The organism is Candidatus Planktophila versatilis (assembly GCF_002288105.1).
GTDB lineage: Bacteria > Actinomycetota > Actinomycetes > Nanopelagicales > Nanopelagicaceae > Planktophila > Planktophila versatilis.
In genome coordinates this window covers 457680-514528 of sequence record NZ_CP016774.1, presented here as the reverse complement: position 1 = coordinate 514528, position 56849 = coordinate 457680, and the positions used below count along the sequence as shown (strand labels likewise).

Genomic DNA, 56849 nt, shown 5'->3' with positions numbered 1-56849 from the left:
AGAATTGCAGTATTGCTCTTTTCTAGAAGAGAGAATTTATCTGCAGCATAGGCATCAAGGCTTCCATGCCAATCAACGTGATCTTCGGCAATATTAAGAATTGCTACCGAGACAAAATGCGCATCTTCTAACCAATGCAGCTGGAAAGATGAAAGTTCGAGAACCAGGAACTCATACTTTTCTGGGGATTCAACAGCTTCAATCACGGTTGTTCCTACATTTCCGCAGGCAAGAGCAGAAACTCCGCCAGTACGAATCATGTGTGCGGTGAGTTCTACCGTTGATGTCTTGCCATTTGTTCCGGTCAGGCCAATCCATTTTTGAGTAGGGCTTTTAAGGCTCCAGGCGAGGTCGATCTCATTGATGATGGGAACATCTTTTTTTCGGGCAGAGATTACGAGCGGATGATCTTCGCGCCAGCCTGGAGAAAGAAGTAGTAAATCAAACTCTGAAATTTCTACATCAGATAGTGCAAGCAGATCAAAACCTTCCAACTCCCGAACCTTTTCATCCGTGACTTTTACCTGCGCGCCACGCTTGAGCAGTGCACGCGCTGCAGCAACTCCTGTGACACCTGCCCCTGCTACCAGGATGCGCTTGTCAGATAATTCGACATATAAATTCTGTGGCATAGCTACCTGGTATTTATCCAGCAACCCACTGGGTATAAAAGAGTCCAAGTCCGAGCGCCACACTCAGGCCAGCAATAATCCAGAATCGCAGCACGATGGTGACTTCTCCCCAACCCAGCAATTCGAAATGGTGTTGCAACGGAGCCATCTTAAATAAGCGTTTTCCACCAGTTGCTTTGAAGTAGATAACTTGAAGTGCAACTGAGAGTGTGATGATGACAAAGATTCCGCCAAGTGGAATCAAGAGAAGCTCTACCCGAAGTGAAGCAGCCATCCCGGCCAGAGCGCCACCGAGTGCTAGTGAGCCGGTGTCACCCATAAAGATCTTGGCCGGTGATGCATTCCACCAAAGGAATCCGGTACAGGCGCCTGCAAATGCGGCAGCAAGAACTGCGAGGTCAAGTGGATCTCGAACGTTATAACAATTAGCTGTCACTGCTACCGCGCAACTTTGCCCAAACTCCCACACCCCAATGAGTATGAACGCAAGGAAGGTCATCACAGATGCACCGCTGGCAAGACCGTCAAGGCCATCGGTGAGATTGACTCCATTACTTGTAGCGGTCACCATAAATGCAATCCACACAACAACCAGAATTGGACCGAGTGAAATGCTGGTATCGCGCAGGGTCGAGAGATTAAGTGAGATAGGAGTCAGGCCATCTTTATCAGGGAAATGAGTTCCGAGATATCCAAAAATGGAAGCAAAAAATACTTGGCCAAAAATCTTTGCCTTGCCTGATATTCCAGCTGAATTTTGTCTCGCGACTTTCATGTAGTCATCGAGAAAACCAACGAGCCCAAGTGCCACAACCAGACCGAGGATAAGAACTGCTGAAACTGAGATCGTGCTTCCCAGCACTAAGTGGGCAAGTAAGTATGAAATGAGTGCCGAAATAATAATGATGATGCCGCCCATAGTGGGTGTGCCACGTTTAGTGTGGTGGGTAGTTGGACCGTCATCTCTAATGATTTGCCCATAGCCGCGTCGGGCAAGTGCTTTGATCAATACGGGAGTACCAAAGAGAGAGAAGAAGAGTGCGAGGGCGCCAGCGACCAAAATAAGCTTCACTCTGTCACCATCCCTTCACTCCATTGCACCGAAATCATTTGCGCTAACTCTTCAAGTTTCTCGGAACGAGACGCCTTGACTAACACCACATCACCTTGGTTGAGGTTGCGCGCAATAGCACTCGCCTCATCTTTGCTCGCACATAAATGGATTGTGGTGTGAGATCCATTTTTTGCTGAGCTTGCATACTCCGGTGCATTGACACAGACCAGATGGTCAATTCCAAGCTCAGAGGCAAGGGTGCCAATATCGGCATGGTCAGATTGGGATGACTCGCCGAGCTCGTGCATCTTTCCCAAGAATGCCCATGACTCTCCCCCGCGTTCTTGGGCAAAGAGAGCTAACGTGCCCAGTGCTGCAACCATGGACTCTGGACTGGCGTTATAGGCATCGTTAATCAAAAGCAATTGCGGAAGTTCAATAATCTCCATCCGCCATTTAGCACCAGATTCCGCCGTTGATAACCCACCAGCAATCTGATCAAGTGAGAGTCCGAGTTCGGTGGCAACAGCTGCAACGGCAAGCGCGTTGGCAACTTGGTGCAAGCCAACGATACGTAGTCCTACCGCGGTTCTGCCCTCCGGTGTCACTAAATCAAAATGAGCTCTGCCTTCGCGGAATTCAATATCTGTGGCACGAATATCACAGCTACTTTTTTCGCCAAAGTAAGAAGTCTTTCCGCTATGAAGCGCCGCCATCTTGGGCGTGAACTCATCATAAGTTCCTAAAATTGCAACGGCGCTCGGTGCCAAAGCCGAAATTAATTCGGACTTGGTTCGCGCAATCATTTCAACTGAACCAAATTCACCTTTATGGGCAGAGCCAACTTTTAAGACAACGCCAATATTTGGCGCCGCTATAGCAGCCAACCTAGCAATATCACCAGCGTGGCGCGCACCCATCTCCACAACGCAATAACGAGTCTCTTCGGTGCACTCTAATAATGAAATTGGCATTCCCAGGTCATTATTGAAATTTCCAGACGGGGCAACTGTCTTGGCAACATTGGAAAGTACTGAGGCCAGTAACTCCTTCGTCGTTGTTTTTCCTTGTGATCCAGTAATTCCAATAACTGTCAGGTTTGGCAGTTGCATGCGAACATGCTGCGCCAATTTCCCTATTGCGAGAACGACATCATCGACAATAATGTGAGGACCAGGTACTGCCTTGCTTCCTAACGTGAGCACTGCACCGTGGGCACGTGCATCTTCGACAAAATCATGGCCGTCCGCATTCTCACCCTTAATTGCAAGAAAGATGGAACCCGTAATCGCTTTCCCGGAGTTAATGACAGGTGCCTGCGTAACGGTGACATCATCACCATGGAATGTGCCACCGACAATTTCTGCGATTTTCAGCCCTTGCATAGGAATCATTTTTTTGCCTCAATCGCTTGCGCCAGCGTGAGTCGATCATCAAATGGAGTAATAACGCCAGCGACTTCCTGGCCCACTTCGTGACCTTTACCCAGAATCAAGACAGTATCCCCAACAGAGGCCAGGTTCACCGCATAGGAAATAGCAGCTAAGCGATCTTCAATAATCTTTGATGCTTCATTAATGTCCACCTTCGCAGTCATCTGGCGCAAGATCTCTGCTGCACTCTCACTACGTGGATTATCGCTAGTAAAGATTGCCACATCACTACCGCTGGCAAGTGCCTGTCCCATCAGAGGGCGCTTGGTGGCATCTCGATCTCCACCACAACCTAATACTGCAATCACTTTCCCAGTTGTGAATTCGCGCGCTGCTGCAAGTACTTTCTCAACGGCATCAGGTGAGTGCGCATAATCCACCAGTGCGGTGAAATTCTGACCTAGCGAAATAGGTTCCACTCTGCCGGGGGCTCCGGTAAGAGCAGGAATCAGTGCAGCGATTTCAACAGGATCAATTCCAGATTCGTGTGCGATGGCAACTGCCATCAGAAGATTATCTAAGTTATACCCACCGAGTAAGGAAGTTTTACTCTCAATCAGAATTCCGCCGTTACCTCTGATACTGATCTCAGCCCCTGATGCAATGGTGTGAATCGCAGTGAAGTGCCATTGGGCAGCGCTATTGCTTCGCGAAAGTGTGACAACTGGGATTTCGCACTGCGCCGCCAGTCTTGCACCATACTCATTATCAATATTGATAAAACCAAGATCGGCATACTCGTAAGTAAATAGCTTTGCCTTAGCTGCGAAATAAGATTCCATATCCTTATGAAAATCAAGATGATCTTGCGAGAGATTAGTAAAACCAACGATTGCAAAGTGAGAAGCTTTCACACGATTCATGGATAGTGCGTGGCTAGAAACCTCCATCACTATCGATCGCATATGTCGCTCCCGCATCACCGCAGATAGCGCCTGTAATTCAGGTGCCTCCGGCGTAGTTCTCACACTTTTGAGAACCTCAGATCCAATCCTGGTTTCGATAGTGCCGATAAGTCCGCTCTCGCGCCCGGCACCTGCAAAGAGTTGATAGAGCAAGGTAGATACGGTGGTCTTGCCGTTGGTGCCGGTGATGCCGATAGTGGCTAAGTCCCGAGTGGGATCTTTATATAAAGATGAGGCAATCATGGCGCCAGCGCTGCGAACATCTTTTACTACCAAGGTAGGTAGGGCGCTTGTGAGGGCTGCGCCAGCTAGATCAGTAACAACTGCAACTGCTCCCCGAGCAACAGCTGCTGCGATGAAGCTTGCCCCATGCACCTTTGTTCCTGGAATTGCTAAGAAGATATCTCCAGCTTCAACTTCGGAATCAGAGTGCACTACACCTGTGATTTCAATACCTGCAGCTAATTTCTTGATTGCCTCGGTATTTTCAGCGCTTACAAGTTGCGCCACCTCAGATAGGTTGAGGGAGAAATTTGTAAGCGGGCGAATCATTGGGTTTTCGTCGCAATCTGTGTGACGCGAGCTCGTGTCAGCTCTGATTTAGTCAGCGCCACCGGCAGAACCTTGGTTCCAGTGGGTGCAACATTTTCTGATTGCAATGCGAAAGTCATTACCTTTTTAAATACTGGTCCACCAAGTGATCCACCCCAATGGCCATTCTTGGGATCTTGCAACGTAACACTGATGACATAACGAGGAGCATCTGCTGGTGCGAATCCAATAAAGGATGCGGTGTAACCGCTGTAGCGACCGGTGTTTGGGTCGTATCGGTTTGCTGTTCCTGTCTTTCCAGCCACTCGATAACCAGGAATTGCCGCACTCGGCGCCGTACCTTTGGCCGAGACAACGCTCTCCATCATGATTCGTAGCTTTACCGCTGTGTCTTCACTGATCACTCGCGTGGAACTTCTATTGGCAGCTGGCGTGAAGTGTCCTGATGCATCACTTGTTCCGGCGATCACTGTGGGAGAAACACGAACTCCATTATTTGCAATGGTGGCAAAGACACTTGTCGCTTGCATCGCTGTCAATGAATACCCTTGACCGAAAGCAACTGTGGGAGCTGTTGTTCTAGACCAATCCGAGACGGGACGTAAGAGACCAGCTGACTCTCCTGGAAGTCCGGAGCCAGTCTTTGATCCAATTCCAAACTTTCGCAAATAGCTATATAAAGTATCGTGGCTGAGAGTTTCGCCCACCTGAATAGTTCCAGTATTGCTAGAGACGGCAAGAATTCCGGAAGTAGTCAGATGCTGAATGGGATGTTTTTCATGGTCATGAAATGCCTCACCACCACGTTTAAGCATATATGGGACAGTAAAGACTGTTGTGGGCGAAACTGTTTTCTCTTCAAGTGCTGCTGCCATCGTCATTACTTTGCCAGTCGAGCCCGGCTCATACACATCTTGCACTGATGGATTTCGCATCAGTGAGAGTTCAACGCTTTTTGTATTATTTGGATTAAAAGTAGGTGCAGTTGCATGGGCAATAATTTCACCCGTTTTTGGATCCATCACGATGACCGTTCCATTCGACGCTGCTGAATCCTTTACCGCTGTCGCAATAGCTTCGGCTGCTACCCACTGAACATCACGATCAATTGTGAGACGAATGTTGGTTCCTGATTTGGCCGCGACTAGTTCGCGCTGCGAACCTGGTATTTCAGCACCATACCCACGGGCATAGGAGTAACGACCATCGGTGCCGGTAATCAATGAGTTCTGCCCTGATTCCAGACCTGATGCGCCAATGCCATCGGCGCGCACAAAACCGATCAGTGATGAGACCAGGGAACCGGATGGATATTCGCGAATGAAGACACGCTCTGGAAAGAAACCGATGATTCGATTCTCAAGTTCCTTGCCCGCGAGTGTTTTGTTGTAGTTATAGAGCTCTTCTGTAAGTCGATCCCAGAGCGCTGGACGCGCATTCTTAAGCACAATTGAATACTTTCGAGTACCCGTAATGCTGCTTTGAATATCTTCTGCCGGTAGATTTAAAATCGGAGCAACAAATGCTGCGACCCGGGCCGGATCGGTAATCTGAGTTTGGTCAACCACAATATTGATAGCAGAGACGCTACGAGCAAAGCCAATTCCGTTAACATCGGTGATTTCACCACGAGGTGCGGGTATGACTCTCGTGGATTGCATCTCATTCGCTGCTTTAGCTTGATAGGCATTGGCTTGAATCACTTGCACACGAACAAGCTGGCAGGCAAAGAGGATAAGCACGCCAAAGATGACAGTAACAAGGATGGCAATCCTTGAATGAGCCAGGCGCAAATTACCCATTGGTTGCACCCACCGCAGGAGTGAGATCTAGGAATACCGGTGTCTCAGATGGGCGCATCCCAAGCAGAGTGGCAGCAGCGGCAAGATTTTCTGGCGCCGCATGTGAATCGATAGCGCGATTAATCGCATCTCGTTGATCTGCCAACTGCTTAGCTTCATATTTAAGATTCGAGAGCGTGAAGGCATCTTGCGCGAGCAAGGTATTGATTCCAAGTAGTGCAAGAAATCCAACTAAGCTGACAATTGTCAGGAACTTGGCAAAGTATTTCTGAGTAGCTCGCGCTCCGCTATTCACATCAGGAAATAGCCCAAGAATGACATCGGCAGTTCGCTCCCCCACTGGTTTGCGATTCTTAGCCGGTGTGCGCGAAGGCAATAGCGCGCGGGCAGTTGCTAGTGACATTAGGCAGCCACCCGTTCGATTGCGCGAAGGCGAACTGAGGCAGAGCGTGGATTGCTTGCTAGCTCTTCCTCCGACGGGGTCTGACTTGAACGAAAGACAAGTGAGAATTTGGCCGCATATTCCGGAAGTTCGATTGGAAGATTGCGCGGGCTCTTAGATGTTGATGCTTCGGCAAAAATCTCTTTAACGATGCGATCTTCTAGTGATTGGAAAGACATCACAACTAGCCGTCCGCCCACCATTAACAAATCAAGAGCATCGGGAAGAGCGCGCGAAATTGCTCCAAGTTCATCATTTGCTTCAATACGTAACGCTTGAAAGGTGCGCTTTGCTGGATTTCCACCTGTGCGCCTAGTGGCAGCAGGAATGCTCTCTTTTACTAGCGTTGCAAGTTCAGTCGTTGAATTTAAGGGCGCCTTCGCGCGGGCTTTGACAATGTTTTCAACGATGCGGGTTGCAAACTTCTCTTCCCCGTAGGCGCGAAGAATGTGAACTAATTTGCCTGGCTCGTAGGTATTAACGATTTCAGATGCGGTGATTCCTTGGCTGCGATCCATGCGCATATCAAGGGGAGCATCTTGGGAGTATGAAAAACCACGTTCTGATTCATCAAGTTGAATGGAGGAGACCCCTAAATCAAAGAGGGCGCCATTGATCTGGCTAAAACCAAAGCTTTTTGCTACCGCAGAAATTTCATCAAAGACGCAATGGGCAGTCTTTAATCGATCTGCATATGGGGTAAGTCTTTCTGTCGCTCGACCCAGCGCAATTTCATCTCGGTCAATGCCAATAACTGTGAGGTTTTCAAATCTCTCTAAAAGCGCTTCGGTGTGTCCACCTAAACCAAGAGTTGCATCAATAACAACTGGGTTCTCTGATTTTTCAATTGCAGGGGCAAGGAGTTCTACGCAACGATCGCGCATCACAGATATATGTTGCATCTTCTCCCCCATTCCCATTTTCTGTCTTACTTACTAAGCGCTCAGCTCTGGTCACCGCCGGCCGACGGATCTATTGCGATAGCGACGCCGGGGAAGGGACGTCGCTGCCGGCCCAACTGGTAAGGAGAGGTCGGCGGTGGCCACAAATGAGCGCTCTATTTAGTTTTTTACTTCTTATTTAGTTATAAATATTTTTTGCTGATGTTTTAAAAAAGTCCCGGAAAAACTTCTTCAGAAACATCAGCAAAACTCTTTTCGCGATCAGCGAGATATTCATTCCAGGCAGCGCTATCCCAAATTTCAACGCGGGTATTGGCGCCAATTACTACGCACTCTTTTTCCAGACCGGCATAGGTGCGAAGTCCTTGTGGAATCGTCACGCGACCTTGGCGATCAGGAATTTCATCGTGGGCACCGGCAAACATCACGCGCTGGTAATCGCGAGCGCTCTTTGCAGTCACAGGTGCTTGACGCAAGGTCTCGGTAATCGTTGCGAATTCAGTTGCGGGAAATACATAGAGGCATCGCTCTTGACCTTTAGTAATGACTAGACCTGGTGAGAGCTCTTCCCGGAATTTGGCGGGAAGGATCAGCCGTCCTTTTTCATCAAGGCGTGGTTCGTGAGTACCGAGAAACATCGCTATCGAACCCCTTCCCCAAGTGGCGTAAGCGTGAATTTCCCGCTCAATTCCCCACTTTACACCACTTTCCCCCTTTTATCACCACTTTCTGCCATTATTTTCCCTCCCCCTCCCCATCTGCGGTGGGCTGAAAATGGGCGTAAAAAAGCCCCGACCGTAGGGTCAGGGCTGGTGAGGTATGGCGCTTACTTAGAGATCTCGTTGTTCCCAACGCTCATCAAGACGCTTGGAGAGTGATTTACGCGAGGATTTAGTACGTGGGGCGCCCTTTGTCACAGCGCCAAGGGAGCGAACCAGGGTAAGGACTCCGGTGAGGGAGATCAGAAAGCCCACTACTCCCACTGGGGTGGTCTTTGAGATCAGGCCGGCAAATATGACGCCAATGCCTAGAACTACCAGGGCGAGTGCGAGTAGAAGGCGAGGCTTGGTTGCTGTCATTGTTGAGCCAGCCAACTTTGACTCTAGCCCTGGATCATCGGTAGCCAGGGCAGCTTCCATCTCGGCCAATAAGCGGCGCTCACGATCAGATAAAGACATATACACACTGTAGAACACTTCTTTTTCTTGCGCTACTTACGCCTCACTATCGCCAGAATCCCCCGTAATCAGCCGTCCTGGGCGCACGCTGCCCCCGCCAAAACGGGCTTTCGCCTTATCGATAGCGGTATCGGCATCGCGCCACCCGCGCTCGCGCGCTCCAAGTTCTAGCTGCACCGGCGCCTCATCAAGCAAATTACTCAGTGAGACCCCAACCAGGCGAATCCGTGCACCTTCATTGTTAAGGGCTAGATATAACTTCTTCACAATTTCATAGGTCTCATGTGTGCCATCGATTCCAATAGGTAAAGTCTTGGCCCGGCTGAGTGTTGTGAAATCTGCAAACTTAATCTTCATCGTCACGGTCTTGGCAAATAAGCCGCGCTCTCGCAAGCGCGCTGTTGCCTTCTCTGCCATGCGCAAGAACTCCGCCAATATCTCTTCCGGGCTATCAATATCGCGGGCAAATGTTTCTTCATTACCAATACTTTTCTCTGGCTCATCTGGAATCACATTTCGATAATCACGACCCCAGGCAAGCTCATAGAGTGATTCACCGGTGGCATCTCCGAGTGCGCGCACGAGAGTTGACCGCGGAGTATTGGCGATATCGGCAACAGTATGTAGCCCAAGTCGATCCAGTGATTCAGCTGTCTTAGGGCCCACTCCCCATAGTGCGCGCACGGGAAGTGGATGTAAGAACTCCAAGATTCGATCTGATTTGATTTCTAGCATGCCATTGGGTTTACAGTGCTGCGATGCTAACTTTGCAATAAATTTAGATTGTGCAATTCCCACCGAACAGGTAATTCCTTCTTCCTGCTCTACCTGCGCCCGAATCTTGGCGGCAATCTCGCGTCCATCACCAAATAGTTTTTGTGAACCTGTCACATCAAGAAATGCCTCATCGAGTGAGATGGGCTCGACAAGGGGTGTGAAGGAGTTAAATATCGCCATCACTCGCTCTGAAATTTCGGCATAGCGATGATGCTCTGGTGCGATAAAGATGGCGTGAGGAGCCATGCGTTTTGCTCGTCCCACCGGCATAGCAGCGCGAATACCGAATTTACGCGCTTCATAATTTGCCGAAAGAACTACGCCGCGCACACCGGCGCCAACGACAAGAGCTTTACCTTTATATTGCGGGTTATCGAGCTCGGCCACAGATGCATAGAACGCATCCATATCTACATGCAAGATTGTTGCTTGCACCAGCTCTTCACTCATATCGCCACACTATCTCTATGCGCGCGCCATTTTTCGTAGGCCAGACTTAAGTCCCACACCGCTGTTGCCCGTATTGATATGCCACGTACACCTGTGCGCCGAGTTTGCCCACGCACTAAGAGCAGCGATGTCGAATACAAGGTAGATGCATGATCGACTTGCGCATCAGGAAAGAAGGTGGAATCACTGCAGCCATAGCCATCATCTAAGGTAAGAAAGATAACGCGGCGACCAGAGCGCACCGGCGGAGTTTGCAAAGCAACTTTCACACCAGCCACAAGTACCGAGGACTTTGAACGCAAGGAAAGTAGATCTGATGATTTCACCGCCCCAATTGCGTTAAGAAATGGCGCATAAAAGCTAAGCATATGTTCGGTGACATCCATTCCCAGATGCTTGATCTCACTACGAACTTTCTCAGCTGCATTCATAGGTGCAAGGCCACTGCTTTCCAGTGCAGGTGCTGCAAAACCAAAGGTGAGTTGGGAACCAGGAAGGTGGGCCACAGGTGATTTCTGAAGATCGCTAAAGTGCAGCAGCAGATCGCGTTGATTGCTGTGCACTGAATCAAAAGCCCCAGTGAGAATAAGATTTTCAATCACTGGAGTTGAAGCGCCAGATCTGCGGTAGAAATCGGCGAGATCGATATAGGGCTGCCCGCTAATAATGGATGCAATTTCTTTCGCAGAAATTCCAGCAACGGTAGCGAAAGCGATTCTGATTGCATCACCATCGAGGGTGCGCTCCACGTGGTAATCAGCAGCTGATTTATTGATATCAAGCGGCGCGATACCCACACCCAGTTGGCGCACTTCATCGAGCATGAGTCGCTTGGGATACATACCGGGGTCGTGCGTTAAGACCCCGGCCATAAATGCAGCTGGGTGATGGGTTTTAAGCCAGGCTGATTGATATGTGGGCAGGGCGAAGGCGGCGGCATGTGCTTTACAGAAACCAAAGGATGCAAAGGCGCGCAATACTTCCCAGATTTCAGTGATGACCTGTAACTCATATCCGCGCTGGGTTGCAGCAGGAAAGAACCAGTCGCAGACTTCTTGTTGGCCGCCCCTATCCCCCAGCGCCCTACGTTTCTCATCAGCGGCGGCAAGTGAGATACCAGTCATGACCGAGATGATTGAAATTACCTGTTCGTGAAAGACCACAACACCTTCAGTTTCCGACAAGATAGGAAGCAAGTCAGGATGAATGATGCGTGCCGGAGTAAAGCCATGTCTGGCCTCAAGAAATGGGCGGATCATGTCACTTTTGACCGGCCCTGGTCGAAAGAGTGAGATATCGATAATCAGATCGCTAAATGTGCGGGGCTCTAACTTGCCGACAAGTTCGCGTTGGCCGGGGCTCTCTACTTGAAAGATACCGAGTGTGCGCGTTGATTGAATCAGGTTATAGGTATCAGCATCATCGAGTGCCACGGCATCGATATCTATTTCGGTATCTTCAATTCGTTTAATTTCATGCACCGCATGTGCGATAGCTGATTGCATCCGCACACCCAAGATATCGAGCTTGAGTAAACCAATATCTTCCACATCATCTTTATCAAATTCCACCATCGGAAAGCCACCAGCGTTGAGTTGTATCGGTGCCCGGTCAAGAAAAGCTGCATCAGATAAGACCATCGCACATGGATGCATGGCAAGGTGGCGCGGCAGACCATCAAGGCGAGCAGCGAGAGCAATCGTTGCCCGAGTTAAAGGCGCCGATGTATTCATATTCTTTAACTCAGGTAACGAGTTCAGCGCGGCATCAATATTGCCGGCTCGAATATGCGGCATCGACTTTGCCAATAAATCAATCTCCATAGCGGGCATGCCCAGCGCCGCTCCGGCATCGCGAATTGCATGGCGGGCGCGATAGGTATCAACCATGGCAACTGTGGCACACCGCGAAAGAGCACCTGGCTTACTCCAATCTTGTGCTCCATAACGCTTAAAGACCATCTCATAGATTTCAAGGCGTCTTGCAGATTCAACATCGATATCAATATCAGGTAGCGCCCGGCGCAGCGGTGAACAAAAGCGCTCCATGAGCAGTCCGTGTTGCATCGGATCAACGCCAGAGATTCCAAGTAGGTGACAGATCAATGAACCGGCGCCGCTACCACGTGCTGCAACACGAATATCGGCAGCGCGCGCCATATCGGTGATATCGGCAACGGTAAGAAAGTAAGACTCATATCCCAGCGTTGCAACTGTTGCCAGTTCATCATCAAGACGTGCACGTGCTTTGGCAATCGTTGCGCCGTCGTTATAACGCCAATTAATTCCTGCTTCAGCACGAGTGCGCAAAAGTGCGCGCATCGCAGCAGGTGAATCAGCGCCCACAACATGGGCTTCCGGTAGATGAATGGCACCTAACCCAATATCGCGATGCGGTGATAAAACTGCGCGTTCGGCCCACTGACGCGTTGTTTTAAGTAGTAAACGTGGCGTGCGCTCCCCTGCTGCTCGTGCGATTTCAGCAGCGAGTGCAATCATTTCATCGCTGCTCTTTAAATACGCTTCCGCATTTCGACGTTCAACATTGCGTGGATGCAGCGGCACTAATTGGCGAGCGCAATCTAAGACATCAGCAACCGGACCATCAGCGCGATCACGCATCCGCACAGCGTTGGTAATCACCGCATCAATATCGTTATCGCGGGCAAAGATAAGACTGCGTGCCGCGTGCACGGTAGAGCGCGGTCCATTACCGGCCACCAAGTGCGAGACACATTCGATGGCATGGTCGGCAAAGAGATCGCGGGTCTGATTAAAGATATCAAGGGCGCTATCAAAGCGATGGGTGGCAATCGCCTGCGATACCGGTGATTCCGGGCCATGAAGCAGATGCAGCTGAGATGTGTACTGGCTAAATTTTTCCAGGAGTTCGGGTGTGAGTACCGGCTTTCGACTATCGGTATTCATATGTATGCCGGTCATCAAGCGCACCAAACTGCGCCATCCCCCGTCGCCATGCGCCAAGATTGTGACGCGCGGTAAGACACCCGATGTATCGCCCAGATAGATCGGCAGGTTGATTCCGATAATCGGTGCGATGCCATGCGCTACACACGCTTTGGTAAAACGGATCGCGCCAGCTAGGCCATCGCGATCTGTTAGTGCCAAAGCCGGCATCTCGAATTCAGATGCGCGAGCAACAAGATCGCGTGGCTGAGTAGTGCCATATTTAAATGAATAGGCACTTGCTGTGCGCAGATGGATAAAACTCATACTTGATAGCTCATGACTAGATAGCTCTAATAATCCATTGACCCGTTGTCTCATCACGTTCGAGTTGGAAGGTTGTCAGTGCGCCAATGGGCGCCGCCTCTACCGTCCAGAGCGCGCGCGCTTGATCATCAGGGCGAAACTTTCCATCGCTAATGCGATTCCACCATCCGCCTGCTTCACACCATCTAGATAAAACTGCATGGATACGAAAACGCTTACCTTTAAAGGTGAATTCGATAGGTGTGAGCCCACCATCGGATAGGACCTCGTGCGGCCTTACTACTTCTGCTGCCATCTTTTACTACTTCCCCTGGTGCCTGTGGATATTCGAACAGATGTTCGAAAAGTAGTCCAGAGCTCTGACAAGGGCAACTCCCCCTCGATTCACGCTCAACTAGGCAGCCCGATCATGCGTGGCGTGGCGAAATATAGTTGAAATTTCAACTACTCTTAGAAGTAAGACCCACCCCAACCTTTAGGAGAAGCAATTGGACGCAGTTCTAGTAATCGGGCGAATCCTCTTCGCACTTATTTTTGTGACATCAGGTATCGCTCACTTTGCAAAGCTTGAAGCAATGACAGGCTATGCACAGTACAAGAAGCTACCGGCTGCAAAGCTCGGAGTCCTTATCTCAGGTCTCTTCTTCCTGCTTGGCGGTATCTATATCGCAGCCGGATTCTGGGTAGACCTTGGCGCGCTCTTGCTCGCAATCACGCTCATCCTGGCCGCAGTGATCTTCCACAACTTCTGGAAAGAGACTGACCCAACAACTAAGCAGAACGAAATGATCGCCTTTAACAAGGACATCGCACTTGCCGGAGCTTCACTTATCCTCTTCGCTCTCATCGCATGGGGAACACTGACAGAATTCGGACCAAGCATCGGAAATCTTGCATTCTTCAACTTCTAATTAGCCAGTAATTCACGAAAGCCCCTACGAGAAATCGTGGGGGCTTTCGCATTCTCATGGAAAGATGCGGCTATGGAAATTCTCGGAGCCCTGATTGCCGGATCATTTATAGGCGCAGTACTTGGCTTCGTTGGCGCAGGTGGAGCGATGCTCTCTGTGCCGATCCTCATCTATGGCTTTGGCTTTGACCCGAACGAAGCAACCACGGCTGCTATCGCAGTGGTCTTTCTGGCAGCTGCCTCTGGTGTCATTCCGAAAGCACGCAAGAAGCAGGTGCTCTACCGCGATGCCTTAGTAATCTGGGCATTCGGGCTCATTACCAACCTTGGCTTCTCATCGATTGCAGATAAATTACCTGATGCATTTATTACTTCTGGATTAGCTGTTGTGCTGGTAGTTGCCGGTGCTTCTATGTTGCGCCCACCAAAGCTGGAAGAACAAAAGCGCATGCCCATACCTGTGCTTATAGTGATGTCGCTGGTTATTGGCTCCATTACCGGTCTCTTCGGAATTGGTGGCGGATTTATAGCGCTACCAGTGCTGGTGCTCTTCTTTGGAACACCACAAGTAGTCGCAGCCGGAACCGCACTTTTTATCATCTGCATCAACTCACTCACTGCCTTCTTGGGTCGCCCAGATTTGTGGGACGATGTTCAGTGGCATATCCCCATCTTTATTGGAGCTGCCGCAATTGTGGTGGCTCAAATTGCATCATCGCAGGCCCATCGCACCAACCCTAAAGTCCTGCGCGCATCCTTTGCCTACCTGCTCTTTGCCCTGGCAACCTTTACCGTGATTCAAACTTGGATTTAATTAAGTTTGCGCACCTTGATGTACTTCGATTGATGCCCTGCCACGAAGAAGAGCAGGACCGGAAATGCAAATGCGACAGGAAGTGAAGTTGCTTCTGCAATTCCACCCATCAAGGTAGGGCCGGCAAAGTATGCAGCGATAGCAATCAATCCAATTCTTGCTAGACCCACAGAAGGTGCAACTCCAGGTATAGATGCAGCTGCCAAGTTAAATGCTGGAAAGAATGGCCCGATACCGATTCCTGCCGCTGCAAAACCGATGCAGACAATGACCAAGCCCCAAGTTTGATGTGACGCCGAAAGTGGAATGCCTACAGCAAGACATGCGCCCCACACCGTGCCACCGATATATCCGCCGTACTTCACTGTATTGACATAGCCCCATCGTTCAAATGATTTATCTCCCAGCAAGCGGCTTGCAATCATCGCAAGTGAGAAAGTTGTTGCCGCTGCCGCATTAAGCCCTTTGCCGATTCCCATATGGTCTTGCAAAAGGATTCCGCTCCACTCATAAGATCCACCTTCAGGGATAAGAGATGCCATCAAACCGATACCCAGCGCCCATAAGACAAGTGACTCTTTACCAAAGAGTGGGATCTTCGATTCAGTTACTTCATCTGGCTCACCAAGATGCCCATCGATATCTGCTGACAATAAGAATGTGTTGGAAACGAGAAAGGCGAAGAAGGTTAATCCAGCAAAGAGCCATAAGTTTGTTTGAGGAGAGACAAGGTTTGCAATTAATCCTCCGATAAGCGTTGCACCAAATGCTCCTACCGACCAGAGACCATGAAAGGTAGACATCCAGCGTCCATTAGTATGTTTTTCAACTGCAACAGCTTGCGCATTAATCGCAATATCCATAAAGGCCACGCTAAAGCCAGTAATAAACATTCCGACCAGAAGTACTGCCACGCTATCTGCAGCGCCCATGATGGCAACACCAATAGGAAGTAAGACTCCGGAAATTTGAATGACCAACTTCGATGAGTGCATATGAACTAATCGCCCAGAAATTTGCGCACCTGGAATTGCCCCTAAGGTGCTTCCAAGTAGAACTAGTCCAAATTGACCATCACTTAAGCCCAAAGAATCTTTGATCTCCGGAATGCGTGGGACCCATGCGATACCGGCAAAGCCAAGGAGGAAAAATGATGCCCAGAGCGCATTACGAGCCCGAATCCCCCGCTGATAAATAGTCAGAGCACCCGAAGACATATGGCGACGCTATCTCATAAAGTTCACCTATGGATGGAATTCTGGAGAAGGCTGCAGTTAAAAGGTTTCAGGAAGCAGCCACAAAGCTCGGTGTTAAAGGTGAGGTGAATATCCTTGCCGAAACTGCGCGCACCGCTATCGATGCTGCCAATGGTCTTGGCATAGAAGTTGGCCAAATTGCATCATCGCTTATCTTCAAACTTCCATCCGGTAATCCACTTCTAATCATCACAAGTGGCCGTCATCGCGTTGATACCGAGTTAGTTGCTAAGAATTTAAGAATTACAGAACTAGGCCGCGCAGATGCTAATTATGTGAAGGAAGTTTCCGGTTATTCAGTCGGCGGCGTGAGCCCAGTGGGGTGGATTTCTAAGCCAGAAATTATCCTCATTGATGAAGCGTTAAACGATTACGACATTGTTTGGGCTGCTGCTGGACATCCCCATGCGGTGTATCCAACAACTTATGGCGAATTGATTCAATGCACAGGTGCGCAACCAATGATTGTAGGAGACTAGTTAAATGAGGAACAAAACTTTTGTAACCGTAGTATTTGCTTCTTTTGCTTGGAACCTATATTTAGTTGGCGGTGTCATATTGGGTGCTCCATACGCACTTGATCGCGCAGCTGGTGGGCAATTTGAGGTATTTCCCACTTACCTAAGAATTCTTTACATTTTAAATTTTGCCCTGGTTGCCTATCAGGTAGTAATTTTCACTCGCTTCTCCTACGGCCTAGCGGTTAAGCCAAAATGGATAGTTAAAGCTTTTGTAATTCTGGGCGCATTGGGAATTCTTGCTAATGCAGCATCTCGAAGCGCTAATGAGCGTTGGAACGTTATCCCAGCATTGATCATTACATTTGCTTTTTATCGAATTTTGAAGTCCGACACAAAAAGAACAGAAATAACGGCGTAGGCATTTCTAATGAGAGACCAAGTTCGAACTTCATACAACATTTCTCCAGTCGAGATGGTTTCAAAAGCCACGGGTGGCGTGAGCCCATTAGGGTGGATTTCCAAGCCAGAAATAATCATTATTGATGAAGCGTTAAACGATTACGACATCGTCTGGGCTGCATCAGGACATCCGCATGCGGTGTATCCAACAACATATGCCGAACTCATTACTTGTACGGGCGCACAGCCAATGGTTGTTGGCAATTAAGCGAGTAACTCCGCGAGCAACTTTTCTACTCGTTCCCTAATCTCATCACGAATTACGCGCACAGATTCAATTCCTTGGCCAGCTGGGTCATCAAGCACCCAATCTTCATAACGCTTACCTGGGTAGTAAGGGCAGGCATCACCGCAGCCCATAGTGATAACGGCATCTGATGCCTGTACTGCTTCTGGTGTAAGAATCTTGGGAGTGTTATTTGCTATATCAATTCCGACTTCAGCCATCGCTGCAACTGCAACTGGGTTGATGGAATCTTTTGGCGCAGAGCCAGCAGAGAGTACTTCCACGCGACCTTGGCCGAGCTCGCGCATAAAACCTGCTGCCATCTGGGAGCGACCTGCATTGTGAACGCAGACAAAGAGAACACTTGGCTTACTCATTTATTTTCCTGACCTAGCTTTAGAGGTGAGTGCTTTAAATCCAAGGTATCCGAGCAGGCCGCCGATAATTTCGGCCAGTACAAATAGCGGCGCTGACTTAGGTGCTATTCCAGAGAAGGTATCTGAGAACATGCGGCCAAAGACCGCCGCTGGGTTGGCAAAAGATGTGGAGGAGGTGAAGAAGTAGGCAGCTCCGATCCAGGCGGCAACCAGGCGAGCAATTTTCTTATCTTCCTTCTGCTTGAGCGCTAAGTGAATAATTAATATCAGACCTGCTGTGGCAATGACTTCACCGAGCAGTAGATGGGCACCGGTGCGCTCTTTTTCTGAAATATAAATTGCAGAGTATTCAAACATCAGATTGGCAACTATTGCTCCAACGGCAGCACCTGCCAGTTGCGCAATGATGTACAGCGAAAACTCCTTGCCCTTGATTTTCTTGGTGAAAAAATCAACTCCAGTAACAACAGGATTGAAGTGGGCACCACTGATGGGGCCAAGTAAGGTGATCAGGATGTAGAGGACAAATACGGTTGCAATGGTGTTAATCAGCAACTGGATTCCAACATCGTTACTGAGCGCTGTGGCCATTGCTCCAGAACCCACAACTGTGGCAATCAGGGTGGCCGTGCCTAGAAATTCACTGGTTAACTTTCTGCTCAACATGGATGCTGGGTATCCTTTGCGTATGAGTAGCGATGAGAGAGTCACGGTCGCTTACTTCTTTACCGTCAAAAGTAAGAGTATCCCTTTCGCCTTTATGAGCATGGCAACCCACGCTCTGCGCACGCGATTGTTCACCGGAATTTCATTTGCCAAGATGCTGGGCACCGGCAGCGGTGAAACATTTACACCCAATGATGCAAATCTCTATCGCTGGGGCATGGTGGTTGTCATTGGAAAAGACCAGCTCGCCGCCTTTGATCAATCTTCGATAATTAATGCCTGGCGCAGCCGTTCGACTTCTGAATTTCGCGCAGTGCTCACTCCTCTGTCATCACACGGGCTATGGGCGAAGAAGAATCCATTTGATTTCACAGCACCCCAACTAAACGCGGATGCAAAGATTGCCGCGATTACACGTGCGCGCATTAAGTGGAGTAAGAACTTCATCTTTTGGAAATCAGTACCTCCTGTTGTCACTGATTTGCATCAATCCCCCGGCTTTATTGCTGCCATAGGAATTGGCGAAGCACCTATCGGATTACAAGGGACTTTCTCACTATGGGAATCCGCATCTGCCCTACGAGATTTTGCATATAAGGGTGCCGCACATCAAAAGGCGATAGCGCAGACTAAAGAAATTGATTGGTATAGCGAAGAACTCTTCGCCCGCTTTGAAGTCCTAGAACTTCGAGGTGAGATTTCTTCGATTACCCATAAGTAAGGCAGACTTGTCCTATGTCGATCCGCCATTACAACCCACGTCGCAGACGCCGTGGCGGAGTCTCCCCGAAAACACGCAACTTCCTTTACGCACTCGTTGGGCTCACTATTGCGCTGCAGATTTCATATCCGCTGATCGGCGGTGAAGCACTTCGTATTGTCACAATCGCAACTGTCTATGCCGGGGCCCTGGCCATGATTTTGCACGGTCATCTCTCTTATGGATTCAAATACTCCTCACGATATGTGCCAGCGGTATTTCTCTTCGGCCTAGGAATCGAATCTCTTGGCTTGCATACCGGGTGGCCCTTTGGTACTTACGAATATGACTCATCGCTCGGTGTTGCACTCTTTGGTGTTCCACTCGTTGTTCCCTTTGCCTGGTTGATGATGGTGCATCCAGCACTCATAGCAGCGCGTCGAGTCACCACCCACTGGGTCTTTATCTATGGCGGAGCACTTCTGATGGCCTGGGATTTATTTCTTGATCCACAGATGGTTGCCGCCGGTCGTTGGACGTGGGAAGTACCTGGTGCGCACGTGCCCTTCACACCCGATGTTCCACTTTCCAATGCCTTTGGTTGGTTACTTTCAGGGTTAGTCATAACCGGAATTTTGCATCTGATTCTGCCGCGCGAGCGACGCAAAGAAAGTGCTTCACTCGCTGCTGTCGATGCGCTATTGATTTGGACTTGGTTCTCAGGTTTTATCGGCAATCTCTTCTTCTTTGATCGCCCAGGCTTGGCCGTCTTCGCTGGATTTGTGATGGGAGTGATTCTTACTCCGTACTTCTTCTCCAGCTGGCTCGGCAATAAAGATTAGCCTCTGATGCGCTTTGCACTCTTTGTCCTGTGTTATCTCATCTTGCTCATCGCACTCTTTAACTTCTTCACCATTCGAATTCCTCGCAATAAGGCGGCGGTTTCCACGCCAGTAACCGTGCTGCTGCCCGTACGCAATGAGCAGGCCAATGTCGGCCCTTGTGTTGCGGGACTGATGGCGCAAAAAGATGTGAAGCAGCTGCAAGTAATCATCATTAATGATCAATCAACTGATAACACAGCTGATGTTCTCAAAACAGCAATCGGTGCGGATTCCAGGTTTTCTGTGATCGAAGCCGATGGTCCACGCGAAGGGTGGCTCGGTAAAGTCTCCGCCCTCCACACGGGCTTTGCAAGAAGCACAGGTGAAGTCATCATCTGCCTCGATGCCGATGTGCGATTAGAACCCGATGCCATTGCGCGTGCGGTCAATCAACTCCAAGATCTATCACTGGATTTTGTTTCACCATACCCGCGCCAAATCGCAGGCACTTTCAGTGAAAAATTGATTCAGCCTCTACTGCACTGGTCTTGGATGAGCACTGTCATTCTGCGCCTGGCCGAAAAAGTCCCACATCGAAGTACCGCGGTTTCTAATGGACAGTTCTTTCTTATCCGCGCCAAAGCTTTGACTGCAATCGATGGTTTCACATCTGTCTCAGCCAAGATTCTCGATGATGTAGAACTAGCTAGGTCTCTGATTACTGCAGGATCTAAAGGCGTTGTGACTGAAGGTTCGGGCATTGCACACACGCGCATGTATACAAATTTTGATGAGATTCGCCAGGGCTACGGTAAATCTCTTCACAAAGCATTCGGTGGCGCACTCGGCGCCATTGTTGCTTCGCTATTTATTGCAGCGACCGGTCTAGCACCACTGCTTCTCATACTCGATGGCTATTTCATTGGCTGGATCGCCTACCTCTGCATTGCGTTGACGAGAGTGCTCAGCGCCATTCGCGCTCGTTCTAATCCGCTCTTCGCTTTCTTGCATCCACTATCTGCAGCTCTTCTTCTCTATCTCATCGCTTACTCTTGGGCCAAGCGCGGAAGTATTCAGTGGAAAGGTCGCACCGTATGACCGGACACGTAGGAAAGGTAAAGCAACCTGAACGCATTGCAGTTGTGGGCGCAGGTATTGGTGGACTCTGCACCGCAGCTCGCTTAGCAAAAGCAGGACATCTCGTCACAATCTTTGAAAGCTCCGATCGCACCGGCGGAAAGTGCCGAACTGAATGGATCGGCCGCTATGCATTTGATACCGGGCCCTCACTTCTGACTCTGCCAGCTGTCTATCGTGATTTCTTTCAGCGCACCGGAGATGTCATGGGGCGCGTTCTTGAGATTGAAGAGGTAAATCCTTCTTTTGATTACCGCTTCCATGATGGCAAGAGTGTGAAATTTTCTAATCTTTCTCGCAAGAAGACACTCGCCGCAATCTCTGAATCACTTGGAGAAGAAGCCGCCCTTGAATGGGATGAGCTCATGCGCCAGGCAGAGGCGATGTGGGATGTCTCGCGCGGACCATTTGTGGAATCAGAGTTGAAATCTCCACTCTCATTACTTAAAAGGCCCAGGTTGATGCGCGATCTCAAAACGATTGCTCCCTGGAAATCTCTGCGCGGACTCGGAATTCGCAATCCTTACTTGGCCAAGATTATGGATCGCTATGCAACATATAGCGGTTCAGATCCACGAGTAGCACCAGCGGTGCTTTCCACTATCGCCTTCGTGGAAGAGGCCTTCGGTGCTTGGCATGTGAAAGGTGGCGTTGGCACGCTCTCTGAAAAAATCACAGACCGCTGTGAAAAACTTGGGGTCACTATTCGCCTAAATACCTACGTTGATGAAATCACAACTAAGTCAGGTGCTGTCACAGGCGTTGTGGTCCAGGGCCATCATGAAGAATTTGATCGCGTTGTGGCAAATGCTGATGCCCAATTTGTTTATAGCAACCTGATGGCACCGACAAATAAAGTGGTAAAGATTCGTAAGCAACTTGCAAAATCAGAGCCATCACTTGCTGGCTTTTCACTGCTCTTGGGTCTTAAGCCGAGTACAGCAGAACCACTTGCCCACCACACAATCCTCTTTCCTGAAAATTACGATCTCGAATTTGAATCGATTTTCACCAGCAAGACTCCCGTTGAAAAACCTACTATTTATATCTGCGCCCCGCGAGATCCACTGATGGTTAAAGACGCTGGACACGAAGCCTGGTTTGTCTTAGTTAATGCACCACGACATGACCCCTACGAAGGTGGTTTCGATTGGAGTGATGCTGAATTTAACCAACGCTATGCCCACTCAATCATCAATCAGATAGAGGCTGCTGGAATTGCGGTGCGTGAGCGTTTAGAAGTTCTTGAGATTCGCACCCCACTTGATTTACAAGAGAGCGTGCATGCACCAGGTGGTTCTATCTATGGAAGTTCAAGTAACGGAGCGCGCTCGGCATTCTCGCGTGCTAAGAATCGTTCTCCTATTAAAGGGCTATATCTTGTTGGTGGCTCTGCCCACCCTGGTGGCGGCTTGCCACTAGTTGGGTTAAGTGCCGAAATAGTTGCTAACGCAATTCTCGATTAAGACAAGGTCTTCTTGGCAACTCTCATTACTTGCACGAAGCTGACCAGAAGAAGAAGTATGAAGGCGTAGGAGATGTAAGTAACTCCTGGAAAATCTAGCATGAAAATAATTAGAACAAGTGCCAGGAAGATTGCTCGCACCGGACGCTCTGTTGCCGTAACAACTCCAACTTCAGAGTGACCAAGGGAGGCAAGGCGTGCTCGGGCATATTCCTGGGTAGCTGCAATCGTCCACATCAGAATTGCTGCCCAGGCCGGAATACCCACGGTCCACCCAAAGTAGAGCCAGCACGCTTCGGAGATGCGATCGGCAATTGAATCAAGAACTGCGCCCCACTTACTTTCACGCCCCTGCACAATGGCAACACTTCCATCGATGCCATCGAAGAAGAGGGAAACTACAAGAAGTACCAGTGCGATGCCAGCACTTGATGAAAATGCCATCGCAACTGCAGTTGCGAGTCCAAGGAGAGTTAAAAAATTTGGGGTGAACTTCAGCGCCGTGCACACACGCGCAGCTTGATAGGAAAAGCTGAGCCAGCCAGCAACTGCGCCTTTAATCGCGGCTCCCCCATGAAGAGTGCTCCAGCGCTCTTTGAATTCTTGCTCAGTCAGTGCACTCATCGTTCATCTTTAATCTGTGCATAAATCTCACGGGTGGCAGTTGATGAATTCATTGTGTAGAAGTGAAGTCCGGGAGCTCCACTTTCTAGTAATTGATGGCAGAGATTTGTGGCTATCTCCACACCTAACTTACTGACATCTTCTGGGCTATTTTCTACCGCTGCAAAGCGCTCTGCAATAGATGCTGGAATCGGTGTTCCACCCAATTCTGCCATCCGGTTAAGTTGTTTCACATTTGTCACCGGCAAGATGCCAGCGATGATGGGAAGGCTGGAACCCTTGGCCGCTAACTTATCAACCAGCGCTTTCCACTTATCTACTTCAAAGAAGAATTGCGTGGTTGCAAATGTTGCACCACGTCGCTGCTTTTCAAGCAGTACATCAATATCTTTATCAATATCTCCAAGAGAACTCGGATGACCATCAGGAAATGCTGCGACTCCGATTTTGAATCCACCGAACTCTGCCGCCATTGTGACCAATTCATCTGCGTGATTGAGTCCACCTTGCGTGGGAACCCATGGTGCTCGAGGTCCACCGGTGGGATCTCCACGCAGCGCCAAAATGCTTGTGATTCCAGCATCGCGATATTTTCCGAGAATCTCACCTAGCTCATCGCGCGTTGAACCCACACATGTTAAGTGTGCAACGGTGGGAATATGTGTTCGCGCAGTGATTTCAGAAGTGATGCGAATGGTGCGATCTCGCGTACTTCCACCTGCGCCATAGGTCACAGAGATAAAGTCAGGGGAAATTGATTCCAGTTGTGACATCGCCGACCAGAGGCGCGCTTCACCTTCGACATCCTTAGGCGGGAAGAATTCAAAGGAGTACGTAACTCCACTTCGCGCGCTGCTTTTATCCACTGCCTCAGAGTATCGTTGCGCCGTGGATAAAGAGCTCACTTCAAGCATCGAAAAGGTGCGTAGCGCCGTCAAGGAAGAGCTCACCCACTACCTGGCAGAACAACGCGACTATCTGACCAGCATCGCATCTGAGTTAATTCCGGTCTGCGATGCACTCGAAGATTATCTGCTCGAAGGTGGCAAGCGACTTCGCCCGCTCTTTGCTTACGCCGGCTTTATGGCCGCCGGCGCTACGCCCACTCGCACAGATATTCGTGCGATGGCCAGCCTAGAACTCTTGCAAGCATGCGCACTTATTCATGATGATCTCATGGACGGATCAGATACGCGGCGCGGAAAACCTGCCATCCATCGCCACTTTGAATCATTACACAGACAAGGATCCATGTCGGGTGTTCCAGAACAATTTGGCGCAGCAGCTGCGGTGTTACTCGGTGACCTAGCTTTGGTTTGGTCAGATCACATGTTGCACAACGCAGGGTTATCGCACGAGAGCTTGATGGCAGCTCTTCGTATTCATGATGAGATGCGCATTGAGTTAATGGCCGGTCAGTATTTGGATGTGCGAGAAGCGGGTGAGAAAGAATTTAGCGTCGAACGTTCCTTGCGTATTGCCAGGTATAAATCTGGCAAATACACCATCGAACGTCCACTTCATCTGGGCGCAGTGATTGCAAGCCCTGCCCAGAGTGAGCATGGCCAACTCCTTAATGTTCTTTCGGCATACGGGCTGCCACTCGGTGAGGCCTTCCAATTGCGCGATGATTTATTGGGGATTTTTGGAGATCCGACTGTCACGGGAAAACCTGCCGGTGATGATTTACGCGAAGGAAAGCGCACGGTATTGATGGCGATGACGCTAGAAAAAGCCAGTGCACCAGCTCGGCGAGAATTGCAGCGTGACCTGGGAAACCCAACTCTCACCGTGCAGCGAATCGAAGAGTTGCGTACCATCATCACTGAAACTGGCGCCGTGGCAGAGGTAGAAAAGCTCATCGAAGGCTTGGCGACAGAATCAAAGATTGCAGCTCAATCATCTGCCATTGCCGCAGATGCCCAACCTTTTCTATTGGCACTTGCCGATAGCGCTATCCGCAGGAGTCACTAATGGTTGCACGTGTAAAAGGTCCGACTGATCATGTTGTTGTTGTCGGAGCCGGTTTAGCTGGGCTCAGCGCAGCGATGCGACTTGCTGGCGCCGGGCGAAAAGTCACCGTCGTTGAACGTGAATCTGTGCCTGGCGGACGAAATGGTCTGCTTAAAAAAGATGGGTATTCATTTGATACCGGACCATCTGTATTGACAATGCCATCCCTGATTCAAGATGCATTCTCATGCGTCGGTGAAGATATGAAGGATTGGCTTGAATTAATGCCACTTTCTCCGTTATACCGCGCCTTCTATGCCGATGGTTCACAAATTGATGTCCATGCCAACACCGCGCAGATGGAAGAGGAAATTCGCACAAAAGTCTCGGCCGAAGAAGCACTTGGCTACCGTCGTTACGTTGATTTTGTCACCAAGTTATATAAATATGAAATGAATGACTTTATTGATAGAAATATTGACTCTCCACTTAACTTACTGACACCTAACCTGGCGCGACTCATTGCACTCGGTGGCTTCAAACGGCTACAGCCAAAGGTAAATCAATTTCTGAAAGATCCTCGCCTGCAAAAGGTCTACTCATTCCAGGCCATGTATGCCGGCGTAAGTCCGCAGCAGGCCTTAGCAATTTATGCCGTCATTGCCTATATGGACTCAGTCAACGGTGTCTTCTTTCCTAAGGGTGGAATGCACGCCGTTCCTCGAGCACTAGCAGCTGCGGCAACTAAGCATGGCGTTGAATTTAAATACAACACCACAGTGACCTCACTTGATAAGCAGAACGGTCGCGTGAAAGCGGTACTTACCAATACCGGTGAGCGCATTGAGTGCGATGTAGTGGTGATGAACCCAGATCTGCCGGTTGTGTGGCGCGAGCTACTAGGCAAGACACCGCTAAATATCAAGCGCCTTAAGTACTCACCATCATGTACCACACTCCTTGTGGGCTCTTCCAAGAAATATGACCATATTGCTCACCACAATATTCACTTCGGTAAATCTTGGGATGGCGTCTTTGATGAGTTAATTGAGAAGAAGCAGTTGATGTCTGATCCTTCCGTACTTGTCACAGTACCGACCCACGATGACCCAACGCTGGCACCTGTAGGTAAGCAGTCGTATTACGTTCTCTTTCCAACTCCTAACTTGACTGCAGATATCGATTGGACCAAGCAGGCCGGGCCATATCGCGATTCCATGATTAAGACTTTAGAGGAGCGTGGATACACAGGTTTTGGTGATGCCATTGAAACCGAAGTGATGACAACCCCACTTGATTGGCAGAGACAAGGTATGGAGCAGGGTGCACCATTTGCTAGCGCGCATACCTTCTTCCAAACCGGTCCATTTAGACCTCGGAATATTGCCGCCGGTTTTGAAAACGTAGTCTTTGCCGGCAGTGGAACCCAACCAGGTGTGGGAGTTCCGATGGTTCTCATCTCAGGTCGTCTTGCCGCCGAACGCATTGTGGGTCCGGTTAAGTAAATGGATGCGTTGCTCCAAGCGTCTTACCTCGAATGCAAGCGCCTTAACTCGCTGCATGGCAAGACGTATTACTTAGCAACGTTATTACTGCCCAAGAATAAGCGCCCATACGTGCACGCCCTCTATGGCTTTGCCCGTTACGCCGATGAAATTGTCGATGATCTAGCATCTACGCTCACCCCACAAGAGAAGGCTGATGCACTTCGCAGTTGGAGTACCGGTGTATTAAATGATTTAGCAGCAGGACGCTCTACCGATCACATTGGCAGAGCCTTGGTCGATACGGCCAAGAAGTTTGCCATCCCCCATCAGCACTTCGTAGATTTCTTGCACTCAATGGAGATGGACTTAACTGTCACGCACTACCAGACATATGAAGACTTACTTGAATATGTCTATGGCTCTGCTGCCGTCATCGGCCTTGAGATGGTGCCCATCCTTGGCTACTCCGATGAGCGAGCATTCGAAGCGGCCAAGAAGTTAGGGATTGCTTTTCAGCTCGCTAACTTCATCCGTGATGTGAGTGAGGATCTTGATCGAGGCCGGGTATATCTACCATTGCAAGAACTTGCTCAATTCGGTGTTGACAGGGCGATGTTAGAACGTAGAAAGTTAACGCCCGAGATTGTTGCCGCACTTAAGTTTCAAATCGCGCGCGTGCGCCAATTGCAAGCAGAGTCACAGGTGGGAATCTCCTATTTGGATAAGGAGTCGCGCCCATGTATTCGCGCTGCCAGTGAGCTCTATTGCGGCATCGTCGATGAAGTCGAAGCCATTGGCTATGACATATTTAATAAGCGGGCCAAGACATCAACTGCTCGGCGCGCCAAAGTAGCTGGCCTTGCTTATTTACAAGCAATCACAGCTCGTATTCGCTAGTATTTTCACGCACGGGAGCCAAAGTGGCTGAGAGGACTTCATTGAAGTCGACCGTCTGACTGGTCCGGTAATGCGGATCTAGAAATGGCAGGTGTATCTTGTTTTCAACTCTATTTACCGCATGGGGATATGAAGTCTCTTATCTCGAATTTATCGCCTCCCTAGTCTCATTTATCGGCGTCGCACTAGGTATTACTCGAAAGCGAATTACCTGGCCATGGTGGGCGGCAAGTAGCGTTTTATATGGCATCTTCTTTTTGCAGTATGAACTCTATGCAAGTGCTGCTCTACAACTGATTTTTATTGCAGCAGCCATCATTGGTTGGTTTGGCTGGGAACCAACGGGTGCCAAGCCAGGACCAGTAAAGAACTCTTATCGCATCTATATCCTGGCTGCGATTCTGATTTCGACTCTGGCACTTGGGCCAGTACTTAAATCTTTGGGAGCAGCCTCTACTTACGTCGATGCCATTCTCTTCTTTGGAAGTTTTGCCGCGCAAATGCTGATGGTCTATCAAAAGTATGAGACCTGGCCACTATGGCTGGTAGTCGATGCTGGATACGTCGCCCTCTATGCCTCACAAGGGTTACTCTTTACAACGTTGCTCTACGTACTCTTTACAATCATGGCAGCACTGGGATGGAGCAGTTGGTATGGAGCTCACCGCCGCGCTACTAGATCTCTGTAAAGGTGTAGCACAACCCGTCATTGCAATCGATGGACCGGCAGGTGGTGGCAAAACCACACTTGCACAAAATCTTGCACTCGCCTTTGCCACATCTCTGTCCACCACCGTGATTCATATGGATGATCTCTACGATGGCTGGAATGACGCACTCGATGAAGATTTCTCATCAGTCCTATCGCATATCGTCGGATTACATAAGAAATCAGAGAATATTTTATATTCTTCCTACAACTGGAGTGAGGCAAAATTCGATGAAGCAAAAGAAGTGCCGCGCACGCAATTATTGATTTTAGAAGGTGTGGGAAGTGGGCAAGGTTCTATCCGCTCTTCACTCGCTGCCTTAATCTGGATAGATATCAACGATAAGCAAGGTTTGGCGCGGGTTATCGCGCGCGATGGTGAATCAATAAGAGTTCCGATGGAGAAGTGGCTCACACTGCAGGAGCAACACTTTCACCTCGAAGGTACGCAGAACGCCGCGGATTTCATACTCACTACCTAGAATTTGTCTTATGTCTGACCTGACCGGCGAGCTTATCGATGGGCGTTATCAACTCATCCGCCAGCTGGCCAACGGTGGAATGGCAAGCATCTATGAGGCGATAGATACCAGACTTGATCGCAAAGTGGCAGTCAAGATCATGCACCCACACCTTGCCCAAGATGAGCAGTTTGTGGAGCGTTTTATTCGCGAAGCAAAAGCTGCCGCATCATTAACACATCCCAATATCGTTGCCGTTCAGGACCAGGGCTGGAACCAAAATGGAACGCCAGCAGTATTTCTTGTCATGGAGCTCATCGAAGGTCACACCCTTCGGGAATACCTCAATGAACGTGGCAAGTTATCGATAGATGATGGCATTAAATTTCTATCACCCGTCTTGAGCGCTCTTGCTGCTGCCCATAAAATTGGCATTGTTCACCGTGATATCAAGCCTGAAAATATTTTGATCTCCAAAGAAGGTCGCATCAAGATTGCAGATTTTGGTCTGGCCAAAGGGCCACTGCTAGGCGGAACGATGACGGCTGAATCAAGTGTGATTCTCGGTAGCGTTTCCTACTTATCCCCCGAGCAAGTGCAACGTGGCATTGCAGATGCCCGAAGTGATGTGTATTCAATTGGCATCACAGCATTTGAGATGTTTACCGGCAACAAACCATTTGAAGGTGATGCTCCTATTCAAGTGGCATATATGCATGTTAATAACCGAGTGCCGAAGATAAGTTCGGTGCTAGACAATGCGCCCAAGGCACTTGATGAGCTGATCTACCGGGCAACCAGTGCTAACCCTGATGAACGTCCGCGCGATGCCGGAGCATTCTTTGAAGAGCTCAGCGCACTGAACCCCAAGAAGAATCAGCTGAGTCTTGAATTAGATATTCCCATTGCACCGATGCGCCCTAAGAAGGAACCTAAATCACTGCACAAGCGAGTGCGCGAAATTACCGCTGCGATTCCAGTTCCAAAAGCCCAGGAAACAACGGCCCAAGTGGAAAAGCGGAAAAAGATAAGTAAGCGAGTAAAGCGAAATAGATTTGTCGCACTTGGTTTGGCAGTCGCACTTGGAATATTCGGTTGGTATGCCCTGATTGGGCCAGGTTCCCGCGTTGTTGTTCCCTCTACCGTGGGTGCGACCCAAGATGAAGTACGCGCCGCACTTGACCCACTCGGGCTCACCTTTGTCGTTACCGAAAAACGATTTAGCGAAGAGATTGGCGCAGAGCGAGTTATTGAATCTTCTCCCGAAGGCGGCGGACGCATTGATCAAGGAGGAATCGTTGACCTCGTTATCTCTAAAGGACCAGAGCGTTATGCGATTCCACAACTAGCTGGTCTGACTCCAAAAGCTGCTACGAATTTAGTGAAAAAACTACCACTGTCGCTACAACCAAATATTGAAGAATTTAACCTCACTGTTCCCAAGGGTTATGTCATTGGCTCGGTGCCAAATTCTGGCGAGAAGGTAAAGCGTGGCACCGCAATTACGATTCGCATCTCTAAAGGAATTGAACAAATTGCAATTGCGTCATATGTGGGCAAGAGTGCAGATCAAGCCCTGAATGAACTTACCGAAGCTGGTTTCATGGTGAGTTCGATCTACGGCTTTAGTGAGTTGCGACTTGCCGGTGAAGTTATCTCCCAAAAGCCCGAAGGTGGGAAGAGCGTTAACAAAGGTGCAGAGATTGAGCTCGTCGTATCTAAAGGTTCACAATTTGCCTACATTCCTAATGTCTTCTCCATCGAGGAATCGCTAGCGATTCAAAGCCTGAAAGATCTTGAACTCAAAGTTGTCGTAAAGAAGATTGGCAAAAAAGCGATAAAGAAAGTCACTTCTGTTTCACCGAAGGTAGGCACGAAGGTTAAACGTGGCAGTACTGTAACCATCACAGTAGGGTGAGCCGGTGAAGAAACCTCGTATCGGCGCCCACACCCCCACATCTGGCGGAATGGCTAAGCGATCTATCGCCTATGCCGAACTCACCGGTGCTGAAGCTATTCAAGTCTTCACATCTAATCCTCGTGGTTGGGCGATGCCGGAAACAAACCATGAAGCAGATGCCATCTTCCGAGAAAAAGCTGCGGCACTTGATCTAGAAACGTATGTGCATGCACCATTTCTGATCAATCTAGGTTCTCCCACCGAAGGCACCTATAAGAATTCATTGGCATCAACTGCGTATTCCCTCAAGCGCGGCCAGGAAATTGGCGCTCTGGGTGTGGTCGTTCATACCGGCTCTGCCGTCAATGAAGACTTTATTGATAAAGCGTGGAAGCAGATAAACAAAGGCATGATGCCAATTCTTGAAGCGCTCTCCGATGATGCGCCATACCTGCTGCTAGAACCCACTGCCGGACAGGGGCAATCGCTAGTAAAGCGCCTGGAAGATCTTGAATACTATTTAAAGGCCCTTGAATATCATCCAAAGGTCGGCATTTGTCTTGACACCTGCCACGTCTTTGCTGCAGGCCATGACATTGCAAAAAAGGGTGGCATGAAAGAAACGTTGGATCTCTTAGTTGAAGTTGCTGGCATCGAACGTATTCAACTTATTCACGCCAATGACTCAATGGATGTGTGTGGCGCGCTTAAAGATCGCCACCAAAATATTGGTGAAGGATTTATCGGCGTTGACCCATTTAAAGAACTCTTACATCACCCAGCTGTTGCTAACGCTCCCCTGATTCTTGAAACTCCAGGAATGGAGCCCGAGCACGGTGCTGAAATTGCACTGCTAAAGAAGTTGCGAGGATGAGTTCTTCGCATGCGCTAAAGATGCGCCTTGCGCCTTGGGCGCTGCTCCTCGTTTCTGCATCATGGGGCCTTGCCTTTGTGGTCATGAAAGATGCAATCGAGCGACAGAGTGTGAACAGCTTTCTCTTCACCCGTTTTCTGGTCGCTGTGATTGCAATGTTCTTACTCAAACCAACCGTGATTCAATCCATTAACCGGGAAGTACTGCGGAAAGGATTTATCGCAGGGCTTTTTCTGGCAGCCGGATACATTTTGCAAACGCTAGGTCTGGCACTTACCGGCGCCGCCGTTACCGGATTTATCACCGGGCTCTATGTTGTTGCCACACCAGTGATTGCAGCTCTCGTGCTTCGTGTGCGAATCACTGCCTTCACCTGGGGATGCGTACTGCTAGCCACCGTTGGTCTAGCTCTACTCTCACTTAAAGGGTGGAACCTTGGCTATGGCGAGTTCTTAGTCTTCTTATGTGCCATCGCCTTTGCCGCTCACATCATCGCCTTAAGTAAATGGAGTAATGGACTTGATGTCTATGCCATGACCATCGTGCAACTCACAACGTGTGCGCTAGCAACAGGTGTCATCTCACTTATTCAAGGTTATGAAGCACCTCCAGATCGCAATGGTTGGTATGTCGTTCTCTTCACCGCCATCATTTGCACAGCCGTCGCCTTTGTTGTGCAGACTTGGTCGCAGGCACATATGTCAGCGACAAAAGTCGCCGTCATCCTGACGATGGAAGTTGTCTTTGCTGCCCTCTTTGCCGTGGTTTTCGGTGGTGAATCCCTCTCACTACGCACATTATTTGGTGGTGTTCTAGTCTTCGCCGCCATGTTTATGATTGTGCTTAAGGAGGCCTAAAGATGGCAATTGATCTACGTTCAGATACCGTCACGGCGCCCAGCACTGGGATGCGAGCTGCAATGGCTGGCGCTGCTGTCGGTGATGATGTGTACGGCGATGATCCCACCGTTAATTCACTAGAAGAGCGCGTTGCCGCACTCTTTGGCCACGAGGCCGGTCTATTTAGCCCCACTGGTTCACTTGCAAATCAATTAGCAATTCGCACCTTAGTTAAACCTGGTGAAGAGTTACTAACGGAGACTAGTTCTCACATCGTGCGCGCCGAGCTTGGAGCCGCGGCAACATTTAGCGGAATCACTACTCGCACCTGGCAGTCAACCCATGGTGTGTTGCGCGCCGAGGATCCACTTGCAATCGCCCATGAAAATGCCGGGCCATATTTAGTATCAACAACTGCAATAGCTATTGAGAACACCCACAACTTCGGTGGCGGAACGATTCAACCGATTGATGAGATTGCAGTTCTGGCTCGAGCCGCACGAGCTCGTGGAATTGCGATGCACTTAGATGGTGCCCGCATCTGGAATGCCCATGTCGCATCTGGCGTTTCACTGATCGAATACGGAAAGCACTTTGACACGATTAGCGTTTGTCTTTCCAAGGGGCTGGGTGCACCTATTGGTTCACTTATGCTTTCGACTAAAGCACGCGTGGCAGAGGCGCGCATCTGGCGCAAGCGCTATGGCGCTGGAATGCGACAAGTGGGAATCATCGCCGCTGCCGGCCATTACGCACTAGATCAGAACATCACTCGGCTTGGCGACGATCACACCAAGGCGAAGAAGATTGCCCGCGCGATGCATGCACTGAATCCATCGCTTGTGCATCCAGATAATGTGCACACAAACATTGTGGGCCTTGACCTTGTTGGTATTGGCATGACAGCTGATGAGTTAAATACCCGCTGCCGTGAATCTGGGTTATGGATTAGCGCACTTGGTAAACATTACGCACGTCTTGTTACTCATATGGATGTTAGTGATGGGCAATGCGATGAGGCCGTTGCGATATTACAGCGCGCCCTCGTGGCGAAGTAGCCACTCTTTCTTATCTAAACCGTAGGCATAATTACCGAGTGATCCCCCGGTCTTAACTATTCGGTGACACGGCACCACCAGCACAATTGCATTCTTGGCACACGCACTTCCCGCTGCCCTAATCGCTGCCGAACTTCCGGCCCTCACGGCAAGTTCGGCATAGGAAATGACTTTGCCGGGGCGAATCTTCTTCATCGCCTTCCACGCTTCTTGTGAAAAATGACCACCCGATTGGCGCACATGTATTGCACTTAAGGCAGCGATATCGCCATCAAAGTAATCGGTGAGCAAATCAGTGATGACTGGAATCTTCTTCACGCTAGTGATTTCTCGCACCGAGTCTTCTTGACTCAAACTTTCCTTGAGCGCCTTCACGCTCGATAAATTAGCGGCCAGCACCACATGCTCATCTGCGATGAGATTGAGAGTTCCGATCGGGGTTTGGAAAGTGGAGAGAAGCAACGTCACGCTGGCAAAGTTAGCGGTCGCGCAACATTTCGGCAACCAAAAATGAGAGTTCAAGTGACTGCGAATGATTCAGGCGTGGGTCGCACGCTGTCTCATAGCGGGACTCGAGATCCTTTTCCGAGACCTCATTGCCCCCGCCAAGACACTCGGTGACATCATCACCGGTCAGTTCGATATGGATTCCACCTGGGTGGGTGCCCAGCTTCTTATGCACCTCAAAGAAGCCACGCACTTCATCGAGTACATCTTCAAAGTTACGGGTCTTATAGCCATTCTTTGATTCAAAGGTATTGCCATGCATGGGATCACAGACCCAGAGCACTTGTGCTCCGCTTTTAGTAACGCCTTCGACAAGTTTGGGAAGTACTTCGCGGATGGTCTTAGCGCCCATGCGCGTAATAAAGGTAATGCGCCCTGGTTCATCATCAGGGTTGAGTTTGGCGATCAGCGCTAGCGCATCTTCCACAGTTGATTTCGGCCCCAACTTCACTCCGATTGGATTGCGCACCTTAGATGCGAAATCAACATGTGCACCATCTAGTTGCCTTGTGCGCTCACCGATCCAGATGAAGTGCCCAGAGACGTCATACGGTAGCTCTGTTCGTGAATCAATACGCGTCAACGCCTTCTCGTATTCGATGATGAGGGCTTCATGGCTGGCATAGAAATCAACGGCCTTAAATTGCTCCGGATCAACACCGGCAGATGCCATGAAGGCAAGTGCTCGGCCAATTTCAGTAGCCATTTGTTCGTACTTCTCGCCGAATTTAGAGTCGCGAATAAAGCCCTTATTCCATTCGTGCACCTGACGAAGGTCGGCAAATCCACCACGAGTAAATGCTCGAACCAGGTTCAGAGTTGCAGCCGAGGTGTTATATACACGGACTAAACGCTGTGGATCTGGAGTGCGAGCACTTTCGGTGAATTCAATATCGTTGACCGCATCGCCTCGGTAGGCAGGAAGTGTGACATCACCGCGAGTTTCAAGATCATTAGAACGTGGCTTGGCAAACTGCCCCGCCATCCGACCTACTTTGATGACCGGCAAACTTGAGTGATATTGCAATACAGCCGCCATCTGCAAGATTGTCTTAATTCGATTACGAATGGAATCTGCCGTGGCTGAGGCAAATGTCTCTGCGCAATCTCCACCTTGCAACCAAAAAGCACGACCTGCGGCAGCTTCGGCAATCTTTGCTTTCAGATCATCGCACTCACCAGCAAAGACAAGTGGCGGTAACGCTTTGAGATCAGCAACCGCCCTCGCAAGTGGCGCGCCATCTTTGCCACCAGGCCAATTAGGTTGCTGCGCAGCAACTAGCGTGGGGTCAAAGAGGTTATCCAACTTCGAGGAAGAGTTCATAGGCATAATCGTAGAGCGTTCAGTTGCAATCTCGGAGCGAGATTAGCCAAAGAACGAAGTGATCTCCTCATAGCGCTCGAAGGGAACGGTCTTAAGGACATCAGTTGCCGATGCCAATGGCACGCGTGCAATCTTTGTGCCGTGAAGAGCCATCATCTTTCCGAAATCTCCGTCATGGACTGCCGTAATTGCTTCCAGTCCAAATCGTGAGCTAAGAACTCGGTCAAATGCCGAAGGAGTTCCACCGCGCTGGATATGGCCCAGAACTGTGCAACGAGTTTGGTAACCAGTCTTTTTCTCAATCTCTTTGGCAAGCCAATCACCGATACCTGAGAGTTGAACATGGCCAAATGCATCAAGTGGCTGGTCTTTGGTAATCATGTCCCCATCTTGTGGGATGGCACCTTCTGCAATAACAATGATGGGTGCTGTGCCAGTTGCAAAACGTGACTTCACATATTCACAGACCTTATCGACTGAGAACTTAACTTCTGGAATCAAGATGCATGCGGCATCTCCTGCGATACCAGAGTGAAGCGCAATCCAACCTGCGTGACGACCCATAACTTCAACAATCAGCGGACGGTGATGTGATTCAGCAGTTGTATGCAGGCGATCGATTGCCTCCATGGCAATGTTGACCGAGGTATCGAAACCAAAAGTGAAATCTGTATTGTTAAGGTCGTTATCGATCGTCTTTGGAACGCCAATGACTTTGACGCCTAGGGCATCAAGCTTTGTTGCCACACCGAGTGTGTCCTCGCCGCCAATTGCAATCAGAACATCGATGCCTTGGTCTGCAAGATTTTGCTTAATGCGTTCAACGCCATTTTCAATCTTAAAAGGATTGGTACGTGATGACCCAAGAATGGTTCCACCCTTGGTAAGAATTGGTTTCACAATTGCTAAATCCAGCGGCATAGTCAGCGCCTCAAGCGGGCCTTTCCAACCATCGCGGAAGCCAACGAATTCATATCCGTACTCTTTGATTCCCTTCGTGACGACTCCACGAATAACCCCGTTGAGTCCTGGGCAGTCGCCCCCACCAGTAAGAATTCCAATGCGCATTACATACTCCAAAATTGGCTGATTGGTAGTCAACATTGACTGGCACAGTCTAGCCTTTCCACTATGACACTAGCGCCAGAAATTCGTGCTTTCCTAGAAGCCGGTGCCGCTGCCGGATTACCACAAGTGTGGGAAGCCCCCATCGAAGTCATCCGCAGAAGTAGGCAATCTCAGACAGCATTTACCGGCCCGGTAGAAAAAGTAGCGGAAGTAATTAACACATTTATCCCGGGCCCAACGGCTGATCTTCCGATTCGCATCTACCGACCAACAACAGCTACCAACGCCCCAGCCATTATCTATCTGCATGGCGGCGGTTGGGTACTGAACTTCCTCGATATTTATGATGCATCCCTATCTCGTCTTGCAAATCAAACTGGGGCAACAATTATTAGCGTGCACTACCAAAAGGCCCCGGAGCATCCATTTCCAATTCCATTTGATGACTGCTATGCCACCCTGCTCTGGGTGATTAAGAACGCCAAATCACTACAGATTGATAAAGATAGAATTGGCGTTGCCGGTGATAGCGCCGGTGGAAATCTGGCATCGGCAGTTGCACTCAAAGCGCGCGATAATGGAATTGCGCTGGCATTCCAGCTCCTTGTCTATCCCGCCAATGATCGCAACTTCGACACTGCTTCTTATAAAGAACATGCAACTGGGTATGGGCTGACAACCCAGGCGATGGAATGGTTCTGGGATCAATATTTGCAAGGTGACGCGCATGATCAAAACCCTTATGCAATTCCACAAAGAGCGAAAGATTTTTCGGCATTGGCTCCCGCCATCATCATCACAGCCCAATATGATCCGCTGCTCTCTGATAGCGAAAAATATGCTGAGGCGCTAAGAAATGCTGGCGTCACCGTGCAGTATCGCGAATTTGAAGGAATGATTCATGGCTTTTACTCAAATATGGGCATCACACCAACATCGGCCACAGCAGTTGATTTCGCTGCCGCTGAAATTAGAAAGTTGATCTAAGTAGTGTCAAGACGCGGTTGGTTCCTTTTTATCTTAGTTGGCTTCCTTTGGGGTATTCCGTACCTATTTATTAAGGTTGCCGTAGATCCCGACAATGGGTTTACGCCAGCAATCGTCGTCTGTCTTCGCACCGCAATTGGCGCAGCCATCTTGATTCCTATTGCAATCAAGCAGAAACAGCTCATGCCAGCACTTCGCGGGATCAAATATGTTGCACCATATGCACTCTTAGAGATGATCGGGCCCTGGATTCTGATCGGCACCGCCGAACAGAAGATTTCATCTGGACTAGCTGGACTTCTTATCGCTTCAGTTCCGATCTGGGCGACGATCTTCGCCTCACTGCAAGGAGATAAAACAGTCTGGCATCGCACGCGATTAGCGGGGTTGGTACTCGGTTTCATCGGACTTGTTGCAGTTGTTGGTATTGAAAGCATTAAGGGAAGCTCTGATGCCCTCTCCATCTTTATGGTGCTAGTGGCTGCAGTGGGTTATTCATATGCGGTGATGATGGTGCAACGGGCGCTGCCTGGAGTTTCCGGAATTGCAATCAATGGTGTGGCGATGGCGATTTCGGCGCTCTTCTATCTTCCCTTCACCATTGTTCAGTGGCCAACGCATGAGATTTCAACTGCCGCAATTAACTCAATTATCGGTCTTGGAGTTCTTTCGACCGGGGCGGCATTCGCTGCTTTCTTCACACTTGTATCGATCATTGGCGTTGCCCGCGGATCACTGGTGACCTATCTCAATACCGCTTTCGCAGTAGTTCTGGGTGTGCTTATTCTCGGTGAGCCACTGACAATCGGAATGGCGCTAGGTCTGCCGTTGGTATTGATTGGTTCTTACTTCGCGAGCCGAAAGCCAGTAACTAAGTAATTCGCGCCATAATGTGACAATGCTTGAAGCGCTCTTCCTTGGTTTAGTACAAGGTCTCACCGAATTCATTCCAGTTTCCTCCAGTGCACATATCCGAATTGTTGGTGAGCTCTTGCCGAATGCAAGTGATCCAGGCGCTGCCTTTACCGCAATCACTCAAATTGGTACAGAGCTGGCGGTACTGCTCTATTTTAGAAAAGATATTTTAAAAATAATTCGAGCTTGGATTACTCGTGATGGTTCTCCGGAAGCGCGCCTTGGTACGCTCATTATTATTGGTTCTCTGCCCATCGTCGCTCTTGGTTATCTCGGTCAGGATTACATCACCAATCACTTCAGATCACTCTGGATTGTTGCCACAACCTTGATTCTCTTTGGTCTAATTCTTGGCTTTGCAGATCGCATTGGCAAACGAGAAAAAACACTAGATGTATTAAATTCCAAAGATGGCATCGCCTACGGCCTGGCCCAATCTCTTGCACTGATTCCCGGTGTTTCAAGGTCCGGGGCAACGATTGCCCTCGGTAGATTTCTTGGATACAAACGCGAAGCTGCTTTGCGTTACTCATTCTTGCTCGCAATTCCGGCGGTATTCGGAAGTGGGCTCTATGAATTTAATGCTGCCATGGAAGATTCAACAGTCTCGGCCTATTCCATGCCAGAGATCTTGGCCGCCACAGTTGTGGCATTTGTTGTCGGCTATAGCGTTATTGCCTGGCTGATGAAATTTATTGCGACTAAGACCTTCACACCATTTGTTATCTATCGCGTAGTACTAGGTTGCGCACTCCTGATTGCACTTGCCACCGGCGCACTTAGCGCTCAATAAAACCAAGTCTTTCCAGTAACTTAGGATCGCGTTGCCACTCCTTGGAAACTTTCACGTGAAGACCGAGAAATATTCTTGCCCCAAGTTCACGCTCAATATCTTTTCGTGCCCGCATTCCAATATCTTTTAGCCGCTCACCTTGATGACCCAAGATAATTCCGGTCTGTGAATCGCGCTCAACGTGAATCGTTGCATGGATATCAAAAAATGGGCGGCTGCCCTTCTCTTCCCGCTCTGACAATTCATCAATGGTGACCATAATCGAGTGCGGAAGCTCTTCCCGAGCATCGCGCATGGCTGCCTCACGGATGAGTTCGCAGATAAGTTGTTGAATTCCTTGATCACTCTTCATATCTTCCGGATAGAAAGCAGGTCCAGCAGGAAGATTCTTACCAATCAGCTCTTCCAGCAAATCAATCTGCTCGTGAATGGCAGCCGAGATAGGCACTATTTCATCCCAGGTGAAACCTTTGGCAAGTTCTGAGATGCCAAGTAAGCGGGTGGCAATGTTCTTCTTTGAAACTAAATCGGTTTTCGTCACAAGTGCGAATTTCTTTGCTCGTGGATGCTTAGCAATTTCAGCAGCGATGAATTCATCGCCAGCACCTGATGTCTCATCAGCCGGCAAGCACATCATCACAATATCGACGGAATCCATACTTTCATTGACTACCGCATTAAGGCGATGGCCGAGCAAAGTCTTTGGTTTATGCACACCAGGAGTATCAACAAGCACTGCTTGAAATTCTGGGTTGTTCACAATTCCGCGAATCGCATGGCGAGTGGTATTTGGGTGTGGAGAGGTAATTGCAATCTTGCTACCAACTAGTGCGTTAATGAGAGTTGATTTTCCAGTGTTGGGGCGCCCGACAATTGCGACAAAGCCCGAACGGAATTCACTCATACGCATATTCTCTCACTTCACACGAGCATTACCTAAAGGGCAGAAATCAACTCCATCGCATCGGCAACCGATGTCACTAATTCAGCGGCACGTTCGCCAATAAGTCGATGACACCCTTCCGATGATGGCGAACTAATTGGACCCGGAATTGCCATCACCGGACGCATGAGCTCTGCGGCATCACGGGCGGTGCGCAAAGAGCCGCTTCTAAATGCAGCTTCGACAACGAGTGTGCTCAAGGACAACGCCGCAATCAGGCGATTGCGGATTAGAAATCTATGTGGCATCGCAGTAACGCCCGGCATTACTTCGCTGATGATCGCACCGTTCTCACAGATCTCATCAAAGAGTCGTGCGTTGCCGGCCGGATATTGCACATCAATGCCGGAAGCAATCACGGCAATCGTGCGACCTTCTGCAACCAACGCCCCACGATGGGCGGCGGTATCTATTCCATATGCTCCCCCACTGATGATGTCCCACTCTCGATCGACAAAACCTGCTGCAAAATCACCAGCTAAGCGCACGCCATACGGTGTTGGATTTCTCGTTCCCACAATGGCAAGTGAAGGATTGTTCAGAATAGACAGATCGCCTTTCACAATCAGACCCAGCGGCGGGATTGCTAATTGATTGACGCGCGTGGGCCAACTGAGATCTTCGGGAGTAATAAAGACGCCTCCGGATTGCGCAATTGCAGCAAGTGATTCATCTGCATTAAAGGCGCTGATGGCCTGAGTAATTGCGCCATATTTTGTGGCGTCATAGACACCCAGTGCCAGATGTTCGTAGACCATTGCGATACCAAATTCATTAACTTGGCGCGCCCAGTAAGTATTTCCAGCTTCGATGGCGCTAAAAAGTGCCAGTCTCTGTATCTTCACATCATCTGTAAGTAGGCGCATGTGGGCACCGTAGTTGCACCAGCTGCTCTAAAACCAAAGCAAATGAAGTGCTGTGTAAAACTATTCCAGCAGGGCTGCAATATTTGAAAACGACCTGCGATGTTCTACACAAGGTCCATGCTCTGCCAAGGCGGCCGTATGTGCGGCCGTGATATAGCCCTTATGTCCAGCAAAACCGTATTGCGGATATTTCTTATCGAGTTCAATCATCTCGCGATCACGCGTGACCTTGGCGATAATGGAGGCAGCGCTAATTGCCGTTACTACCTGATCACCTTTCCAGACTGCCACATTAGGAATAACTAGCCCTTGGATTGGATAACCATCGGTGAGAACGTAGGCGGGTTCAATAGTCAGGCCCTTCACCGCCCTGCGCATTCCATCGAGATTGGCTGCGTGCACACCGCGTTCATCAATTTCTTGCACCGAGACCCGAATGACGCACACACTTGCAGCCAATTCCATGATGACATCAAATAACTCTTCCCGCTTCTTCTCTGAAATCTCTTTTGAATCTCGCACCGCGGCCAGCTCTGGCGCCGATGGATCATGCAGAATCACTGCGGCAATCACAAGTGGTCCAGCACATGGGCCACGTCCTGCCTCATCAACACCGGCGATGGGAGAAATACCTGCGGCTTGAAGTAACTCCTCAATAGCTTTCATCGAGATGCCTTCATCCGGTTGCGTTACTTAATTGGATTTTGAGATGAGATGATGCCAATATTTTTAATCGGCCAGATAATGGCGTAGGCGCGACCAGTAATTCTTGATACCGGAACAAATCCATTATTGACATCATCTTGGTGATAACGAGAATCAGCAGATGCTGAGCGATGATCGCCCATCACCCAGATCTTGCCTTCCGGAACTTTGATATTAAAGTCCAGCTCACTCACTTTATTGCCAGCAAAGATATAAGGCTCTATTGCCTCTTTGCCATTAATGGTTAACTTGCCACTCTTGGAACAACAGATGACGTTATCTCCAGCTACGCCAATCACTCGCTTCACCAGGTATTGCTTTGCTGGATTGGGAAGCACGCCTACTAAGACGAGCCCCTCTTTAATCTTGGCCACAATTCTATTTTCATCAGCAGAAAATGGTTCTGGCAACCAATTATCGGGATCTCTAAAGACCACAACATCGCCCCGGTTTATATCTTTGGAAATAATGGGGAGTTTATTAACTGCCACTCGATCTTGGATCTGGAGTGTGTTCTCCATTGAGCCGGAGGGAATGAAGAAGAATTGAACAAGGAATGTCTTAATCAGAAGTGAAACAGCGAGCGCAACGATTACAAGAATCGGGAACTCACGAAGGACTGAGCCCTTGCGTGACATATGATTGAAGTTACTCGGCAGGCTTTTCTTCAGTAGCTGGTTCTTCAGCAACTGCTTCTGCTACAACTTCTTCAACCACTGCTTCTGCAACTGGCTCAGCTACTACAACTTCTTCCACCACTGGGGCTGCAACGACTGCCGCTACAACTACTGGAACTTCAGCAACTGGAGTCGAAAGAATTCCATCGCCGTAGCCTTCAATGCCATCGCGCTTTTCGCGGATCTTGGCAGCCTTACCGCGTAGATCGCGGAGGTAGTAAAGCTTGGCGCGACGTACATCGCCCTTCTTTACTAGTTCAATCTTTTCAATAACTGGTGTGTGAACTGGGAAGGTGCGCTCTACGCCAACGCCGTATGAAACTTTACGGATTGTGAATGTCTCGCGGACACCTTCACCTTGGCGACCAATAACAATTCCCTGGAAGACCTGAAGGCGTGACTTGCTACCTTCAATAACGCGGACGTGGATCTTAAGCTCATCGCCAGCACGGAACTGTGGAATGTCCTTGCGGAGTGAGGCAGCATCTACTACGTCGAGAATGTTCATCTTTATGGTCCTGTTCATTACCTAATCAATTAAGCACGGATATCGCCGTGCAGATGGGCTATCTTGCCACAGAAGGGGCCTTGAGCGTAAATCGGGCATTTACCCCAGCAAATTACGCGGAGAAACCGAGAGTTGCCACCAGCTGCTGGTGCAGATGCGGGCCAGCGGCCACCGTGATTTGTTGGGGCACCGCTCCATATTGGGCAAATGTTGCGCCAGCCTCACGGGCAATTAATCCACCGGCAGACCAATCCCATTCTTTAAGCCCGGCCTCGTAATAGCCATCGATCGCGCCCATTGCCACATGACAGAGATCAACTGCAGCTGCGCCATTGCGACGGATATCGCGCACAACAGGAACCAACTTTGCAAAGTCTGCTAACTGAGTCACGCGATGTGCCACATCGTATTGAAATCCAGTTGCAATCAGTGCGCGATCTAATTCAATCGGCTCATTACAGCGAATTGGATGCGAGTTATAAAACGCACCACCGCCACGGGTTGCCCACCAAGTTGAGTTAATGGTTGGCGCAGTGACAACACCCACAATGACGCCATTGCTATCTTTGGCTGCAATCGAAACATTCCAACCGGGAAGGCCATAGAAATAGTTGACGGTGCCATCGAGTGGATCAATCAGCCAGGTAATGCCTGAACTTCCCTCGACACTCGCTCCTTCTTCCCCGATAATTCCATCATCGGGGCGGGCGGCAAGCAGTGATTGCACAATAAATTTCTCAGCCCTTACATCCATCTGGGTGGCGATATCGATTGCCGTTGACTTGGATTCAACTTCAAATGCCAATGGTCGATCCAGCAAAAGCGCCCCGGCTTCGGCGCCGACTTTCTGGGCCAAGGACAACAATTGTGCATACATACTCGCATCTTAGGGGCTCTAGCTATCTAGAAAATGCTCCCCTATCGGATATTCTCACCTCATGACCGAGCTTCGCCTTACCGGCAAATCTGACGATGGTAGCCATCTATCACTCGTTGATAACCAAGGAGGCGAGTTCTCACTTCGTATTAGCGACACACTTCGTGCAACGGTTAATCAACAACGGCTGACCTCAGTTCCGAGTGTCGATGCCACCGAAACGATGTCGGTAAAAGAGATTCAGCGCCGACTCCGTGCCGGTGAGAGCATGGAACAAGTCGCTCGCGAAGGCCACCTCACTCTTGAAAAAGTAGAGCGATTCTCCGGACCGATTTTGCAAGAGCGCGAATACATCCTCGATCGCGCACGTGAACTAGTGATGCGCAAAGATGTTCACCGCATTGAAATGACATTTTCCGATGTTGTAATTGCCAAACTTGCTCCACGTGGTGTCGATATCGATCAGATTTCCTGGAACACCTGGCGCCTTCTCGATGGCACCTGGCATATCGAACTTTCTTACCCAAATCGCGATGGCAACGGTGTTGCCACTTGGAACTTTGATTTAGCTCGCCGCGCACTCGATGCCAGCGATGCTAATGGTGCTTGGTTAATTGATGAAGATGTGCCAGCGCAACCAGTCTCATCTGGAATCATCCACTCTGAACCTACTCATCCTTCACGTATTGCCGAGATTCTTGAAACACTTCCGGTGGAGGCTCCAGTAGAGAAGATTGAAACTCCTCGCCTTGCCGTAATCCGTGAGACCCCCACATCAGCAGACTCCCAAGATGGAATTACTGCTCGAGCAAAAGTTCCGTCATGGGATGAAATTATGTTTGGTCACAAAACACAAGAGGAACCAGAAGAGAACTAGTCCGCAACTCTGACTAAGAGCGGTACCGAACTCTCAATTTCCGAATCTCCACCGTGATGGCCCACCATCTCTCCCTCTTTATCTGCCCGCTCCGGATCAAGTAAGACCAGGCCATCTTGAGCAATAGCAATCACATCACCTGCGCGCTCTGCCGCAGCTTGCGAAACTTCGGCGCCAAAGAGCCCCGATGCGATTGCGGTAGCGCGAGAGTGCAGCGTTACTTTTTCGCCAAAGAATTCACTCCATCTAGAGATGACTTCAGACAAAGCCTGCGGTGAATCAGCCTTCTGCCCCAAATATAAATGGCGGGCTCGAGGCTCGCCAGCAATGACGGCAATATCAGTCAGTAACTCATTGTCTTGCCCCAGCACAATTTTCTCGCCCACATTAATCATTCCGTGGTCTGCTGTGACCCAGATTCTGGTTCCGCGCGGCACTTGCTCAATGAGCAGCGCCACTAGTTGATCAATACTTGTTAGTGCAGCCAGCCATTTATCCGAGCCCACACCATCTGAGTGCCCGGCTGAGTCAAGATCGTTGACATAGAGATAGACAAATGATGGGCTCACTTTCAGCGCATCAATAGTCTCTTTGAGTAAATCACTGGTGATATTTGCGCCCTTGTAATGCGCCCCGCGAAAGACAGCGCGCGTAAAACCAGAGTTTTCATATCGTTTAGCCGCCACGTGTGTAGTTCTAATTCCAGCTGCCATCCCTCGTTCAAAGAGAGTGGGAACTGGCTGCCAAATAACTGGGTCAACTCTTTCATCCCATTTAAGAGTGTTCAGTATTCGTCCCCCACTGCGCGGAACTTGCACGGTGTAACCGAGCATTCCGTGGGTGCCAGGCATTTCACCTGTAGTCAGCGTTGCCAGACTTGTTGCAGTTGTTGAGGGAAATGATGTCTGCACGGTGGCATGGGCCACCAGTGAAGCAAGAGTCGGTGCCACAGTTGCATACCTTGCTAATACATCTGCGCCAAAGCCATCGACGAGAAAGAGGAGTTCACGACCTGATGGAGATTGCCCGGCGCTGATTGAATCTGCTGCACTTGCTAGCCCCAATGAAGAAAAGATTGATGGCATGATTTGCGACAAGTGCACCGAGGTATCTTCTCATGAGTGCTAACTCATGGCCTCCGAAGGCGTGTAGGTACCAAGATTTAGCACAATGCCTTGGCAGAATACGCGCCATGGCAACGAAGAAGGCAGCAGCTCCCAAGAAGACGGCAAAGCTGGCCGGACCAAAGCCGGGCGAATTTCCAGGCAAGATCGTTGATATCGATGTCTCATCCGAAATGTCAGAATCATTTCTTGAATATGCCTATTCCGTTATTTACTCACGCGCACTTCCTGATGCACGTGATGGTTTAAAGCCAGTACATCGCCGCATCCTGCATCAGATGGCAGATATGGGTCTTCGCCCTGAGCGCGGACATGTAAAGAGCGCCCGTGTTGTTGGTGAAGTAATGGGTAAGTTGCACCCACACGGTGACTCAGCAATCTATGACGCACTTGTTCGCATGGCGCAATCTTTTTCTATGCAACTGCCACTGATTGACGGCCACGGAAACTTTGGTTCACTCGATGCCGGTCCAGCTGCGATGCGTTATACCGAAGCGCGCCTTGCCCCCACTGCAATGGCGATGGTGGCCGAAGCAGATGAGAACACAGTTGATTTTGGTCCAAACTATGACGGTCAATTAGCAGAACCACTTGTACTTCCGGCCGCATTTCCTAACCTGCTTGTGAACGGTGGTTCTGGAATTGCCGTAGGCATGGCGACAAATATGGCCCCCCACAACCTGGGTGAAGTAATCGCTGCCACCAAGTTCCTCATTGATAATCCCAAGGCAACGCTGAATCAATTGATGAAGCATGTGCCGGCACCTGATTTTCCAACCGGTGGCGAAATTGTTGGCCTGGAAGGTGTTCGCGAAGCCTATGCCACCGGCAAAGGCTCTTTTAAGGTGCGCGCAACCACCGAGATTTCTAAAGTCACATCTCGCAAAATGGGAATTGTGATCAAAGAACTGCCATTTAATATCGGCCCCGAAAAAGTTGTGGAACGTATTGCAGACCTTGCCAAAGCGAAGAAGATTCAGGGAATTTCAGACATCATCGACCTCACTGATGGTCAGACCGGCACCAATGTTGTCATTGAACTCAAGAATGGTTTTGAGCCAGAAGATGTTCTAGAAAAGCTCTTCAAGCTCACTCCGATGGAAGATGCCTTTGCCATTAACGCCGTTGCGCTGGTCAAGGGCAAGCCACAAACACTTGGCCTAAAGGAACTGCTGCAGGTCTTTATCGATCACCGCATCGAAGTTGTGCGCCGCCGCTCCGAATTTCGAAAGGCAAAGGCGGAAGACCGACTCTCACTCGTTGATGGACTTCTCAAAGCAATTATCGATATCGATAAGGTCATCAAGATTATCCGCGGTAGCGATGATGCTCCGGCTGCTAAAGAAGCGTTAATCAAAGGTTTCAAACTCAACGATGAACAAGCCACCTACATTCTAGATATGCCGCTGCGCCGGCTGACCAAGATGAGCAAGCTCGAACTTGAGACCGAATCAAAAGAGCTCAAAGGGATAATTGCAGCCCTTGCTACATTGCTCAAGAGTGAAGAAGCAATCCGCAAGCAGGTTTCGGATGAGCTCACCGCGGTAAGCAAAGCATTTGCCACACCGCGACGTACCCGAATCGGCAAAGAGTAAATTACTTAGGTCGGATTACTGCTGTACCTTTTTCGTGATCAAGAAATTCCACAATATGTGTCGAAATTCCAGCCGCAAACTTATTCGCTAATTCCTTCTCGCCATCGCGCCCAGCATCATCTAGGACAACAACTGCCTTGGCACTGAGTTTCTTGAGCAGCTCGGTAAAGGCTGGGTGACGCCCTTGGCCGTCAGCCGTTGCTGGCGGCCCATCGATAAAGAGCAGATCAATCTCGGTGATGTCAGTAAATACTGATGTCTCATACCAACTATTACCTGATGCATATGGGGCAAGTGGTGCCACACGTATTTCTACATTGGTAATTCCATGGCTATCAAGTAATAGCTGAGTCTTGGCCGCATACTCTGGCGAATTATCAATACTAATTACTCGGGCTTGCGGAGCCGCTTTTGCCAGCACCAGCGTTGAAACACCAGATCCTAAATCAACAATGGTGCGAACATCAGAACTACGTGCACTGTGCACCAAGGTAAGAAGCACATCAGGAGAAGCTGCCCAGCCACGTGTTGGCGGGATGGGTGCATCGAATGCAAGCAAGATCAGTAACTGCGCATAGGACTCACTCTGTCGATAATCGGCGCGGGCTGTGATATTTACTTCGCGCACACTCTTTCGCAGCTCTTTCTCACTTTTGATGAGTTGGTTGAGTTTGGCGCCCAGTTTCCTGCTCAATCGAATCTGATATCCAAGAAACAACAGGGCTATCAGAAGGAGTGCAAGGAGCGTGAGGTTAAACATGGTTCTGAGTGTACGGGGCGCGAAATGCCAAGGTAAATACTGTGGGAAGATACGCCCAAATGATTGCAACAACCGCTCTTGAACTCCGTGCTGGTGCACGCCTTTTGGTATCAGGAGTCACAGTACGTATCAACAATGGGGATCGAATCGGATTCGTTGGGCGTAATGGCGCTGGAAAATCAACTCTGGCAAAAGTCCTCGCAGGTGAAACCCTACCTGCAGGTGGCGGCGTTCAGCGCACCGGAAAAATTGGCTATCTGCCACAAGATCCCCGCACGGGTGAAGATCAAGGAACCGCGCTAGACAGAATTTTATCTGCGCGCGATTTAGACCAAATTGCTGTACGTATGGCGCAAGTAGAGCACGAGATGTCTACTACTGAAGGCGCCGAACTTGAAAAAGCGCTCGAGCGTTACACCCGAGTAGATGCTGAATTCAGCGCAGCCGGCGGATATGCCGCAACTGCTGAAGCCGAAGCAATTGCACACTCTCTTGGCGTATCCGAGGCGGTCTTTAACAATCAACTCGACACTCTTTCCGGTGGTCAACGCCGACGTATTGAACTTGCTCGTATTCTCTTTTCGGGCGCTGAAACGCTGCTCCTAGATGAGCCCACTAACCACTTAGATGCCGATTCGATCATCTGGCTTCGAAACTACCTCGTTAATTACTCAGGTGGCCTCGTCATCATCTCCCACGATGTGAACTTGATTGAAACAGTAGTCAATAAAGTCTTCTACATCGATGGCAATAGAAATGTCATCGATGTCTATAACTTAGGCTGGAAGCAATACCTCTTACAGCGCGAACAAGATGAGCACCGCCGCAAGAAAGAGCGCGCCAACGCTGAAAAGAAAGCAGAAATCTTGCAGAAGCAAGGCGAGCGAATGCGCGCTAAGGCATCTAAGGCAACTGCTGCCCAAGGCATGTTACGTCGCGCTGAAAAACTACGATCATCACTTGATGACGTGCGGGTCAAAGATAAGGTGGCAAAACTTCGCTTTCCAACTCCTGCCCCATGTGGCAAGACTCCGCTATCAGGTGAAGAGCTATCAAAGAACTATGGCTCACTTGAAATCTTCACCGATGTTTCCTGCGTCATCGATAAGGGTTCACGCGTAGTGATCTTGGGCCTGAACGGCGCCGGCAAAACAACTTTGCTTAAAATCCTGGCCAACCAACTTGAATCAGATACCGGCAAAGTAGAACATGGCCACGGGCTCAAACTCGGCTACTACGCCCAGGAACATGAAATGCTCGATTTCGAGCGAACCATTCTGGAAAACATGATGTCTTCTAAAGATGACTTACGTGAACCAGAAGCGCGTAACGTGCTTGGTTCATTTCTCTTCGTAGGCGATGATGTTCATAAGCCAGTTAATGTACTTTCTGGTGGCGAGCGAACTCGGTTAGCCCTGGCCACTCTGGTCGTCTCTGCGGCAAATGTGCTCTTACTTGATGAGCCAACAAATAACTTAGATCCAGCTTCCCGTGAAGAAATCTTGGGAGCTTTAGGAGAATATCAAGGCGCAGTCATCATGGTTTCCCACGATGAGGGCGCCGTACAGGCCTTAAAGCCTGAACGGGTGATTTTGTTGCCTGATGGCGATGAAGATATTTGGAAAGATGAGTACTTCGACTTAGTCAGTATTGATTAAGAACTAAGCGTCGATCTGCTCGCGATCGATCTCAGCTGTTGCAATAAATTCTTTCCGGGGTGCGACATCCGATCCCATCAGCAGCTCAAACATCTTCTCTGCGGCTTCCGCATCCGGAACTGTGATGCGGCGCAGCGTGCGGGCATCAGGATCCATAGTGGTCTCACGTAGCTGATCTGCATCCATCTCACCCAGACCTTTATAGCGCTGAATCGGCTCTTTCCAACGCTTGCCGGTCTTCTTTAAATCTGCCGTAATTCGCTTCATCTCATCATCTGAGTAGGTGTAAATGTATTCACCCTTCTTGCCGCCCACACCCATAGTTTCAATGCGGTGTAGTGGCGGAATTGCGGCAAATACCCGGCCAGCATCGAGCATTGGGCGCATATAGCGATACATCAAAGTAAGCAGTAGACAGCGAATATGTGCGCCATCAACATCAGCATCTGACATCAAGATAATGCGGCCATAGCGAGCATCATCTAATTCAAAAGATTTGCCAGAGCCGGCGCCGATGACCTGAATGATGGAGCCACACTCTTTGTCATCGAGCATCTGGGAAAGCGATGCTTTTTGCACATTGAGAATCTTGCCGCGAATAGGCAAGATGGCTTGGAATTCAGAGTTACGGGCTGCTTTTGTTGTGCCTAGGGCTGAGTCGCCCTCAACGATAAAGAGCTCAGTGCGTGTGACATCTTCCGAGCGGCAATCAGAGAGCTTTGTCGGAAGAGATGATGATTCCAGCGCGTTCTTACGGCGCTGCAAGTCCTTGTGAGCACGAGCGCTAATACGGGTGCGAGAAGCACCGGCAATCTTTTCCATGATCAACTTGCCATTTGCCTTATCAATACGACGAGTAGTTGCAAAGAATTCCTTTAACTTATCGGCAACCACGGTGGAGACAATCTTGGTCGCAGCCGCCGTTCCGAGGACTTCCTTGGTCTGACCTTCAAACTGTGGCTCTGACATTCGAACGGTCACTACTGCGGTCAGACCTTCCATGACATCGTCTTTGATGACATCGGCCTCGTTCTTTTTCAGAATTCCAGCGCTACGCATCGCTTCATTAAAGGCCTTAGTGATGGCGCGCTCAAAGCCAAGCACGTGTGAGCCGCCCTTGGGGGTGGCAATGATGTTCACAAAGGAGTGCAGCGTTGTGTCAAAGCCCTCGCCCCACTTCATTGCAATATCAACTTCCATATCGCGCTCAACATCGGTTGAGACCATATGGCCCTTGTCATCAAGGACCGGCACGGTCTCTTGATAATGGCCGCTACCATAAATGCGAATCACTTCACCGACAGCGGTATCTGGTTGCAAGAAATCGCAGTACTCGGAGATGCCGCCCTTATGGAAGAAGGTCTGGGTGGTCTTCTCTTTCTTGCGGTTATCGTTAACCAAAATGGAAAGTCCGGGAACTAAAAATGAAGTTTGGCGAGCTCTGGCATAGACATCATCGAGGTCAAGCTCGGCATCCTTTAAAAAGATTTGGCGATCTGACCACCACTTAATCCGGGTGCCAGTTACCTTGGCCGAAACTTTTCCAATGGTGCGCAGACCTGATTGCGGTGTGAACTCTGCTTTCGGTCCATCGCCATCAAATATTCCGGCAACACCGCGCTTAAAAGACATCCAGTAAATCTTGCCGTTGCGATCTACTTCAGCATCAAGGCGTTCTGCCAAAGCGTTGACAACAGATGCGCCTACACCGTGGAGACCACCGGATGCGGCATAGGAACCACCACCGAACTTTCCACCGGCATGGAGCTTGGTTAAGACAACTTCAACCCCGGTAAGACCGGTCTTGGGTTCTTTATCAACTGGAATTCCACGACCATCATCGTGAACTTCAACTGAACCATCGGATTCAAGATTAATTTCAATTTTCTTACAGTGCCCCGCCAGTGATTCATCAACTGAGTTATCAATAATTTCCCAGAGGCAATGTTGTAATCCACGTGAATCGGTTGAACCGATATACATACCCGGGCGCTTGCGAACTGCGTCTAGTCCTTCTAGGACTGCGAGGTCTTTAGCGGTATAGCTATCCTTAGAATCCACCTCAGGGGTAAAGTTCAATTCGTCAGCCACGGTGGCAAAGGTTAGCCAGCGAATGCTTCGCATCTGCGTAAGCGCGCCGGGACATCTCAAATATTGGTAATTGAGGTGAGATATCCCCTAATAATCGGTGAATATGCGCTCAGATTGCTAAAAATTTACACAATTGGAATCAATATCTCCTGCAGGGAATAAAGAGAACTGGCATGATGTTCCATAGAAGTACCAGAACTTCCCACTAAGCGAAATGAGAGCGCGATGACCGAGCAAGTAATCCTCGAATCCACACCTCTGAATGCCCTCGATCGATGCGATCGTTGTGGTGCACAAGCTTATGTGCGTGCAACTCTGCTCAATGGTGGTGAACTCATGTTCTGTGCCCATCACGGCAAGGAATATGCGGAAAAGCTAAAGGCGGTAGCGGCAGCGATTCAGGATGAGTCAGAGAAGTTGGTTGAAGTAAAGTAATTACTCTTTGAGAATGCCCTTATGCGAACCATCGCATAGGGGTTTTTCTTTTGATTGACCACAACCGCAGAACTTTGGATTCTCGATAGTTTCAAGCACTTTGCCATCAGCATCGACTAGCTCTACTACCCCAGTGATGCGAATAGATCCGCTCTTAGGATTGATAAAGGCTTGGGCATCGGCCATCTGGTGTTAATCCAGATAATCGCGCAGTGATTGCGAACGAGATGGGTGGCGCAGCTTTGACATCGTCTTAGATTCAATCTGGCGAATACGCTCACGAGTAACACCGTGAACCTTGCCGATTTCATCAAGAGTTTTAGGCTGTCCATCAGTAAGTCCATAGCGAGCCTTAATAACATCGGCTTCGCGGTTGGTAAGCCCGCCCAGCACCTGCATCAACTGCTCCTGCAAGATAGTAAAGGTGACTGACTCTTCTGGCTTAACCGCCTCTGAATCTTCAATGAGGTCTCCGAATTCAGAGTCTCCTTCTTCACCCAGTGGGGTGTGAAGTGAGATTGGCTCACGGCCATACTTCTGAACTTCGACCACCTTCTCCGGTGTCATATCAAGTTCTTTAGCAAGTTCTTCCGGTGTCGGTTCGCGACCCAGATCTTGCAGCATCTGGCGCTGCACGCGAGCTAACTTATTAATTACTTCAACCATGTGTACTGGAATACGAATGGTGCGAGCTTGATCGGCCATGGCGCGGGTAATTGCCTGGCGGATCCACCAGGTGGCATAGGTAGAGAACTTGTAACCCTTGGTGTAGTCAAACTTCTCTACTGCGCGGATAAGACCGAGGTTTCCTTCTTGAATCAGATCAAGGAAGAGCATTCCGCGACCGGTATAACGCTTAGCAAGTGAGACCACCAAACGAAGGTTTGCTTCCAACAAGTGATTCTTGGCGCGCTTTCCATCTTCGACAATCCACTCCAGCTCGCGCTTCATCTTCTTCTCTAGCTTCTTAGTGTGCTTTAAAGCTTCTTCCGCAAATAGCCCAGCTTCAACGCGCGTAGCAAGTTCAACTTCAAGTTCGGCATTAAGTAGTGCCACGCGACCGATCTGCTTCAGGTAATCCTTTACTGGGTCTGCGGTAGCACCAGCTGTAAGCACTGTCTGTTCTGGTGGCAGGCGCTTGATTTCAATCTGAATAAATCGAGCTTGCTCATTAAAGAAGTACTGCAAATCTTCTAAGTTCTTGAGGTGGCCCTGATTAACCGCTTCAGCGATGAGTTTTGCGGACTTCTCATTAAAGGTGCTCATCGCAAATTGCTGTTGAATCTGCTTAAAGGTAAGTGCCTTTGCTTCTACCTGATCGATATTGCTCTTCGGTGGAAGCTCTACTCCCTGAATCTTGCCGTTGATAGCTTCCAGGACGAGATTTACATTCTTGAGATCCTTCTTATGCTTCTCACGTTCGTTCTTATCTTCTTCTTCATCATCGGCATCAGAGTCAAGGAGGGTAAATGAGCCCGCTTCATTCTTAGTCTCATCCGAAAGGGTGACAACGCGCGGCTGATCCTTACCATCTGATTCAGCATCAACAATTTCTGAAGCTTCTGCAATCAGCGTCTCGACATCTTCTAATTCAACTTCTTCGACAACAATTTCATTGCCATCTTCATCGAGCACAATGGCGACTTTCTCACTCTTGTGCGCTTCTGCTTTCGCCTCCACCTTTGGGGCAATCAGGGCTAGCTGCGCCTTTGAAAGAATGCGACTTGGAGCACCGAGACCAGCTTTGCGAGCCTTCTCTGTTGCCTCTGGAATTTCGCCATCAAGTGCGCGAGCTTCCAGTGCCAACGGCATAAATTCTTTCTTAACCGCCTTGCGATAGTTATCAATGCCACTTGCGGCGAGAGAATCGATGATCTCTTTCTGGCGCGCAATAGCGTTCTTTAAATCAACGAGCTGCTGAATCTCTTTTACGGTGAGTTCTTTCTTAATTTCAATCTTTGCTGGCTTTACCGGCTTAGCAGCAACCTTCTTCGCAGGTGCTTTCTTAGCAACGCCCTTTTTAGCAACGGCCTTTTTCGCAGGAGCCTTCTTGGCAACAGCTTTTTTTGCAGCAGACTTCTTTGCTGGAGCAGCTTTCTTGCTCTTTGCCTTGTTTTTGAGCGCACTAAATACAGCCACAATTGTCCTTTTGGTTTTTCTTCGAACTGCTCGAAGTAATACCTATATTGTACCCGCAACATGCAAGGCGTGGCGAATAGCAGCGCCCATGGCTTCACTCTCCACCAAAAATCCGTCATGGCCGAACTCGGAACTGATGACAATCGGCGGCTCGGCGGTCGGAACCAGCTCTGAAATCTCAACCTGAAGTCGAGGGACGAAGAGGCGATCAGTATCGATGGAGACAACCACCACTGGAACTTTCACGCTGGCCAGGGCCTTGACCACGCCACCGCGCTCCCGACCGATATCGTGAGAATTCATCGCATCAGTGAGAGCAATATAGGTATTGGCATCAAAGCGTTTAGCCAGCTTATTGGCCTGATGGTCCAGATATGACTGCACGGCATAGCGCCCAGTCTCATCTCCTTGTAGTTGGCGACCAAATCTCACATCCATCTCAGATTCGGTGCGATATGTCAGATGGGCAATCCGGCGCGCAATTCCCATGCCATCGACCGGGCCTCGCTCTTGTTCGTAGTAATCGCCACCGTTGAAGTAAGGATCAGATTTAATCGCCTGAATCTGCACCGAAAACGTTCCGATTTGATCCCCGGTGGCAACGGCTGAGGATCCGATGGTGCAGATGGCACTGACTCGCTCCGGTAACTGCACCGCCCATTCCAGGGAACGCATGCCACCGAGTGAAGGACCCACTGCAAGTAAGTATTTATCGATTCCGAGCGCATCACTAAAAGCAATCTCGGCGCTGACCATGTCGCGAATAGTCACGATCGGAAAGCGGGAACCATAACGTTTTCCATCAGGGGCAATACTTGCTGGCCCAGTTGAACCTTGGCAACCACCAATGACATTGGGACAGAGCACAAAGTATTTATCGGTATCAAATGGCAGCCCCGGGCCCACCATTTGTGGCCACCATCCGGGAACATCAGACCAACCGGTCATGGCATGGTTAACTAAAATTGCATTCGACTTATCAGCGTTTAACGTGCCCCAGCTTTGATAGGCAATGGTGATATCAGGCAGAGTTTCGCCATTTTCAAGAAGTAAATCACCAATCTTGATAAATTTACGATCACCTGGATCATCACCTTCAAGCCACGCACCGGTGACATCGAAGTTAGCTTTTCTGCTCATTAATAAATCCTTCACGCACTTGCAGCTAAGAGCTCTGCCTGGTCGTCACCCGGAGCACCCCACCGCGGTGGAGGGTTGCCGTCTAGTCAGCCGGGGCTTTCAACTAGAACTCGTGACCAGTGCAAATATTACCCGAAAATTGTGGCAACTACTTTGGGGTGTAGCTCTGCCCGCATCTTGGTAAAGGATTTCGCCGGCCAGCCCACCGTAAATACTCGCCGCAGTAGCACCGCTAGTGAGTAGCTCGGGTTATCTGCCAGCGCACGATCGAGGGCCTTCTGGGCTAGGGCGCCCTCGCCGCGTTCATAGGCAAGGGCGGCAAAGACCGATGCAATGGGGGCGACAAAACCACTGGGTGCAATGACTAATAAATCGCGCCACATCCGCCAGTAAGAATCTGCACTCTCAAGGCTGTGACTACCCAGTGCGAAATCACGCACTTGAATATCACTCATGCGGCCAATGACTCTGGCAGCCAATTCGCGATCTTCTGCGCCCCTGCCCACGTGATATTCACCTGCTAAATCAATGACAGCCGTTGCACCATCTCGTTGCAGGTGATTTAACTCTTTCGCATCGCTAGCAATAATGAATTGGTTGACCTCACTCAACCAAGACTCATGGGCGGCAGAAGGCAGCGCAGAAATTGAATGAATCAGCTCAGCAACGGTGGCAAAGGGCATGGGGTGTCCGGCAATAACGTGCTCGGCGGCGATGCGCGATGAATCAATTTCTGGAACTGGGCTGCCTTCTGGTGGACAACAATCTGAATCAATACAGAGAAGTGAACGAAAGCGATCACTTTGCACAAGCAGTGACTCTCTAATCTCAATGCCGGCTCGCATCAGTGCAGCACTGGCATTTATCAGCACTGACTCACCGGCTGCCGATTCGGCGGGTGTGTAGGCGACAAGCAGTGCGCCATCAGCTTTTTCGCGGGTGAAGTGTGAGGCAAGTAGGTCATAGCTTTCACACGATAGGTCAACGGGCAAGTCCACCCGCATCGCCATGCCAACGGCATCTTTATCAACTGAGTCAGTATTCAGTGCAACTAGAACAAGTGAATTACTTGGGTGGTAGCCAATCAGAAATGGAATAGCAGCGAGCAGATCATGCGGTGAAGTCAGGGTGGTCATGGGAAGCCTTTCTTATCGATGAAGTGAAGTAGCAGGAATGAAACGAGTAGGTGCAGCAACAACTGTGATCGGCAGAATTGAGACTGATTCAATCTTTCCGGGAATCCGATTTTTCACACCTTGCACCGTGAATTCACCATCCCAACTTGTAACGAGTTGGATGAGGTAGTGCCCCGGATTGGAATATGCATGTTGGATCTGCCCATCTGGAAAAGGTGCACCAGCATCGCGAGTGATAAAGAAGATGCCATCGCCGTAATGCCAGAT

The 56849-nt window shown here is 49.6% G+C and carries 57 protein-coding genes, 2 pseudogenes and 1 riboswitch (2 of these 60 cut by a window edge); of the genes and pseudogenes, 25 read left to right on the top strand and 34 right to left on the bottom strand.

Going from position 1 to position 56849, the window contains the following annotated elements; translation table 11 throughout:
* The 12 genes from murD to A1sIA79_RS02600 all read right to left on the bottom strand — a co-directional run.
* Window positions 1–632 carry the 5' end (the start) of a UDP-N-acetylmuramoyl-L-alanine--D-glutamate ligase gene (gene murD, locus A1sIA79_RS02655; RefSeq protein ID WP_095674691.1) on the bottom strand. Its footprint begins 766 nt before the window's first position, so 632 of the gene's 1398 nt are visible here — the first part of the coding sequence; its start codon is at window positions 630–632; the stop codon falls past the left edge of the window.
* Between the two features lie 13 nt (window positions 633–645).
* Window positions 646–1704, bottom strand: coding sequence for a phospho-N-acetylmuramoyl-pentapeptide-transferase (mraY, locus tag A1sIA79_RS02650; RefSeq protein ID WP_095674690.1), 1059 nt, complete (start codon window positions 1702–1704; stop codon window positions 646–648).
* Window positions 1701–3071 carry a UDP-N-acetylmuramoyl-tripeptide--D-alanyl-D-alanine ligase gene (locus A1sIA79_RS02645; RefSeq protein ID WP_223298188.1) on the bottom strand — a complete coding sequence of 457 codons (1371 nt, stop codon included), beginning with the start codon at window positions 3069–3071 and terminating at the stop codon, window positions 1701–1703. Before A1sIA79_RS02645 ends, mraY begins: the two co-directional genes overlap by 4 nt.
* 5 nt (window positions 3072–3076) lie before the next feature.
* On the bottom strand, window positions 3077–4534 hold the full coding sequence (locus tag A1sIA79_RS02640) for a UDP-N-acetylmuramoyl-L-alanyl-D-glutamate--2,6-diaminopimelate ligase (protein WP_236857927.1): 1458 nt from the start codon (window positions 4532–4534) through the stop codon (window positions 3077–3079).
* Window positions 4535–4572: 38 nt separating this feature from the next.
* On the bottom strand, window positions 4573–6378 hold the full coding sequence (locus A1sIA79_RS02635; protein ID WP_095674687.1) for a peptidoglycan D,D-transpeptidase FtsI family protein: 1806 nt from the start codon (window positions 6376–6378) through the stop codon (window positions 4573–4575).
* On the bottom strand, window positions 6371–6781 hold the full coding sequence (gene ftsL, locus A1sIA79_RS02630; protein WP_095674686.1) for a cell division protein FtsL: 411 nt from the start codon (window positions 6779–6781) through the stop codon (window positions 6371–6373). The genes A1sIA79_RS02635 and ftsL overlap by 8 nt, the downstream gene beginning before the upstream one ends.
* Entirely contained in the window at window positions 6781–7722 is a 942-nt protein-coding gene (rsmH, locus tag A1sIA79_RS02625; protein ID WP_223298375.1) for a 16S rRNA (cytosine(1402)-N(4))-methyltransferase RsmH, read from the bottom strand. The genes ftsL and rsmH overlap by 1 nt, the downstream gene beginning before the upstream one ends.
* Window positions 7723–7928: 206 nt before the next feature.
* Complete coding sequence (gene mraZ / locus A1sIA79_RS02620) at window positions 7929–8360, bottom strand: division/cell wall cluster transcriptional repressor MraZ (RefSeq protein ID WP_095674685.1); 432 nt, start codon at window positions 8358–8360, stop codon at window positions 7929–7931.
* 192 nt (window positions 8361–8552) lie between these two features.
* Entirely contained in the window at window positions 8553–8900 is a 348-nt protein-coding gene (locus A1sIA79_RS02615; RefSeq protein WP_095674684.1) for a DUF3040 domain-containing protein, read from the bottom strand.
* 36 nt (window positions 8901–8936) lie between these two features.
* Window positions 8937–10127: a DNA polymerase IV gene (gene dinB / locus A1sIA79_RS02610; RefSeq protein WP_095674683.1), complete on the bottom strand. Its 1191-nt coding sequence runs from the start codon at window positions 10125–10127 to the stop codon at window positions 8937–8939.
* On the bottom strand, window positions 10124–13360 hold the full coding sequence (locus A1sIA79_RS02605) for a DNA polymerase III subunit alpha (protein ID WP_095674682.1): 3237 nt from the start codon (window positions 13358–13360) through the stop codon (window positions 10124–10126). Before A1sIA79_RS02605 ends, dinB begins: the two co-directional genes overlap by 4 nt.
* A 16-nt stretch (window positions 13361–13376) precedes the next feature.
* Entirely contained in the window at window positions 13377–13655 is a 279-nt protein-coding gene (locus A1sIA79_RS02600; protein ID WP_095674681.1) for a DUF6504 family protein, read from the bottom strand.
* A gap of 193 nt (window positions 13656–13848) precedes the next feature.
* Between A1sIA79_RS02600 and A1sIA79_RS02595 the strand changes: the two genes are divergently transcribed.
* On the top strand, window positions 13849–14271 hold the full coding sequence (locus tag A1sIA79_RS02595) for a DoxX family protein (protein ID WP_095674680.1): 423 nt from the start codon (window positions 13849–13851) through the stop codon (window positions 14269–14271).
* A gap of 72 nt (window positions 14272–14343) precedes the next feature.
* Complete coding sequence (locus A1sIA79_RS02590; RefSeq protein WP_095674679.1) at window positions 14344–15084, top strand: sulfite exporter TauE/SafE family protein; 741 nt, start codon at window positions 14344–14346, stop codon at window positions 15082–15084.
* A 200-nt stretch (window positions 15085–15284) separates the two neighbouring features.
* On the opposite strand, the pseudogene A1sIA79_RS02585 reads toward A1sIA79_RS02590, so the two are convergent.
* Window positions 15285–16301 (bottom strand): annotated as a pseudogene (locus A1sIA79_RS02585) (MFS transporter); the annotation flags it as partial.
* A 29-nt stretch (window positions 16302–16330) separates the two neighbouring features.
* On the opposite strand from A1sIA79_RS02585, the gene A1sIA79_RS02580 reads away from it, so the two are divergent.
* Genes A1sIA79_RS02580 through A1sIA79_RS02570 form a run of 3 tightly spaced genes read left to right on the top strand, consistent with a single transcriptional unit; the run spans window position 16331 to window position 17468 of the window.
* Window positions 16331–16819, top strand: a complete 489-nt coding sequence (locus A1sIA79_RS02580; RefSeq protein WP_095674677.1) for a YbaK/EbsC family protein — start codon at window positions 16331–16333, stop codon at window positions 16817–16819.
* A gap of 4 nt (window positions 16820–16823) precedes the next feature.
* Window positions 16824–17219, top strand: coding sequence for a hypothetical protein (locus tag A1sIA79_RS02575; RefSeq protein WP_095674676.1), 396 nt, complete (start codon window positions 16824–16826; stop codon window positions 17217–17219).
* Window positions 17220–17228: 9 nt separating this feature from the next.
* Complete coding sequence (locus A1sIA79_RS02570; protein ID WP_095674675.1) at window positions 17229–17468, top strand: YbaK/EbsC family protein; 240 nt, start codon at window positions 17229–17231, stop codon at window positions 17466–17468.
* On the opposite strand, the gene A1sIA79_RS02565 is transcribed toward A1sIA79_RS02570, so the two are convergent.
* Both A1sIA79_RS02565 and A1sIA79_RS02560 read right to left on the bottom strand, forming a co-directional pair.
* Entirely contained in the window at window positions 17465–17863 is a 399-nt protein-coding gene (locus tag A1sIA79_RS02565; RefSeq protein WP_095674674.1) for an arsenate reductase ArsC, read from the bottom strand. The two genes, A1sIA79_RS02570 and A1sIA79_RS02565, sit on opposite strands and share 4 nt — an antisense overlap.
* The gene (locus A1sIA79_RS02560) at window positions 17864–18529 is read right to left on the bottom strand and encodes an aquaporin (protein ID WP_095674673.1); all 666 of its coding nucleotides are present in this window, start codon (window positions 18527–18529) and stop codon (window positions 17864–17866) included.
* 22 nt (window positions 18530–18551) lie between these two features.
* Here A1sIA79_RS02560 and A1sIA79_RS02555 point away from each other — a divergent pair, with 22 nt between their 5' ends.
* The 4 genes from A1sIA79_RS02555 to A1sIA79_RS02540 are packed head-to-tail and all read left to right on the top strand — an operon-like array spanning window position 18552 to window position 22656.
* The gene (locus A1sIA79_RS02555; RefSeq protein WP_095675473.1) at window positions 18552–19250 is read left to right on the top strand and encodes a spheroidene monooxygenase; all 699 of its coding nucleotides are present in this window, start codon (window positions 18552–18554) and stop codon (window positions 19248–19250) included.
* A gap of 14 nt (window positions 19251–19264) precedes the next feature.
* Window positions 19265–20071 carry a carotenoid biosynthesis protein gene (locus tag A1sIA79_RS02550; protein ID WP_095674672.1) on the top strand — a complete coding sequence of 269 codons (807 nt, stop codon included), beginning with the start codon at window positions 19265–19267 and terminating at the stop codon, window positions 20069–20071.
* 6 nt (window positions 20072–20077) lie between these two features.
* Window positions 20078–21151, top strand: a complete 1074-nt coding sequence (locus A1sIA79_RS02545; protein WP_095674671.1) for a glycosyltransferase family 2 protein — start codon at window positions 20078–20080, stop codon at window positions 21149–21151.
* Entirely contained in the window at window positions 21148–22656 is a 1509-nt protein-coding gene (locus A1sIA79_RS02540) for a phytoene desaturase family protein (RefSeq protein ID WP_095674670.1), read from the top strand. Before A1sIA79_RS02545 ends, A1sIA79_RS02540 begins: the two co-directional genes overlap by 4 nt.
* Here A1sIA79_RS02540 and A1sIA79_RS02535 read toward each other — a convergent pair.
* Window positions 22653–23279 (bottom strand): CDP-alcohol phosphatidyltransferase family protein, encoded by a 627-nt coding sequence (locus A1sIA79_RS02535; protein WP_095674669.1) that lies wholly within the window; start codon window positions 23277–23279, stop codon window positions 22653–22655. The genes A1sIA79_RS02540 and A1sIA79_RS02535 overlap by 4 nt on opposite strands.
* Window positions 23276–24145, bottom strand: a complete 870-nt coding sequence (gene metF / locus A1sIA79_RS02530) for a methylenetetrahydrofolate reductase [NAD(P)H] (protein ID WP_223298374.1) — start codon at window positions 24143–24145, stop codon at window positions 23276–23278. Before metF ends, A1sIA79_RS02535 begins: the two co-directional genes overlap by 4 nt.
* A 22-nt stretch (window positions 24146–24167) precedes the next feature.
* Between metF and A1sIA79_RS02525 the strand changes: the two genes are divergently transcribed.
* The 9 genes from A1sIA79_RS02525 to A1sIA79_RS02485 all read left to right on the top strand — a co-directional run bounded on the left by A1sIA79_RS02525 (window position 24168) and on the right by A1sIA79_RS02485 (window position 33457).
* Window positions 24168–25253, top strand: a complete 1086-nt coding sequence (locus A1sIA79_RS02525) for a polyprenyl synthetase family protein (RefSeq protein ID WP_095674667.1) — start codon at window positions 24168–24170, stop codon at window positions 25251–25253.
* Complete coding sequence (gene crtI, locus A1sIA79_RS02520) at window positions 25253–26737, top strand: phytoene desaturase family protein (RefSeq protein WP_095674666.1); 1485 nt, start codon at window positions 25253–25255, stop codon at window positions 26735–26737. The genes A1sIA79_RS02525 and crtI overlap by 1 nt, the downstream gene beginning before the upstream one ends.
* A complete protein-coding gene (locus A1sIA79_RS02515) occupies window positions 26738–27616 on the top strand; it encodes a phytoene/squalene synthase family protein (protein WP_095674665.1) in 879 nt (292 codons plus the stop codon). It begins immediately after the preceding gene.
* Between the two features lie 98 nt (window positions 27617–27714).
* Entirely contained in the window at window positions 27715–28305 is a 591-nt protein-coding gene (gene pnuC, locus A1sIA79_RS02510) for a nicotinamide riboside transporter PnuC (protein ID WP_095674664.1), read from the top strand.
* On the top strand, window positions 28271–28807 hold the full coding sequence (locus A1sIA79_RS02505) for a uridine kinase family protein (RefSeq protein ID WP_095674663.1): 537 nt from the start codon (window positions 28271–28273) through the stop codon (window positions 28805–28807). Before pnuC ends, A1sIA79_RS02505 begins: the two co-directional genes overlap by 35 nt.
* 10 nt (window positions 28808–28817) lie before the next feature.
* Window positions 28818–30704 (top strand): Stk1 family PASTA domain-containing Ser/Thr kinase, encoded by a 1887-nt coding sequence (pknB, locus tag A1sIA79_RS02500; protein ID WP_095674662.1) that lies wholly within the window; start codon window positions 28818–28820, stop codon window positions 30702–30704.
* Window positions 30705–30708: 4 nt separating this feature from the next.
* Complete coding sequence (locus A1sIA79_RS02495; RefSeq protein ID WP_095674661.1) at window positions 30709–31560, top strand: deoxyribonuclease IV; 852 nt, start codon at window positions 30709–30711, stop codon at window positions 31558–31560.
* The gene (locus A1sIA79_RS02490) at window positions 31557–32417 is read left to right on the top strand and encodes a DMT family transporter (RefSeq protein WP_095674660.1); all 861 of its coding nucleotides are present in this window, start codon (window positions 31557–31559) and stop codon (window positions 32415–32417) included. The genes A1sIA79_RS02495 and A1sIA79_RS02490 overlap by 4 nt, the downstream gene beginning before the upstream one ends.
* Window positions 32418–32419: 2 nt before the next feature.
* Window positions 32420–33457 carry a threonine aldolase family protein gene (locus A1sIA79_RS02485; protein ID WP_095674659.1) on the top strand — a complete coding sequence of 346 codons (1038 nt, stop codon included), beginning with the start codon at window positions 32420–32422 and terminating at the stop codon, window positions 33455–33457.
* Here A1sIA79_RS02485 and A1sIA79_RS02480 read toward each other — a convergent pair.
* Genes A1sIA79_RS02480 through A1sIA79_RS02470 form a run of 3 tightly spaced genes read right to left on the bottom strand, consistent with a single transcriptional unit; the run spans window position 33431 to window position 36356 of the window.
* Window positions 33431–33925 (bottom strand): methylated-DNA--[protein]-cysteine S-methyltransferase, encoded by a 495-nt coding sequence (locus A1sIA79_RS02480; RefSeq protein WP_095674658.1) that lies wholly within the window; start codon window positions 33923–33925, stop codon window positions 33431–33433. The genes A1sIA79_RS02485 and A1sIA79_RS02480 overlap by 27 nt on opposite strands.
* A 10-nt stretch (window positions 33926–33935) precedes the next feature.
* Window positions 33936–35288: a class II 3-deoxy-7-phosphoheptulonate synthase gene (locus A1sIA79_RS02475; protein WP_095674657.1), complete on the bottom strand. Its 1353-nt coding sequence runs from the start codon at window positions 35286–35288 to the stop codon at window positions 33936–33938.
* A gap of 42 nt (window positions 35289–35330) precedes the next feature.
* Window positions 35331–36356 carry a 6-phosphofructokinase gene (locus A1sIA79_RS02470; protein WP_095674656.1) on the bottom strand — a complete coding sequence of 342 codons (1026 nt, stop codon included), beginning with the start codon at window positions 36354–36356 and terminating at the stop codon, window positions 35331–35333.
* Between the two features lie 63 nt (window positions 36357–36419).
* Here A1sIA79_RS02470 and A1sIA79_RS02465 point away from each other — a divergent pair, with 63 nt between their 5' ends.
* The 3 genes from A1sIA79_RS02465 to A1sIA79_RS02455 are packed head-to-tail and all read left to right on the top strand — an operon-like array spanning window position 36420 to window position 39051.
* Window positions 36420–37343 carry an alpha/beta hydrolase gene (locus A1sIA79_RS02465; RefSeq protein WP_095674655.1) on the top strand — a complete coding sequence of 308 codons (924 nt, stop codon included), beginning with the start codon at window positions 36420–36422 and terminating at the stop codon, window positions 37341–37343.
* Between the two features lie 3 nt (window positions 37344–37346).
* Window positions 37347–38222 (top strand): DMT family transporter, encoded by an 876-nt coding sequence (locus A1sIA79_RS02460; RefSeq protein ID WP_095674654.1) that lies wholly within the window; start codon window positions 37347–37349, stop codon window positions 38220–38222.
* Window positions 38223–38235: 13 nt separating this feature from the next.
* Window positions 38236–39051: an undecaprenyl-diphosphate phosphatase gene (locus tag A1sIA79_RS02455; protein WP_420022518.1), complete on the top strand. Its 816-nt coding sequence runs from the start codon at window positions 38236–38238 to the stop codon at window positions 39049–39051.
* Here A1sIA79_RS02455 and era read toward each other — a convergent pair.
* The 6 genes and pseudogenes from era to A1sIA79_RS02425 all read right to left on the bottom strand — a co-directional run bounded on the left by era (window position 39038) and on the right by A1sIA79_RS02425 (window position 43627).
* Window positions 39038–39955: a GTPase Era gene (gene era, locus A1sIA79_RS02450; RefSeq protein ID WP_095674652.1), complete on the bottom strand. Its 918-nt coding sequence runs from the start codon at window positions 39953–39955 to the stop codon at window positions 39038–39040. The two genes, A1sIA79_RS02455 and era, sit on opposite strands and share 14 nt — an antisense overlap.
* Before the next feature lie 32 nt (window positions 39956–39987).
* Window positions 39988–40860 (bottom strand): DNA-processing protein DprA, encoded by an 873-nt coding sequence (gene dprA, locus A1sIA79_RS02445; protein ID WP_095674651.1) that lies wholly within the window; start codon window positions 40858–40860, stop codon window positions 39988–39990.
* A gap of 60 nt (window positions 40861–40920) precedes the next feature.
* Window positions 40921–41526 carry a ribonuclease HII gene (locus tag A1sIA79_RS02440; RefSeq protein ID WP_095674650.1) on the bottom strand — a complete coding sequence of 202 codons (606 nt, stop codon included), beginning with the start codon at window positions 41524–41526 and terminating at the stop codon, window positions 40921–40923.
* Window positions 41527–41549: 23 nt separating this feature from the next.
* Window positions 41550–42203 (bottom strand): signal peptidase I, encoded by a 654-nt coding sequence (gene lepB, locus A1sIA79_RS02435; protein WP_095674649.1) that lies wholly within the window; start codon window positions 42201–42203, stop codon window positions 41550–41552.
* A 205-nt stretch (window positions 42204–42408) separates the two neighbouring features.
* Window positions 42409–42750 (bottom strand): annotated as a pseudogene (gene rplS, locus A1sIA79_RS06965) (50S ribosomal protein L19); the annotation flags it as partial.
* 112 nt (window positions 42751–42862) lie between these two features.
* Complete coding sequence (locus A1sIA79_RS02425) at window positions 42863–43627, bottom strand: inositol monophosphatase family protein (protein WP_095674647.1); 765 nt, start codon at window positions 43625–43627, stop codon at window positions 42863–42865.
* Window positions 43628–43688: 61 nt separating this feature from the next.
* Between A1sIA79_RS02425 and sepH the strand changes: the two genes are divergently transcribed.
* Window positions 43689–44504 (top strand): septation protein SepH, encoded by an 816-nt coding sequence (gene sepH, locus A1sIA79_RS02420; protein ID WP_095674646.1) that lies wholly within the window; start codon window positions 43689–43691, stop codon window positions 44502–44504.
* Here sepH and A1sIA79_RS02415 read toward each other — a convergent pair.
* The gene (locus tag A1sIA79_RS02415; protein WP_095674645.1) at window positions 44501–45589 is read right to left on the bottom strand and encodes an alkaline phosphatase family protein; all 1089 of its coding nucleotides are present in this window, start codon (window positions 45587–45589) and stop codon (window positions 44501–44503) included. The two genes, sepH and A1sIA79_RS02415, sit on opposite strands and share 4 nt — an antisense overlap.
* 107 nt (window positions 45590–45696) lie before the next feature.
* Between A1sIA79_RS02415 and A1sIA79_RS02410 the strand changes: the two genes are divergently transcribed.
* Window positions 45697–47223: a DNA gyrase/topoisomerase IV subunit A gene (locus tag A1sIA79_RS02410; RefSeq protein WP_095674644.1), complete on the top strand. Its 1527-nt coding sequence runs from the start codon at window positions 45697–45699 to the stop codon at window positions 47221–47223.
* A gap of 1 nt (window position 47224) precedes the next feature.
* Here A1sIA79_RS02410 and A1sIA79_RS02405 read toward each other — a convergent pair whose 3' ends face one another.
* The gene (locus A1sIA79_RS02405; protein ID WP_095674643.1) at window positions 47225–47983 is read right to left on the bottom strand and encodes an O-methyltransferase; all 759 of its coding nucleotides are present in this window, start codon (window positions 47981–47983) and stop codon (window positions 47225–47227) included.
* Window positions 47984–48042: 59 nt separating this feature from the next.
* On the opposite strand from A1sIA79_RS02405, the gene abc-f reads away from it, so the two are divergent.
* Window positions 48043–49641: a ribosomal protection-like ABC-F family protein gene (abc-f, locus tag A1sIA79_RS02400; RefSeq protein WP_095674642.1), complete on the top strand. Its 1599-nt coding sequence runs from the start codon at window positions 48043–48045 to the stop codon at window positions 49639–49641.
* A 3-nt stretch (window positions 49642–49644) separates the two neighbouring features.
* On the opposite strand, the gene A1sIA79_RS02395 is transcribed toward abc-f, so the two are convergent.
* Window positions 49645–51765, bottom strand: coding sequence for a DNA gyrase/topoisomerase IV subunit B (locus A1sIA79_RS02395; protein ID WP_420022517.1), 2121 nt, complete (start codon window positions 51763–51765; stop codon window positions 49645–49647).
* A gap of 192 nt (window positions 51766–51957) precedes the next feature.
* On the opposite strand from A1sIA79_RS02395, the gene A1sIA79_RS02390 reads away from it, so the two are divergent.
* Window positions 51958–52167: a DUF7455 domain-containing protein gene (locus A1sIA79_RS02390; protein ID WP_095674640.1), complete on the top strand. Its 210-nt coding sequence runs from the start codon at window positions 51958–51960 to the stop codon at window positions 52165–52167.
* On the opposite strand, the gene A1sIA79_RS02385 is transcribed toward A1sIA79_RS02390, so the two are convergent.
* The 5 genes from A1sIA79_RS02385 to A1sIA79_RS02365 all read right to left on the bottom strand — a co-directional run.
* Window positions 52168–52353 (bottom strand): CDGSH iron-sulfur domain-containing protein, encoded by a 186-nt coding sequence (locus A1sIA79_RS02385; protein ID WP_095674639.1) that lies wholly within the window; start codon window positions 52351–52353, stop codon window positions 52168–52170.
* Between the two features lie 6 nt (window positions 52354–52359).
* Window positions 52360–54306: an RNA polymerase sigma factor gene (locus A1sIA79_RS02380; RefSeq protein ID WP_095674638.1), complete on the bottom strand. Its 1947-nt coding sequence runs from the start codon at window positions 54304–54306 to the stop codon at window positions 52360–52362.
* A 42-nt stretch (window positions 54307–54348) separates the two neighbouring features.
* Window positions 54349–55446, bottom strand: coding sequence for a homoserine O-acetyltransferase MetX (metX, locus tag A1sIA79_RS02375; RefSeq protein WP_095674637.1), 1098 nt, complete (start codon window positions 55444–55446; stop codon window positions 54349–54351).
* 10 nt (window positions 55447–55456) lie between these two features.
* Window positions 55457–55564, bottom strand: a riboswitch (SAM riboswitch).
* Between the two features lie 10 nt (window positions 55565–55574).
* Window positions 55575–56582: a DUF4192 domain-containing protein gene (locus tag A1sIA79_RS02370; RefSeq protein ID WP_095674636.1), complete on the bottom strand. Its 1008-nt coding sequence runs from the start codon at window positions 56580–56582 to the stop codon at window positions 55575–55577.
* Between the two features lie 12 nt (window positions 56583–56594).
* Window positions 56595–56849, bottom strand: the end of a protein-coding gene (locus A1sIA79_RS02365) for a hypothetical protein (RefSeq protein WP_125918786.1). It continues 492 nt past the right edge of the window; the window shows 255 of its 747 coding nt (coding positions 493–747); its start codon lies off the right edge, out of view — the gene reads right to left on this strand; it ends in the stop codon at window positions 56595–56597.

Excerpts from the sequence above, each read along its gene's own strand:
- A1sIA79_RS02555 (WP_095675473.1), top strand. The coding sequence starts at position 18,552 with ATGAGTAGCGATGAGAGAGTCACGGTCGCTTACTTCTTTACCGTCAAA.
- metX (WP_095674637.1), bottom strand. The coding sequence starts at position 55,446 with ATGAGCAGAAAAGCTAACTTCGATGTCACCGGTGCGTGGCTTGAAGGT.
- A1sIA79_RS02475 (WP_095674657.1), bottom strand. The coding sequence starts at position 35,288 with ATGAACTCTTCCTCGAAGTTGGATAACCTCTTTGACCCCACGCTAGTT.
- A1sIA79_RS02560 (WP_095674673.1), bottom strand. The coding sequence starts at position 18,529 with ATGTTGAGCAGAAAGTTAACCAGTGAATTTCTAGGCACGGCCACCCTG.
- A1sIA79_RS02635 (WP_095674687.1), bottom strand. The coding sequence starts at position 6,378 with ATGGGTAATTTGCGCCTGGCTCATTCAAGGATTGCCATCCTTGTTACT.
- A1sIA79_RS02505 (WP_095674663.1), top strand. The coding sequence starts at position 28,271 with ATGGAGCTCACCGCCGCGCTACTAGATCTCTGTAAAGGTGTAGCACAA.
- sepH (WP_095674646.1), top strand. The coding sequence starts at position 43,689 with ATGACCGAGCTTCGCCTTACCGGCAAATCTGACGATGGTAGCCATCTA.
- A1sIA79_RS02405 (WP_095674643.1), bottom strand. The coding sequence starts at position 47,983 with ATGTTTAACCTCACGCTCCTTGCACTCCTTCTGATAGCCCTGTTGTTT.
- A1sIA79_RS02410 (WP_095674644.1), top strand. The coding sequence starts at position 45,697 with ATGGCAACGAAGAAGGCAGCAGCTCCCAAGAAGACGGCAAAGCTGGCC.
- A1sIA79_RS02590 (WP_095674679.1), top strand. The coding sequence starts at position 14,344 with ATGGAAATTCTCGGAGCCCTGATTGCCGGATCATTTATAGGCGCAGTA.
- dprA (WP_095674651.1), bottom strand. The coding sequence starts at position 40,860 with ATGCGCCTACTTACAGATGATGTGAAGATACAGAGACTGGCACTTTTT.
- A1sIA79_RS02395 (WP_420022517.1), bottom strand. The coding sequence starts at position 51,765 with ATGCGAAGCATTCGCTGGCTAACCTTTGCCACCGTGGCTGACGAATTG.
- abc-f (WP_095674642.1), top strand. The coding sequence starts at position 48,043 with ATGATTGCAACAACCGCTCTTGAACTCCGTGCTGGTGCACGCCTTTTG.
- rsmH (WP_223298375.1), bottom strand. The coding sequence starts at position 7,722 with ATGCAACATATATCTGTGATGCGCGATCGTTGCGTAGAACTCCTTGCC.
- dinB (WP_095674683.1), bottom strand. The coding sequence starts at position 10,127 with ATGAGTGAAGAGCTGGTGCAAGCAACAATCTTGCATGTAGATATGGAT.
- A1sIA79_RS02575 (WP_095674676.1), top strand. The coding sequence starts at position 16,824 with ATGAGGAACAAAACTTTTGTAACCGTAGTATTTGCTTCTTTTGCTTGG.
- A1sIA79_RS02565 (WP_095674674.1), bottom strand. The coding sequence starts at position 17,863 with ATGAGTAAGCCAAGTGTTCTCTTTGTCTGCGTTCACAATGCAGGTCGC.
- A1sIA79_RS02370 (WP_095674636.1), bottom strand. The coding sequence starts at position 56,582 with ATGACCACCCTGACTTCACCGCATGATCTGCTCGCTGCTATTCCATTT.
- A1sIA79_RS02390 (WP_095674640.1), top strand. The coding sequence starts at position 51,958 with ATGACCGAGCAAGTAATCCTCGAATCCACACCTCTGAATGCCCTCGAT.
- A1sIA79_RS02580 (WP_095674677.1), top strand. The coding sequence starts at position 16,331 with ATGGATGGAATTCTGGAGAAGGCTGCAGTTAAAAGGTTTCAGGAAGCA.
- A1sIA79_RS02425 (WP_095674647.1), bottom strand. The coding sequence starts at position 43,627 with ATGTATGCACAATTGTTGTCCTTGGCCCAGAAAGTCGGCGCCGAAGCC.
- lepB (WP_095674649.1), bottom strand. The coding sequence starts at position 42,203 with ATGTCACGCAAGGGCTCAGTCCTTCGTGAGTTCCCGATTCTTGTAATC.
- mraZ (WP_095674685.1), bottom strand. The coding sequence starts at position 8,360 with ATGTTTCTCGGTACTCACGAACCACGCCTTGATGAAAAAGGACGGCTG.
- crtI (WP_095674666.1), top strand. The coding sequence starts at position 25,253 with ATGGTTGCACGTGTAAAAGGTCCGACTGATCATGTTGTTGTTGTCGGA.
- A1sIA79_RS02600 (WP_095674681.1), bottom strand. The coding sequence starts at position 13,655 with ATGGCAGCAGAAGTAGTAAGGCCGCACGAGGTCCTATCCGATGGTGGG.
- A1sIA79_RS02515 (WP_095674665.1), top strand. The coding sequence starts at position 26,738 with ATGGATGCGTTGCTCCAAGCGTCTTACCTCGAATGCAAGCGCCTTAAC.
- A1sIA79_RS02440 (WP_095674650.1), bottom strand. The coding sequence starts at position 41,526 with ATGAAAGCTATTGAGGAGTTACTTCAAGCCGCAGGTATTTCTCCCATC.
- A1sIA79_RS02485 (WP_095674659.1), top strand. The coding sequence starts at position 32,420 with ATGGCAATTGATCTACGTTCAGATACCGTCACGGCGCCCAGCACTGGG.
- ftsL (WP_095674686.1), bottom strand. The coding sequence starts at position 6,781 with ATGTCACTAGCAACTGCCCGCGCGCTATTGCCTTCGCGCACACCGGCT.
- A1sIA79_RS02645 (WP_223298188.1), bottom strand. The coding sequence starts at position 3,071 with ATGCAAGGGCTGAAAATCGCAGAAATTGTCGGTGGCACATTCCATGGT.
- A1sIA79_RS02535 (WP_095674669.1), bottom strand. The coding sequence starts at position 23,279 with ATGAGTGCACTGACTGAGCAAGAATTCAAAGAGCGCTGGAGCACTCTT.
- A1sIA79_RS02415 (WP_095674645.1), bottom strand. The coding sequence starts at position 45,589 with ATGCCATCAATCTTTTCTTCATTGGGGCTAGCAAGTGCAGCAGATTCA.
- A1sIA79_RS02545 (WP_095674671.1), top strand. The coding sequence starts at position 20,078 with ATGCGCTTTGCACTCTTTGTCCTGTGTTATCTCATCTTGCTCATCGCA.
- A1sIA79_RS02470 (WP_095674656.1), bottom strand. The coding sequence starts at position 36,356 with ATGCGCATTGGAATTCTTACTGGTGGGGGCGACTGCCCAGGACTCAAC.
- A1sIA79_RS02465 (WP_095674655.1), top strand. The coding sequence starts at position 36,420 with ATGACACTAGCGCCAGAAATTCGTGCTTTCCTAGAAGCCGGTGCCGCT.
- A1sIA79_RS02615 (WP_095674684.1), bottom strand. The coding sequence starts at position 8,900 with ATGTCTTTATCTGATCGTGAGCGCCGCTTATTGGCCGAGATGGAAGCT.
- era (WP_095674652.1), bottom strand. The coding sequence starts at position 39,955 with ATGAGTGAATTCCGTTCGGGCTTTGTCGCAATTGTCGGGCGCCCCAAC.
- A1sIA79_RS02570 (WP_095674675.1), top strand. The coding sequence starts at position 17,229 with ATGAGAGACCAAGTTCGAACTTCATACAACATTTCTCCAGTCGAGATG.
- A1sIA79_RS02550 (WP_095674672.1), top strand. The coding sequence starts at position 19,265 with ATGTCGATCCGCCATTACAACCCACGTCGCAGACGCCGTGGCGGAGTC.
- A1sIA79_RS02540 (WP_095674670.1), top strand. The coding sequence starts at position 21,148 with ATGACCGGACACGTAGGAAAGGTAAAGCAACCTGAACGCATTGCAGTT.
- pknB (WP_095674662.1), top strand. The coding sequence starts at position 28,818 with ATGTCTGACCTGACCGGCGAGCTTATCGATGGGCGTTATCAACTCATC.
- A1sIA79_RS02385 (WP_095674639.1), bottom strand. The coding sequence starts at position 52,353 with ATGGCCGATGCCCAAGCCTTTATCAATCCTAAGAGCGGATCTATTCGC.
- A1sIA79_RS02605 (WP_095674682.1), bottom strand. The coding sequence starts at position 13,360 with ATGAGTTTTATCCATCTGCGCACAGCAAGTGCCTATTCATTTAAATAT.
- A1sIA79_RS02490 (WP_095674660.1), top strand. The coding sequence starts at position 31,557 with ATGAGTTCTTCGCATGCGCTAAAGATGCGCCTTGCGCCTTGGGCGCTG.